Origin of the sequence: Enterobacter sp. DSM 30060 (genome assembly GCF_013375955.1) — a bacterium.
In the GTDB taxonomy this organism is placed as follows: domain Bacteria; phylum Pseudomonadota; class Gammaproteobacteria; order Enterobacterales; family Enterobacteriaceae; genus Enterobacter; species Enterobacter intestinihominis.
Genome location: NZ_CP056118.1, coordinates 1,029,199 through 1,086,746 on the forward strand (window position 1 = coordinate 1,029,199; position 57,548 = coordinate 1,086,746).

At 53.3% G+C, this 57,548-nt stretch carries 56 protein-coding genes, 1 other RNA gene and 1 pseudogene (2 of these 58 only partly in view); 31 read left to right on the plus strand and 27 right to left on the minus strand.

All coding sequences use genetic code 11. The features are described from left to right. Positions 1-332 carry the 5' end (the start) of a glucuronate isomerase gene (uxaC, locus tag HWQ15_RS04850; RefSeq protein ID WP_063146532.1) on the minus strand. Its footprint begins 1,081 nt before the window's first position, so the window shows 332 of its 1,413 coding nt (coding positions 1-332); its start codon is at positions 330-332; its stop codon lies beyond the left edge, outside the window. 475 nt (positions 333-807) lie between these two features. On the opposite strand from uxaC, the gene HWQ15_RS04855 reads away from it, so the two are divergent. From HWQ15_RS04855 to HWQ15_RS04905, 11 genes are all read left to right on the plus strand, one after another. Then, complete coding sequence (locus HWQ15_RS04855) at positions 808-2,106, plus strand: MFS transporter (protein WP_063215985.1); 1,299 nt, start codon at positions 808-810, stop codon at positions 2,104-2,106. A gap of 196 nt (positions 2,107-2,302) precedes the next feature. After that, on the plus strand, positions 2,303-3,079 hold the full coding sequence (exuR, locus tag HWQ15_RS04860) for a transcriptional regulator ExuR (protein WP_023298695.1): 777 nt from the start codon (positions 2,303-2,305) through the stop codon (positions 3,077-3,079). 341 nt (positions 3,080-3,420) lie between these two features. After that, the gene (gene yqjA / locus HWQ15_RS04865; RefSeq protein ID WP_022649475.1) at positions 3,421-4,083 is read left to right on the plus strand and encodes a DedA family general envelope maintenance protein YqjA; all 663 of its coding nucleotides are present in this window, start codon (positions 3,421-3,423) and stop codon (positions 4,081-4,083) included. 2 nt (positions 4,084-4,085) lie between these two features. Then, a complete protein-coding gene (gene mzrA / locus HWQ15_RS04870; RefSeq protein ID WP_022649476.1) occupies positions 4,086-4,469 on the plus strand; it encodes an EnvZ/OmpR regulon moderator MzrA in 384 nt (127 codons plus the stop codon). Positions 4,470-4,612: 143 nt separating this feature from the next. Further along, positions 4,613-4,981 (plus strand): DUF1090 domain-containing protein, encoded by a 369-nt coding sequence (locus tag HWQ15_RS04875; RefSeq protein ID WP_017382428.1) that lies wholly within the window; start codon positions 4,613-4,615, stop codon positions 4,979-4,981. Positions 4,982-5,010: 29 nt separating this feature from the next. After that, on the plus strand, positions 5,011-5,316 hold the full coding sequence (locus HWQ15_RS04880) for a YqjD family protein (protein ID WP_008503141.1): 306 nt from the start codon (positions 5,011-5,013) through the stop codon (positions 5,314-5,316). Between the two features lie 2 nt (positions 5,317-5,318). Continuing rightward, entirely contained in the window at positions 5,319-5,717 is a 399-nt protein-coding gene (locus tag HWQ15_RS04885; protein WP_003862647.1) for a phage holin family protein, read from the plus strand. Further along, complete coding sequence (locus HWQ15_RS04890) at positions 5,714-6,010, plus strand: YqjK-like family protein (protein ID WP_022649477.1); 297 nt, start codon at positions 5,714-5,716, stop codon at positions 6,008-6,010. The genes HWQ15_RS04885 and HWQ15_RS04890 overlap by 4 nt, the downstream gene beginning before the upstream one ends. Before the next feature lie 254 nt (positions 6,011-6,264). Beyond that, on the plus strand, positions 6,265-6,657 hold the full coding sequence (locus tag HWQ15_RS04895) for a DoxX family protein (RefSeq protein ID WP_006812075.1): 393 nt from the start codon (positions 6,265-6,267) through the stop codon (positions 6,655-6,657). A 72-nt stretch (positions 6,658-6,729) separates the two neighbouring features. Continuing rightward, on the plus strand, positions 6,730-7,716 hold the full coding sequence (locus tag HWQ15_RS04900; protein ID WP_058677049.1) for a glutathione S-transferase family protein: 987 nt from the start codon (positions 6,730-6,732) through the stop codon (positions 7,714-7,716). A gap of 106 nt (positions 7,717-7,822) precedes the next feature. Further along, complete coding sequence (locus HWQ15_RS04905; RefSeq protein ID WP_022649479.1) at positions 7,823-8,188, plus strand: DUF805 domain-containing protein; 366 nt, start codon at positions 7,823-7,825, stop codon at positions 8,186-8,188. A gap of 47 nt (positions 8,189-8,235) precedes the next feature. Here HWQ15_RS04905 and yhaJ read toward each other — a convergent pair whose 3' ends face one another. Continuing rightward, positions 8,236-9,138: a DNA-binding transcriptional regulator YhaJ gene (gene yhaJ / locus HWQ15_RS04910; protein WP_022649480.1), complete on the minus strand. Its 903-nt coding sequence runs from the start codon at positions 9,136-9,138 to the stop codon at positions 8,236-8,238. Positions 9,139-9,242: 104 nt separating this feature from the next. Here yhaJ and HWQ15_RS04915 point away from each other — a divergent pair, with 104 nt between their 5' ends. Continuing rightward, positions 9,243-9,944: a pirin family protein gene (locus tag HWQ15_RS04915; RefSeq protein WP_022649481.1), complete on the plus strand. Its 702-nt coding sequence runs from the start codon at positions 9,243-9,245 to the stop codon at positions 9,942-9,944. A gap of 94 nt (positions 9,945-10,038) precedes the next feature. On the opposite strand, the pseudogene HWQ15_RS04920 reads toward HWQ15_RS04915, so the two are convergent. From HWQ15_RS04920 to HWQ15_RS04955, 8 genes and pseudogenes are all read right to left on the minus strand, one after another. Continuing rightward, positions 10,039-11,340: pseudogene (locus HWQ15_RS04920) on the minus strand (serine dehydratase subunit alpha family protein). Between the two features lie 20 nt (positions 11,341-11,360). Further along, positions 11,361-12,692: an amino acid permease gene (locus HWQ15_RS04925; RefSeq protein ID WP_022649483.1), complete on the minus strand. Its 1,332-nt coding sequence runs from the start codon at positions 12,690-12,692 to the stop codon at positions 11,361-11,363. 273 nt (positions 12,693-12,965) lie between these two features. Next, positions 12,966-15,260 carry a formate C-acetyltransferase gene (pflB, locus tag HWQ15_RS04930; RefSeq protein WP_063149074.1) on the minus strand — a complete coding sequence of 765 codons (2,295 nt, stop codon included), beginning with the start codon at positions 15,258-15,260 and terminating at the stop codon, positions 12,966-12,968. A 15-nt stretch (positions 15,261-15,275) separates the two neighbouring features. Continuing rightward, entirely contained in the window at positions 15,276-16,484 is a 1,209-nt protein-coding gene (gene tdcD / locus HWQ15_RS04935; protein ID WP_063149073.1) for a propionate kinase, read from the minus strand. 30 nt (positions 16,485-16,514) lie between these two features. Then, a complete protein-coding gene (gene tdcC, locus HWQ15_RS04940; RefSeq protein WP_023307044.1) occupies positions 16,515-17,846 on the minus strand; it encodes a threonine/serine transporter TdcC in 1,332 nt (443 codons plus the stop codon). A 9-nt stretch (positions 17,847-17,855) separates the two neighbouring features. After that, positions 17,856-18,845, minus strand: a complete 990-nt coding sequence (gene tdcB / locus HWQ15_RS04945) for a bifunctional threonine ammonia-lyase/L-serine ammonia-lyase TdcB (protein ID WP_032626468.1) — start codon at positions 18,843-18,845, stop codon at positions 17,856-17,858. 96 nt (positions 18,846-18,941) lie between these two features. Then, positions 18,942-19,862, minus strand: coding sequence for a transcriptional regulator TdcA (gene tdcA, locus HWQ15_RS04950; RefSeq protein WP_023298702.1), 921 nt, complete (start codon positions 19,860-19,862; stop codon positions 18,942-18,944). Between the two features lie 457 nt (positions 19,863-20,319). After that, positions 20,320-20,724, minus strand: coding sequence for a hypothetical protein (locus HWQ15_RS04955; RefSeq protein WP_063215983.1), 405 nt, complete (start codon positions 20,722-20,724; stop codon positions 20,320-20,322). Positions 20,725-20,846: 122 nt separating this feature from the next. On the opposite strand from HWQ15_RS04955, the gene HWQ15_RS04960 reads away from it, so the two are divergent. Beyond that, positions 20,847-22,055, plus strand: coding sequence for a type II restriction endonuclease (locus HWQ15_RS04960; protein WP_047351815.1), 1,209 nt, complete (start codon positions 20,847-20,849; stop codon positions 22,053-22,055). Between the two features lie 34 nt (positions 22,056-22,089). Here HWQ15_RS04960 and HWQ15_RS04965 read toward each other — a convergent pair whose 3' ends face one another. The 3 genes from HWQ15_RS04965 to HWQ15_RS04975 form a co-directional block, all read right to left on the minus strand. Further along, the gene (locus HWQ15_RS04965; RefSeq protein WP_063155341.1) at positions 22,090-23,514 is read right to left on the minus strand and encodes a DNA cytosine methyltransferase; all 1,425 of its coding nucleotides are present in this window, start codon (positions 23,512-23,514) and stop codon (positions 22,090-22,092) included. Between the two features lie 382 nt (positions 23,515-23,896). Beyond that, the gene (locus tag HWQ15_RS04970) at positions 23,897-25,315 is read right to left on the minus strand and encodes a UvrD-helicase domain-containing protein (RefSeq protein ID WP_074143544.1); all 1,419 of its coding nucleotides are present in this window, start codon (positions 25,313-25,315) and stop codon (positions 23,897-23,899) included. Beyond that, the gene (locus tag HWQ15_RS04975; RefSeq protein WP_059288141.1) at positions 25,312-27,045 is read right to left on the minus strand and encodes an ATP-dependent endonuclease; all 1,734 of its coding nucleotides are present in this window, start codon (positions 27,043-27,045) and stop codon (positions 25,312-25,314) included. Before HWQ15_RS04975 ends, HWQ15_RS04970 begins: the two co-directional genes overlap by 4 nt. A gap of 256 nt (positions 27,046-27,301) precedes the next feature. Here HWQ15_RS04975 and HWQ15_RS04980 point away from each other — a divergent pair, with 256 nt between their 5' ends. Beyond that, a complete protein-coding gene (locus HWQ15_RS04980) occupies positions 27,302-27,916 on the plus strand; it encodes a recombinase family protein (protein ID WP_063155340.1) in 615 nt (204 codons plus the stop codon). A 16-nt stretch (positions 27,917-27,932) separates the two neighbouring features. Here HWQ15_RS04980 and HWQ15_RS04985 read toward each other — a convergent pair whose 3' ends face one another. Next, positions 27,933-28,283: a hypothetical protein gene (locus HWQ15_RS04985; protein ID WP_063155294.1), complete on the minus strand. Its 351-nt coding sequence runs from the start codon at positions 28,281-28,283 to the stop codon at positions 27,933-27,935. Between the two features lie 195 nt (positions 28,284-28,478). Here HWQ15_RS04985 and HWQ15_RS23170 point away from each other — a divergent pair, with 195 nt between their 5' ends. Next, entirely contained in the window at positions 28,479-28,673 is a 195-nt protein-coding gene (locus HWQ15_RS23170; protein WP_063155292.1) for a hypothetical protein, read from the plus strand. A gap of 45 nt (positions 28,674-28,718) precedes the next feature. Here HWQ15_RS23170 and HWQ15_RS04990 read toward each other — a convergent pair whose 3' ends face one another. The 10 genes from HWQ15_RS04990 to garL form a co-directional block, all read right to left on the minus strand. Beyond that, entirely contained in the window at positions 28,719-29,165 is a 447-nt protein-coding gene (locus HWQ15_RS04990; RefSeq protein ID WP_223825989.1) for a hypothetical protein, read from the minus strand. Positions 29,166-29,346: 181 nt separating this feature from the next. Next, positions 29,347-30,606 carry a primase-helicase family protein gene (locus HWQ15_RS04995; protein ID WP_063215981.1) on the minus strand — a complete coding sequence of 420 codons (1,260 nt, stop codon included), beginning with the start codon at positions 30,604-30,606 and terminating at the stop codon, positions 29,347-29,349. A 118-nt stretch (positions 30,607-30,724) separates the two neighbouring features. Continuing rightward, positions 30,725-31,189 carry a hypothetical protein gene (locus tag HWQ15_RS05000; protein ID WP_063155289.1) on the minus strand — a complete coding sequence of 155 codons (465 nt, stop codon included), beginning with the start codon at positions 31,187-31,189 and terminating at the stop codon, positions 30,725-30,727. Then, on the minus strand, positions 31,189-31,617 hold the full coding sequence (locus tag HWQ15_RS05005; protein WP_063155288.1) for a hypothetical protein: 429 nt from the start codon (positions 31,615-31,617) through the stop codon (positions 31,189-31,191). Before HWQ15_RS05005 ends, HWQ15_RS05000 begins: the two co-directional genes overlap by 1 nt. Beyond that, positions 31,604-31,996, minus strand: coding sequence for a hypothetical protein (locus tag HWQ15_RS05010; RefSeq protein WP_063155287.1), 393 nt, complete (start codon positions 31,994-31,996; stop codon positions 31,604-31,606). The genes HWQ15_RS05005 and HWQ15_RS05010 overlap by 14 nt, the downstream gene beginning before the upstream one ends. A 310-nt stretch (positions 31,997-32,306) precedes the next feature. Continuing rightward, positions 32,307-33,713 (minus strand): tyrosine-type recombinase/integrase, encoded by a 1,407-nt coding sequence (locus tag HWQ15_RS05015; protein WP_237764634.1) that lies wholly within the window; start codon positions 33,711-33,713, stop codon positions 32,307-32,309. Positions 33,714-33,988: 275 nt separating this feature from the next. After that, positions 33,989-34,365: RNase P RNA component class A (rnpB, locus tag HWQ15_RS05020), an RNA gene on the minus strand. 32 nt (positions 34,366-34,397) lie between these two features. Continuing rightward, positions 34,398-35,543, minus strand: coding sequence for a glycerate 2-kinase (gene garK / locus HWQ15_RS05025; protein WP_022649489.1), 1,146 nt, complete (start codon positions 35,541-35,543; stop codon positions 34,398-34,400). 56 nt (positions 35,544-35,599) lie between these two features. Then, complete coding sequence (gene garR / locus HWQ15_RS05030; protein WP_022649490.1) at positions 35,600-36,490, minus strand: 2-hydroxy-3-oxopropionate reductase; 891 nt, start codon at positions 36,488-36,490, stop codon at positions 35,600-35,602. Between the two features lie 21 nt (positions 36,491-36,511). Next, positions 36,512-37,282 carry a 2-dehydro-3-deoxyglucarate aldolase gene (garL, locus tag HWQ15_RS05035; RefSeq protein ID WP_003862676.1) on the minus strand — a complete coding sequence of 257 codons (771 nt, stop codon included), beginning with the start codon at positions 37,280-37,282 and terminating at the stop codon, positions 36,512-36,514. A gap of 366 nt (positions 37,283-37,648) precedes the next feature. Between garL and garD the strand changes: the two genes are divergently transcribed. Next, the gene (gene garD, locus HWQ15_RS05040; RefSeq protein WP_048965679.1) at positions 37,649-39,220 is read left to right on the plus strand and encodes a galactarate dehydratase; all 1,572 of its coding nucleotides are present in this window, start codon (positions 37,649-37,651) and stop codon (positions 39,218-39,220) included. Between the two features lie 107 nt (positions 39,221-39,327). On the opposite strand, the gene HWQ15_RS05045 is transcribed toward garD, so the two are convergent. Beyond that, a complete protein-coding gene (locus tag HWQ15_RS05045) occupies positions 39,328-40,131 on the minus strand; it encodes a DeoR family transcriptional regulator (protein WP_015571958.1) in 804 nt (267 codons plus the stop codon). A 239-nt stretch (positions 40,132-40,370) separates the two neighbouring features. Here HWQ15_RS05045 and kbaZ point away from each other — a divergent pair, with 239 nt between their 5' ends. From kbaZ to HWQ15_RS05100, 11 genes are all read left to right on the plus strand, one after another. Next, a complete protein-coding gene (kbaZ, locus tag HWQ15_RS05050; protein WP_032621928.1) occupies positions 40,371-41,678 on the plus strand; it encodes a tagatose-bisphosphate aldolase subunit KbaZ in 1,308 nt (435 codons plus the stop codon). A 20-nt stretch (positions 41,679-41,698) separates the two neighbouring features. Then, complete coding sequence (agaV, locus tag HWQ15_RS05055; protein ID WP_003861728.1) at positions 41,699-42,172, plus strand: PTS N-acetylgalactosamine transporter subunit IIB; 474 nt, start codon at positions 41,699-41,701, stop codon at positions 42,170-42,172. Positions 42,173-42,182: 10 nt separating this feature from the next. Then, positions 42,183-42,962: a PTS N-acetylgalactosamine transporter subunit IIC gene (agaW, locus tag HWQ15_RS05060; RefSeq protein ID WP_003861730.1), complete on the plus strand. Its 780-nt coding sequence runs from the start codon at positions 42,183-42,185 to the stop codon at positions 42,960-42,962. After that, positions 42,952-43,830, plus strand: coding sequence for a PTS N-acetylgalactosamine transporter subunit IID (agaE, locus tag HWQ15_RS05065; RefSeq protein WP_022649494.1), 879 nt, complete (start codon positions 42,952-42,954; stop codon positions 43,828-43,830). The genes agaW and agaE overlap by 11 nt, the downstream gene beginning before the upstream one ends. A 16-nt stretch (positions 43,831-43,846) precedes the next feature. Further along, positions 43,847-44,281 carry a PTS galactosamine/N-acetylgalactosamine transporter subunit IIA gene (gene agaF / locus HWQ15_RS05070; RefSeq protein WP_038416780.1) on the plus strand — a complete coding sequence of 145 codons (435 nt, stop codon included), beginning with the start codon at positions 43,847-43,849 and terminating at the stop codon, positions 44,279-44,281. Continuing rightward, a complete protein-coding gene (nagA, locus tag HWQ15_RS05075) occupies positions 44,278-45,411 on the plus strand; it encodes an N-acetylglucosamine-6-phosphate deacetylase (protein ID WP_176587382.1) in 1,134 nt (377 codons plus the stop codon). The genes agaF and nagA overlap by 4 nt, the downstream gene beginning before the upstream one ends. 246 nt (positions 45,412-45,657) lie before the next feature. Then, on the plus strand, positions 45,658-46,803 hold the full coding sequence (locus HWQ15_RS05080; protein WP_045308028.1) for an SIS domain-containing protein: 1,146 nt from the start codon (positions 45,658-45,660) through the stop codon (positions 46,801-46,803). 12 nt (positions 46,804-46,815) lie between these two features. Continuing rightward, on the plus strand, positions 46,816-47,688 hold the full coding sequence (gene kbaY, locus HWQ15_RS05085) for a tagatose-bisphosphate aldolase subunit KbaY (protein ID WP_003861740.1): 873 nt from the start codon (positions 46,816-46,818) through the stop codon (positions 47,686-47,688). Between the two features lie 116 nt (positions 47,689-47,804). Then, positions 47,805-49,376, plus strand: coding sequence for a maltose/glucose-specific PTS transporter subunit IIBC (gene malX / locus HWQ15_RS05090; protein WP_063149071.1), 1,572 nt, complete (start codon positions 47,805-47,807; stop codon positions 49,374-49,376). A 12-nt stretch (positions 49,377-49,388) separates the two neighbouring features. Next, positions 49,389-50,561, plus strand: a complete 1,173-nt coding sequence (locus HWQ15_RS05095) for a MalY/PatB family protein (RefSeq protein ID WP_063149070.1) — start codon at positions 49,389-49,391, stop codon at positions 50,559-50,561. Between the two features lie 16 nt (positions 50,562-50,577). Then, on the plus strand, positions 50,578-52,467 hold the full coding sequence (locus HWQ15_RS05100; protein WP_063149069.1) for a hypothetical protein: 1,890 nt from the start codon (positions 50,578-50,580) through the stop codon (positions 52,465-52,467). Between the two features lie 67 nt (positions 52,468-52,534). On the opposite strand, the gene rsmI is transcribed toward HWQ15_RS05100, so the two are convergent. Further along, a complete protein-coding gene (gene rsmI / locus HWQ15_RS05105; protein ID WP_023307053.1) occupies positions 52,535-53,398 on the minus strand; it encodes a 16S rRNA (cytidine(1402)-2'-O)-methyltransferase in 864 nt (287 codons plus the stop codon). 61 nt (positions 53,399-53,459) lie between these two features. Between rsmI and HWQ15_RS05110 the strand changes: the two genes are divergently transcribed. From HWQ15_RS05110 to dolP, 4 genes are read left to right on the plus strand one after another with little or no spacing between them, the layout of a single operon-like run. Continuing rightward, the gene (locus tag HWQ15_RS05110; RefSeq protein WP_045622090.1) at positions 53,460-55,598 is read left to right on the plus strand and encodes a penicillin-binding protein activator; all 2,139 of its coding nucleotides are present in this window, start codon (positions 53,460-53,462) and stop codon (positions 55,596-55,598) included. Then, on the plus strand, positions 55,556-55,951 hold the full coding sequence (locus HWQ15_RS05115) for a YraN family protein (RefSeq protein ID WP_063149068.1): 396 nt from the start codon (positions 55,556-55,558) through the stop codon (positions 55,949-55,951). Before HWQ15_RS05110 ends, HWQ15_RS05115 begins: the two co-directional genes overlap by 43 nt. Positions 55,952-55,972: 21 nt before the next feature. After that, on the plus strand, positions 55,973-56,563 hold the full coding sequence (diaA, locus tag HWQ15_RS05120) for a DnaA initiator-associating protein DiaA (protein ID WP_003861754.1): 591 nt from the start codon (positions 55,973-55,975) through the stop codon (positions 56,561-56,563). A gap of 9 nt (positions 56,564-56,572) precedes the next feature. After that, positions 56,573-57,148: a division/outer membrane stress-associated lipid-binding lipoprotein gene (gene dolP, locus HWQ15_RS05125; protein WP_022649505.1), complete on the plus strand. Its 576-nt coding sequence runs from the start codon at positions 56,573-56,575 to the stop codon at positions 57,146-57,148. Positions 57,149-57,198: 50 nt separating this feature from the next. Here dolP and HWQ15_RS05130 read toward each other — a convergent pair whose 3' ends face one another. After that, positions 57,199-57,548 carry the 3' portion of a permease gene (locus tag HWQ15_RS05130; protein WP_063149067.1) on the minus strand. 688 nt of this gene lie beyond the right edge of the window, so 350 of the gene's 1,038 nt are visible here — the last part of the coding sequence; its start codon lies off the right edge, out of view — the gene reads right to left on this strand; its stop codon occupies positions 57,199-57,201.

The following is a 57,548-nucleotide window of genomic DNA, read 5'->3' on the forward strand; positions in this document are numbered from 1 at the left end:
GGACGACGCAGTTCGAGGTGCGTCCAGTGGTATAACGGGTTACCGATGGTGTGAGGAACGGTAGCGGCCCAGGCGTCAAACTTCTCGCGATCGGTCGCGTCGCCGGTACACAGGCGCTCGGCCACGCCGTTGGTGCGCATTGCGCGCCACTTATAGTGGTCACCCTTCAGCCAGATATCATACAGGTTTTTGAAACGGTAATTTTCGGCAACCTGCTGCGGCGGTAAATGGCAGTGGTAGTCGAAAATCGGCTGGTCTTTTGCGTAGTCGTGGTACAGGCGGCGAGCAAATTCGGTATCTAACAGGAAATCTTCGGTCATAAACGGTGTCATTATCGTCTTCCTCATTACGGGAGCGTCAGAAAGCTTATGTTCAGATGCTGCAAAGTTATCACACCAATTTCCAGAGTCCGACGTTTTTTTCGTGAGTTAGATCAATAAACGTCGACAAATAAATTACCCTCAAAGGGGTAAACCTTCTTGCAGGCCGCGCCAGATCTGGCTTTGCGCACGCCGCATAATATCCCTACAAAGATTCACTCTTTTGTGATGTCACTCACCTTTTAAAGTTGTATGACAAGTTATCTTTTCGCCGTCGCAAACTATAAGCCGACGGAATGCATTACCGGTGTTTGTTACATCGGATTTAACGGTACGGAAGCCGACTTAGCACGATGACTTATGGCAAGGTTCGGGCCGTTCCGGGACAGGTTCCCGGTTACGCCCCTCCCGTTACAGAACAGCTCCCGGCAACGGTTGAGTTGTTGCCGTGTCCCGACACGGAAATAACATAACGATGAGGTTTTACATGCGTAAAATTAAAGGGTTACGTTGGTACATGATCGCACTGGTGACGCTCGGCACCGTGCTGGGCTACCTGACACGTAACACCGTGGCAGCAGCGGCGCCAACGTTGATGGAAGAGTTACATATCTCCACACAACAATACTCTTACATCATTGCGGCGTATTCTGCCGCTTACACCGTAATGCAGCCTGTTGCAGGTTATGTTCTTGATATTCTGGGTACAAAAATTGGTTATGCCTTCTTCGCTGTAGCATGGGCCGTCTTCTGCGGGGCGACGGCGCTGGCTGGCAGCTGGGGCGGGCTGGCGCTGGCGCGTGGTGCGGTAGGTGCTGCCGAAGCGGCGATGATCCCTGCGGGTCTGAAAGCCAGCTCTGAATGGTTCCCGGCAAAAGAACGTTCAATCGCTGTCGGTTACTTCAACGTGGGTTCCTCCATCGGGGCGATGATTGCTCCGCCACTGGTGGTGTGGGCGATTATGATGCACAGCTGGCAAATGGCGTTCATCATCTCCGGTGTGCTGAGTTTTGCCTGGGCCATGGCGTGGCTGATCTTCTATAAACACCCGCGCGATCAGAAAAAGCTGTCTACCGAAGAACGTGACTACATTATTAATGGTCAGGAATCTCATCATCAGACCGACAACGGCAAGAAAATGTCCGTCTGGCAGATCCTGGGTACCCGTCAGTTCTGGGGTATCGCCCTGCCACGCTTCCTGGCGGAACCGGCCTGGGGTACGTTCAACGCCTGGATCCCGCTGTTCATGTTCAAAGTCTACGGCTTTAACCTGAAAGAGATCGCGATGTTCGCCTGGATGCCAATGCTGTTTGCAGACCTGGGCTGTATCGTCGGCGGCTACCTGCCACCGCTGTTCCAGCGCTGGTTTGGCGTGAACCTGATTGTGTCCCGTAAGATGGTGGTCACCATGGGCGCCCTGCTGATGATTGGCCCTGGCATGATTGGCCTGTTCACCAGTCCTTACGTGGCTATCGCCCTGCTGTGTATCGGGGGCTTTGCTCACCAGTCTCTGTCTGGCGCGCTGATTACGCTCTCGTCCGACGTGTTTGGTCGTAACGAAGTTGCCACCGCCAACGGTCTGACCGGGATGGCCGCCTGGACCGCAAGTACCCTGTTCGCCCTCGTGGTCGGCGCGCTGGCAGACACCATCGGCTTCAGCCCGCTGTTCGCGGTACTGGCCATCTTCGACCTGCTGGGTGCAGTGGTTATCTGGACGGTGCTGAAGAGTAAGTCCGCCGAGGAACTGGCGAAAGAGTCCCTTGGGGGACCGGCGACGCAGAGTTAGCTTGTTGTGCCGGGTGGCGGCTTCGCCTTACCCGGCCTACAACACCCGATAAAACCGTAGGCCGGGTAAGCGTAGCGCCACCCGGCAAAAACGTCGCAAAAGCCGCCTCCGGGCTGCTTTTTTAATGGCGAAATCTGGAGAGTGGCACGCAAAAGTGGTATAACAAATCATTCGCCGTACCCTGCCTGGAGAGCATATGGAAATCACCGAATCACGTCGTTTATATCAACAACTTGCCGCCGAGCTGAAAGATCGCATCGAGCAAGGGGTCTATCTTGTCGGTGATAAACTTCCCGCTGAGCGTTTTATTGCGGATGAAAAAAGCGTCAGCCGTACGGTGGTCCGCGAAGCCATCATCATGCTGGAAGTTGAAGGGTATGTTGAGGTACGCAAAGGTTCCGGTATTCACGTGATTTCCAGCCAGGCGAAACACTCCCCCACGCCGGACGAAAGTCTGGAATTTGCCAGCTACGGTCCGTTTGAGCTTCTCCAGGCTCGCCAGCTGATTGAAAGCAATATCGCAGAATTCGCAGCGACGCAGGTCACCAAGCAGGACATCATGAAGCTGATGGAAATCCAGGATCATGCGCGTAAAGAAAAATGTTTCCGCGATTCCGAATGGGACCTGCAATTCCACGTCCAGGTCGCCCTTGCGACTCAAAACACGGCGCTGGCGGCAATCGTTGAAAAAATGTGGACTCAGCGCGTTCACAACCCGTACTGGAAGAAACTGCACGATCACATTGATTCCCGCACGGTAGACAACTGGTGTGACGACCACGACCAGATTCTTAAGGCCCTGATTCGTAAAGATCCGCATGCGGCGAAACTGGCAATGTGGCAGCATCTGGAGAACACTAAACAGATGCTTTTTAATGAAACGAGTGATGACTTTGAATTTAACGCTGACCGCTATCTTTTTGCTGATAATCCGGTGGTTCACCTCGATACCGCGACCAATGTCGCAAAATAACCTCCTGAACTGCTGGCAGGCGCACCGCCGCGCCTTCCGGCCAGACAGGGTAAGAAAACCTCTATAGTGTCAGCCTTTGTAAAATCTCTCGCTCCCCTCCGTGGCTTACGCCAAAATCGTGTTTCCCCTCAAATTCTGTGACGCAGAACGTCGGGCTTTGTTACAATTGGATTCACTTCGTTATTTTGTAAGTTAGTGCTTGCTAACCAGCCAATTAACAGGGAACAGTGTTGGCCACACATCATTGTGTCCGCGAGCGACCATAATGAAATCATAACAATGTCGCCGTGCTGTTTTCCCGAATGACAGGCGTGACGTTAACCGATTTCCAGGAACACTGAATGGAACTTTTGACCCAACTACTGAACGCCCTCTGGGCTCAGGATTTCGAAACGCTGGCCAACCCGTCCATGATTGGCATGCTCTACTTTGTGTTATTTATGATCCTGTTCCTTGAGAACGGTCTGCTGCCTGCTGCCTTTTTACCGGGCGACAGCCTGCTGGTGCTGGTTGGGGTGCTCTGTGCAAAAGGGGCGATGGCTTTCCCACAAACGGTTCTGCTGTTGACCATTGCCGCCAGCCTGGGTTGCTGGGTGAGTTATATTCAGGGGCGATGGCTCGGCAACACGCGAATCGTTCAGAACTGGCTTTCGCATCTTCCGGCACATTATCACCAGCGAGCGCACCACCTTTTCCATAAGCACGGGCTCTCCGCCTTGCTGATTGGCCGCTTTATCGCATTCGTACGCACCCTGCTGCCGACCATTGCGGGCTTGTCCGGCCTGAGCAGCGCGCGCTTCCAGTTCTTTAACTGGATGAGCGGCCTGCTGTGGGTTCTGATCCTGACCACGCTCGGCTACGCGCTCGGTAAAACGCCGGTCTTTATGAAATATGAAGACCAGCTGATGTCTTGCCTGATGCTGCTGCCCGTCGTCCTGCTGGTGTTTGGCCTGGTCGGTTCACTGGTCGTACTGTGGAAAAAGAAATACGGAGCCAGGGGTTAACGATGGTTATCTCCCCGCTCGCGCTGCGCCGCTTCTCTTACGCCATCGTCGCGCTAATGATGTTCAGCGCTCTCATCCTGCTATGGTCTGCCCTACAGCACCAGGAGTCGACGCTGACTATCCGTCCTGTGAGTCAAGGAACCAGCGTGCCGGATGGTTTTTCCATCTGGCATCATCTGGACGCTAACGGGATCCGCTTTAAGAGCATCACGCCGCAAGACGATGTGCTGCTGATAAAATTTGACTCCAGTGCGCAAAGCGCCGCGGCGAAAGCGGTGCTGGACCGCACGTTGCCGCAGGGTTACATCATCGCGCAACAGGATGATGACAGCCACGTAGCCTCCTGGATGTCACGGTTACGCGACACGTCGCATCGATTTGGCTAACGACTAATATTCCGAATATTTTCACCCACTTTGGTGAAACTCCCGTTTACTTACTATGCTTAAGTACGCGGAGCACCCCTCAGATGTTCTCCGCATAGTTCTGGAACACGGCTTACGCCGTAACACAATGGAAGGTTTCTATAATGAAATACCGCATCACCCTGGCTCTGGCCCTTTTTTCTTTAAGCACAGCTTCCTTCGCTATGTCTCTTTGTCAGGAGAAAGAACAGGATATTCAACGCGAAATCAGTTATGCCGAAAAGCATAACAATCAGCACCGGATCGACGGACTGAAAAAAGCGCTGAGCGAAGTGAAAGACAATTGTACGGACAGCAAGCTGCGTGCCGATCATCAGGAAAAAATCGCTGAACAGAAGGACGAGATAGCCGAGCGCCGTCAAGACCTGCAAGAAGCGAAAGAGAAAGGTGATGCGGAAAAAATTGCCAAGCGCGAGAGGAAGTTGCAAGAGGCGCAGGACGAACTGAAAGCGCTGGAAGCTCGCGATTATTGAGTTAACGGAAATCTCAACAGGAGAGAATCATGTCAAAAGATACAACTTCAGAACATCTGCGCGCTGAGCTGAAATCCCTGGCGGACACCCTGGAAGAGGTGCTGAACTCTTCTGCCGATAAATCGAAAGAAGAAGTCAGCAAACTGCGCAGCAAAGCGGAGCAGGCACTGAAAGAGAGCCGTTACCGTCTGGGTGAAACCGGTGATGCACTGGCGAAACAGACCCGCGAAGCGGCTGCGCGCGCAGACGAATATGTACGTGACAATCCATGGACAGGCGTTGGTATTGGTGCCGCAGTGGGTGTGGTGCTGGGTGTCCTGCTGACGCGTCGTTGATTATGGAAGATCCACGTCACGCACAAGGGCCTGCTAAAAACGTCCTCGGCATCGGCCAGCGTATTCTTACGACGCTGGTCGGGATTGCCGAAACGCGCGTCCGGCTTGCGGTAGTGGAACTGGAAGAGGAGAAAGCCAATCTCTTCCAGATGCTGCTCATGCTTGGGCTTACGATGCTCTTTGCCGCGTTTGGTCTGATGAGCCTGATGGTGTTAATCATCTGGGCTATCGATCCACAGTATCGACTGAACGCGATGATTGCGACTACCGTGGTTCTGCTGGTGGCGGCGCTGATAGGCGGTATCTGGACCCTGCATAAAGCGCGCACGTCGACCTTCCTGCGCCATACGCGCCAGGAGCTGGCCAACGACCGCGCCCTGCTGGAGGATGATAAGTCGTGAGCGACAAAGCCGAACGTCAAAAGCGGAAAGCGTATCTGCTGAGCCAGATCCAGCAGCAGCGGCTGGACCTGTCCGCCAGCCGTCGCGACTGGCTGGAGCTGACCCAGCGTTACGATCGCGGCTGGAATACTCTTCTGAGCCTGCGATCGTGGGCGCTGGTGGGTAGCAGCGTGATGGCGATCTGGACGATTCGTCATCCAAACATGCTTATTCGCTGGGCACGCCGTGGCTTTGGTGTCTGGAGCGCATGGCGTCTGGTGAAAGCAACGATTCGTCAGCAGCAGCTGCGCTAGCCTTCTCGCCGGGTGGCGATGCGCTTACCCGGCCTACGGTAAAAAAGTAGGCCGGGTAAGGCGTAGCCGTCACCCGGCAAAATCTCTCTATGCTCCCTTACTCAATATCTTTGAAAAAGATTGACAGTTTTCCTTGCTAACATTTGCCATCCGCCCCGTTTACACTCCTCTCCATCGACAGCAAAGACGCGGTATCTACCCGAATTTGCAAGCAAATAACGTTTAGCCGCTGATGTGGTTTCCTGGAGAGTAAAATGAAAAAATTAGAAGATGTTGGTGTATTGGTAGCGCGTATTCTGATGCCTGTGCTGTTCATCACCGCAGGCTGGGGCAAAATTACCGGCTATGCGGGTACTCAGCAGTATATGGAAGCGATGGGCGTGCCGGGCTTCCTGCTGCCACTGACCATCCTGCTTGAGTTCGGCGGCGGCCTGGCAGTGCTGTTCGGTTTCCTGACCCGCACCACAGCGCTGTTCACCGCAGGCTTTACCCTGCTGACCGCGTTCATCTTCCACAGCAACTTTGCGGAAGGCGTGAACTCCCTGATGTTCATGAAAAACCTGACCATCGCGGGTGGCTTCCTGCTGCTGGCTATCACGGGTCCGGGCGCCTACAGCATCGACCGTCTTCTGAATAAGAAGTGGTAAGCACGCTATACTGATTAAATTCAAAGCGAGGAGACATCTCCTCGCTTTTGCTATCTGACGGAGGAGTAAAAAATGGGACAACTCGTAGACGGCGTCTGGCAGGATGTCTGGTATGACACCAAATCCACCGGTGGACGCTTTAAGCGCTCTGTTTCGGCCTTCCGTAACTGGCTGACCGCCGACGGCGCGCCCGGCCCGAGTGGCGAAGGGGGCTTTGCGGCGGAGAAAGATCGTTATCATCTGTATGTTTCTCTCGCCTGTCCGTGGGCGCACCGCACGCTGATTGTGCGCAAACTTAAAGGTCTCGAATCGCTAATTCCGGTTTCGGTGGTCAACCCGCTGATGCTGGAAAACGGCTGGACGTTCGACAGTGACTTCCCGGCCGCGACGGGTGATGAGCTTTATCATCACGATTTCCTGTATCAGCTCTATCTGCGCGCCGATCCGCACTACACCGGACGCGTAACGGTGCCTGTGCTGTGGGACAAGAAAAACCAGACGATCGTCAGCAATGAATCCGCTGAAATCATTCGCATGTTCAATACCGCGTTTGACGCGCACGGCGCCCGCGCCGGGGATTACTATCCGGTTGAGCTGCGCGAGAAAATTGACGAGCTGAACGGCTGGATCTACGACAACGTCAACAACGGCGTCTATAAAGCCGGTTTTGCCACCAGTCAGGAAGCGTACGACGAAGCGGTCGGCAACGTGTTTGGATCCCTGGAACGTCTGGAGCAGATCCTCGGCCAGCATCGTTATTTAACGGGCGATCGCCTCACCGAAGCAGACATCCGCCTGTGGACGACGCTGATCCGCTTCGATCCGGTGTATGTCACCCACTTCAAGTGCGACAAGCATCGCATCAGCGATTATCTGAACCTGCACGGTTTCCTGCGCGACATCTATCAGATGCCGGGTATTGCGGAGACGGTCAATTTTGACCATATTCGCACCCATTATTTCCGCAGTCATAAGACCATCAACCCAACGGGCATTATCTCCATTGGTCCGTGGCAGGTTCTGGATGAACCACACGGGCGCGACGTGCGTTTCGGATAATTATTTAGGGAATCAATTGATTCCCTTTTTTAATTCACGGCATACATCTATCCTTATCTCGATCGCTTAGAAAACAAGTGATTGACTGACTAAGAGGCAAGGAAAAATGGACTGGTATTTAAAAGTACTGCGCAACTACGTTGGATTTGGTGGCCGTGCCCGCCGTAAAGAGTACTGGATGTTCGTTCTGGTGAACTTCGTCCTGATTATGGTGCTGGGTATTGTGGACAAAATCCTCGGCTGGGAACGCGAGGGGGGCGAAGGCATTCTCACCACCATTTATGGTGTGTTGGTTCTGCTGCCTTCATGGGCCGTACTGTTTCGTCGTCTTCACGACACCGATCGTTCGGCGTGGTGGCTGCTGTTGCTGTTGATCCCGCTTATCGGCTGGATCGTGATTTTGATTTTCAACTGTCAGAGCGGAACGCCGGGAGAAAACCGCTTTGGTCCGGATCCGAAGATCTGCGCATAAAAAAAAGCCCGGTGGCGCTTCGCTTACCGGGCCTACAAATTACGATTTTATTTATTATATTGCGTGAAAAGCTTCGGAATTTCGCGTAAACACCATGATTTGGCTTCGCCCATGCTGTCACGACGCCACGCCATAATAATATCCACTTCGCTGGTGTATTCCGGGCTGACAACGCGCAGCCGTCCCTCTGCAATGTCCTTTTCGACGAACGGATACGGCATGGTCGCCACGCCCAGCCCCGCCAGCAGCGCCTGACGCTTATCTTCCAGCGACGTCACCGTCAGACGCGGCTGTTTATCCAGCAACTGCACCGTTAACACCGGGCGCTCGCGCGCGGTATCCGCCACCGCCACGCCGCGGTATTTCACGCGCGTGACCTCAGAGAGCGGTTCCGGCTCCTGATGGATCGGGTGACCCGGCGCAGCGACGTAGACGTTCATCACGCTGTACAGTTTGCGCGAGTTAATTTCTGACGATGAGCGGAAATGCATATCCGGCGCAATAACGATATCCGCCCTGCCCGTCTCAAGACGCTCCCACGCCCCTGCCAGCACCTCGGTGATGATCGACAGCTGCGTATTGGCCTTCGCCGCCAGGCGGTCCACCAGCGGGAACAGCGCCTCGGTGGGCACCAGCGCTTCGGTCACTAACGTCAGATGGGTTTCCCAACCGCGCGCCAGCGCTTCGGCATCGGTCGTCAGTTTATCCGCCGCTTCCAGCAATACGCGGCCGCGCTCTAACAGCATCCGCCCAACGTTGGTGAATTTTGTTCGATGACCAGAGCGATCGAAGAGCACAACATCCAGCTCCTCCTCCAGCTTTTGCATGGTATAGCTCAGCGCAGACGGAACGCGCCCCAGTTCATCTGCCGCCGCGGCAAAACTGCCGCGCCTGTCAATCGCGTCCATGACGCGAAGCGCCTCAAGCGTCAATGCTCTCTCTTTAGCCATCTCGTTCTCATTCAGGAAATTTGAACATACCGGGCAGAATATCTGGCTAACATTGCAGCGTCCATACCTTTACCATTGATTTAGTGTAAAGAGAGGTCAAGTTTATGATTACGACAAGAACAGCGAAACAGTGTGGACAAGCCGATTTCGGTTGGTTGCAGGCCCGCTACACCTTTTCCTTTGGACACTACTTTGACCCTAAACTTCTCGGTTACGCTTCACTGCGCGTATTGAACCAGGAAGTGCTCGCCCCGGGCGCGTCCTTCCAGCCGCGCACGTACCCGAAAGTCGATATCCTGAACCTGATCCTGGAAGGCGAGGCAGAATACCGCGATAGCGAGGGCAATCATGTCCAGGCGAAGGCTGGCGAGGCGCTGTTAATTTCCACGCAGCCGGGTATTAGCTATAGCGAGCATAACCTCAGCAAAGACAAAACGCTGACCCGCATGCAGCTGTGGCTGGATGCCTGTCCGGAGCGGGAAAATCCGCTGGTGCAAAAAATCGATCTGAAGGGCGATAAACAGCAGCTGATTGCATCCCCTGATGGCAGCAAAGGCAGCCTGCAGCTGCGCCAGCAGGTGTGGCTGCACCATATCGAACTGAAAAAAGGTGAACAGGCAAGCTTCCAGCTTCATGGCCCGCGCGCCTATCTGCAGTCCATTCACGGAACGGTGCATGCGGTGACGCACGCGGAAGAGAAAGAGGCGCTCACCTGCGGAGACGGTGCGTTTATTCGTGATGAAGCGAATATCACCCTGGTGGCGGATACGCCGCTGCGCGCGCTGCTGATTGATTTGCCGGTTTAACCCCCCCCTCACCCTAGCCCTCTCCCCATAGGGGAGAGGGAACGATCGAGCCCCTCTCCCCTATGGGGAGAGGGATTGGGGTGAGGGGAAATTTTTACACCTTACTCGCCATAATCTCAATTATCTGCCGGTCCGTTGCCTGCATCGAGCGGCACGCCAGCGCGCACAGGTTCGCGATCGACTGCTCCACGTCGTGCGCCACAATCCCCTCATTACCCGTCACGGCAGTATCATCCAACGCCATCATCACGGCTTTCCAGGCGCTGGTGACGCTGGTCGAGACCTTCATTGCGCAACTGTTAGACGCCCCGTCACAGATCATCCCGCTGACGTCGCCGATCATACTGCCGATCGCCATGGAAATTGTCTGGTAAGAACCGCCCATCAGCCACGCCATCCCTGCGGCGGCCCCCATTCCGGCCGTTGTCGCCGCGCACAACGCGGACAAGCGCGGAAGCTGGTAATGGATATAGATCGCCGACAGGTGCGAGAGCATCAGCGCCCGCGCCAGCCGTTCGTCATCGGCCTGAACGTGCTCAGCCACCACCACCACCGGCATGGTGGCGGTGATGCCCTGATTCCCGGAACCCGAGTTGCTCATCGCCGGCAGTGTCGCGCCCCCCATGCGGGCATCCGAGGCTGCGCTGGTGCGGATAACAATGTCTGACCCCAGATCCTGCGCCATCCATCCGCGTGTGCGCTGTTTATTGAGCGTCGCACCAATATGCAACCCCCAGTTGCCACGTAAACCTTCGCGGGAGAGCGCATCGTTCAGCCGTCCCGCATCGAGGATAAAGCGGATCGCGTCGAACGGCACCAGCTCTACAAACTCAAGGATCTGCGACAGCGTGGTGGTCGAGAGCACCGCCAGCGGATCGTCGCTGTTCTGGCTCTGATTATCGTCAAGCCTGAAGCGCGTTTCGCCCTGACACACCATCTCCACCACACGGGTGTGCCCGCCGGCGATGGTCACCATCGCCGAGGATTCACCGACGTAAACGCAGGCACGTGAATAGAGGATCTCATCGCACGGCTCCTGCAATTTTACCTGCACCAGACCCGCGTTCAGCAGTGCTTTGGCGCGCGTTAGCGCCTCGGACGACGCGTCTTTCAACACCTCCAGCCCGGCGTGTGCATTACCGCCTGTCGCCCCCAGCGCGGCCGCGATGGGTAAACCGACCATACCGGTACCGGGCACCGTTACGCCAAGCCCGTTTTTCATCAGGTTCGGCGATACCCACGCCTCGATACGCGTCACCTCACCGTCAAGCTGTCCGGCAGCCATCGCGCACGCCAGCGCCAGCGAGACGGGTTAGGTACAGCCCAGCGCAGGCTTTACCTCTTCCTGCACCGCGCGAATAAAATGGTTCCATAAAGGATTAATTTGCTCAGACATCGTTACGACCTTATTTAACCTCATGAGAAGGCGAGGAAAGGAGAAACACAAAGCAGCAGCCCGGTAATCACAATAATCACCAGCGATACGCCTTTATATTTATGAAGTGCGGGCACTTTGTAGACCAGCCACGCCGGAATTAAGCAGCCCACCATCCCGAAAATAGGGCTACAGATGGAAGTGAAGCTCAGCACCGGCGCGTTTAACACAATCGCGCTCCAGGCCAGCAGGATGGCGAACAGCATAATCCCGCGCTGGACGGCATTTTCATTGATTTTCTCCGCCGGCATTTTGCGGCGCAGGATGTTCATCACAATGCCCTGCGTCGCCTCACGAAAGCCGAGATAGACGCCAAAGAACGCGGTCATCACAGCGAAAATATTGAGGATTACGCTGACAATTTTGACCCAGCCCGCGCCGTCACCGCTGATAAACTGTGCTGCGATTGCCAGGGCGGAAATATTCTGCTCGTAGGCTTTTACCGCCTCGTCGTGCCCCATCGCCAGGGTGAAGGAGACAGCGTAGAAAAAGACCGTCACAAACAGCACGCCAAAGGCGATATTCATTGCCCGCAGCGCTTTATGCCGCGCCACCTCAACGGATTTTTCCCGTGAACGATAGGAAATCACCATCGGGCTTAATGTCTGAATAAACAGAATGGAGGTTAAGGTGAAAGGCAGCGTAATAATGGCGTTTTTAATCAGCAGCCCCATTGGCGGCAGCATGCCGACGTTGGCTAAATGCCAGAGGCCAATCATCGAAAGCCCCAGCGCCGCCACCACAAATAATTTGGTCAGCACCATCAGGCTGGAGACTTTAAACAGCAGCTTTTCACCGCGCGACGAAATGGCGACCAGAATGCAGATCAGGAATAAGCCGTAGAACGGATTTTCCGAGAGCAAACCGTCGGTTACGCCGAAGGTGTGTAAATAGGATGCGCTGTCGTTGGTAATGGCCGTCGAATAGACAAACATCCAGATCACCAGCATCACGAAATAAAGTGCACCCAATAAGATGCCCCAGTTTTTGCCTAAATATCCGCTAATAACGCTCGGATAGTCTTTACATTCCGGCGATTCCGCCAGCGTATTAATAAACAGGCGCTGGAACAGGTACATGGCCGGATAACCAATTATCGACGAGAGTAAAAATACCCATAGCCCCATTAATCCAACCTGCACCGGAAGAAAAACAATGCCCGCGCCGATAGCCATCCCAATACTCATGATGACCCAGCCCGTATCGGTGCTGTCGAATTTAATCGCCTCTCGCCATTCGCTTTCGCTCATTCCCGCCCGCCTTGCCGCAGGGGAATCACTCACAATCACACTGCTGTTTGTTGCCATATTCATTGGGCACTCGCTTATTTTGTAGGGTAACGATTTGTTTTTATAAGGTTCCGATCGCCAGCGATTGCGAGTCAGAGGGTGCAGGTGTGAGTTATTGGTATGGGGAGATCATATCCGGAGCGCGGGAGAAAAAGTCACAACTTTTATATGGATTTCCTAAGGCAAGAGGAAAATATTACTTCGGGATAGCAGAAAAGAGAGTGAGTTTTCTAAAATTGACGGTGTTCACAAAATTAAAAGCCTCCTCATCTGAGGAGGCTGAAGAGGGGGCCTGTGTTAGATCGTCTGCGTAAACGTCCTCGAAATCACGTCCTGCTGCTGCTCGCGGGTCAGAGCGTTAAACCGCACCGCATAGCCTGAAACGCGGATCGTCAGGTTCGGATAGTTCTCCGGATGGGCGATGGCATCCAGCAGCATCTCCCGGTTCATCACGTTGACGTTCAGGTGCTGCCCGCCCTCGATGGTCGCTTCGTGGTGGAAGTACCCGTCCAGCAGCCCGACAAGGTTGGTTTTGCGCACCAGCTCGTCCTTGCCCAGTGCCTGCGGCACGATGGAGAAGGTGTAGGAGATCCCGTCTTTGGCATAGGTGAACGGCAGCTTGGCGACCGAGGTCAACGACGCCACCGCCCCTTTTCTGTCGCGCCCGTGCATCGGGTTGGCGCCAGGCGCAAACGGTGTACCGCCGCGACGTCCGTCCGGCGTGTTGCCGGTCTTCTGCCCGTAAACCACATTGGAGGTGATGGTCAGGATCGACTGCGTCGGCACGGCGTTGCGGTACGTCGGCAGCGCCTGGATTTTCTTCATAAAGCGCTCAACCAGATCGCAGGCGATACTGTCCACGCGATCGTCGTTGTTGCCGTATTGCGGATAGTCGCCTTCGATGACGAAATCGACCGCCAGACCGGTGTGGTCGCGCACCGGTTTTACCGTGGCGTATTTGATGGCTGACAGGGAATCCGCCGCCACCGACAGCCCGGCAATGCCGCAGGCCATGGTGCGGTAAACGTCCCGGTCGTGCAGCGCCATCAGCGAGGCTTCGTAGCTGTATTTATCATGCATGTAGTGAATGAGATTCAGCGCACTGATGTACTGCACTGCCAGCCAGTCCATGAAGTGATCGAGGCTCGCCATTACGGTGTCGTAATCCAGTACCTCATCCAGCAGCGGCTCGGTTTTCGGCCCCACCTGGATCTTCAGCTTCTCATCCACCCCGCCGTTAATCGCGTACAGCAGCGTTTTCGCCAGGTTGGCGCGTGCGCCGAAGAACTGCATCTGCTTGCCGATCACCATCGGACTGACGCAGCAGGCAATGGCGTAGTCGTCGCTGTTAAAGTCGGCACGCATCAGATCATCGTTCTCGTATTGCAGCGAGGAGGTGACGATCGAGACCTGCGCGGCGTATTTCTTGAAAGCGATCGGCAGCTGTTCGGACCAGAGGATCGTCAGGTTTGGCTCCGGCGCAGGCCCCATGGTGTGCAGGGTATGCAGATAGCGGAAGCTGTTTTTGGTCACCAGCGTACGGCCATCCAGCCCCATGCCGCCAATCACTTCCGTGGCCCAGATCGGATCGCCGGAGAAGAGCGTGTCGAACTCCGGCGTGCGCAGGAAGCGCACCATGCGGATCTTCATGATGAAGTGGTCGATCAGCTCCTGGGCCTGCACCTCGTTCAGCCTTCCTGCCTGCATGTCGCGTTCAATGTAGATATCGACGAACGAGGCCGTGCGCCCCAGCGACATCGCCCCGCCGTTCTGGGATTTCACTGCGGCAAGGTAGGCAAAGTAGACCCACTGCACCGCTTCCTGCGCATTCATCGCCGGACGTGAAATATCAAAGCCATAGTTCGCCGCCATCTGCTGGATCTGGAGCAACGCACGTTTATGCTCCGCCAGCTCCTCGCGCAGGCGGATCGTGGCCTCCAGATCGTCTCCGCGCTCCAGTTTCCCCTGGAGATCGGCGAACTGAAGTTCACGCTCGCGCACCAGAAAGCTAATGCCGTACAGCGCCACGCGACGGTAGTCGCCGATGATGCGTCCGCGCCCGTAGCCGTCCGGCAGACCGGTGAGCACGCCGGATTTTCGGCAGCGCATCATCTCCGGGGAATAAACGTCAAATACGCCCTGGTTGTGGGTTTTGCGCAGGTCGGTGAAGAGATATTCAAACTGCGGATCCATCTCGCGACCGTAGGCTTCGAATGAGCTGCGGATCATATTGATTCCGCCGTACGGATGCAGGGCCCGCTTGAGCGGCTTGTCGGTTTGCAGGCCGACGATCGTCTCCAGCTCCTGGTCAATATAGCCCGGCCCGTGCGCGGTAATGGTGGTGGCGATGTTGGTGTCAAAATCCACCGGAGCGTGGGTGGCATTCTCCTGGCGAATGCCGACCATCACCTTCTGCCACAGCGCCGTCGTTGCTGGCGTCGCCTGCGCGAGGAAAGCTTCATCGCCTTCATAAGGGGTGTAGTTATGCTGAATAAAATCGCGCACGTTAACGGCGTTTTTCCATTCTTCACCGCGAAACCCGGCCCATGCGTCGCTGTAAGGCGCGACGCCCGTATCGATTGTTACTTTCATCAGATTCTCGCTTTATCAGGCGTAAGCCGCAGCCGGGGTGACCTTCCCAAGACGGAGGGCGTCCAGCGCGATCATTTTTTCTTCATTGGTAGGGATCACCGCGCAGGCCGCGCGTGACGACTCGGTGGAGATCACGCGCTCACCCGCGCTGCCCGGCAGGGCATTTTTGGACTCGTCGAGGATGATGCCAAACACCTTCAGGTGCTCCACCACCAGCGCGCGTATGAGCACAGAGTTCTCACCGATCCCGCCGGTAAACACCACGCCATCCAGACGGTGCAAGGACGCGGCATGACCGGCGATATGTCGCGCTATGCGGTGGACAAAGGTCTTTATCGCCAGCCGCGCCCGCTCGTTGCCGTCATGCCAGGCTTTCTCCAGCACGCGCAAATCGGAGGAGATGCCGGAGATCCCCAGCAGCCCGGACTCTTTGTTGACCACGCGCTCCAGATCCTCGAACGACTGCCCGGTCTGCCGGGCAATCCACGCCATCGCGCCAAAATCTACGTCGCCACAGCGTGTGCCCATCACCAGTCCTTCAAGCGGCGTCATCCCCATGGACGTGTCCACGCTTCTGCCGTTACGCACCGCGCAAATGGACGCCCCGTTGCCGAGATGGGCAATCACCAGGCCGCTGTCTTCGGCGGAGAGCCCGAGAAGCGCGTGCGCCTGCGCCGCCACGTAGCGGTGAGAGGTGCCGTGGAAGCCGTAGCGGCGCACGCCCAGCTCTTCAAAATAGCGGTACGGCAAGCCGTACAGATACGCCTGCGGCGCCATGGTCTGGTGGAAGCTGGTATCAAATACCGCCACCTGCTGCACCCCGGGGAAGAGTCGCTCTGCGGCTTCCACGCCGCTCAGGTTAGCGTAGTTATGCAGCGGCGCCAGCGGGGAGACCTGGCGGATCTGCTCCATCACCTCTTCCGTGATCAGGGTCGACTCGCTGAAGAGATCGCCGCCGTGGGCAATGCGATGGCCAATCAAAGCCACGCTGCCCATCAGGTCGCGCTTCTCCAGCTCCAGGGCGATGGCGGCCAGCGCCCCTTCGTAGTCCTGATGAGCCAGTCTGACTGGCTCACCCCCATTCACGGAAATAAAGGCTTTTTCTGTGTTGATGCCGTCCGCAATGCCCGTCAGCAGGGCATCGCAGCCTGCGGCGTCCAGCACCGAAAACTTAACAGAGGACGATCCGCAGTTAATGACCAGTACTACCGGAAACTCAATCATGGTATGGCTCCGCTCTTCCTGAGCTTTGGTTTAAAACAGTTTGTACACGATATTCAGAATGGTCAGCAGGCCGACCACGGTTACGAAGATGTTCTCGGTCCGGCCTTTGTATTTCGCCAGCGCCGGTGCTTTGCGGATGGCGTACATCGGCAGCAGGCACAGCAGAGAGGCGATAATTGGCGCGCCCATGGCTTCAATAAGGTCCAGAATGTTCGGGTTGGCATAGGCCACAATCCAGGTGGAGCCCATGATGAAGACCATGCTGATGGTGTTCAGCTTGCCCACGGAGACGTTCTTCTTGTCGCCCTTGTAGCCGAACTTAACGATCAGGCCGTTCAGCCCCTCCAGCGTGCCCAGGTAGTGACCGAAGAAGGATTTAAAGATAGCGACCAGCGCGATGATGGACGCGCCGTACTCCAGCACCGTGGCGAACGTGGATTTACTGCCTGACATCGACGCAAAGTGGTTCGCCAGGTAAGAGAGCACCGGAATGTTCTGCGCTTTGGCGTCCGCCATGTTCTGCGGAGAGAGCGTAAACAGGCAGCTAAAGGCGAAGAACATCACCACCGCCACCATCAGCAGGCTGGCGCGACCGATGATTTTGGAACATTTCTGCTCGGTGAATTCTTTACCAAACTCCGGCTCGTACTCTTCGCGCTTGGAGACCACAAACGAGGAGACGATAGGCGAGAAGTTGAAGGAGAAGACCATAATGGAAATCCCCAGCCACACCGTGACAAGAATGCCGTCATGACCGGTGAAGGCAATATCGCTCAGGTTAACCTGGTCGATCACCGCTGAGTTCCAGTACGGGATCAGCGAGAGAGAAATCAGCACCAGGCTGGCGATGAACGGGAACACCAGGTAGCTCATCACCTTCACCATCAGGTCTTTACCGAACCAGATCACAAAGGCCATCAGCAGCAGCAGGAACAGCGCTACCACGCCGCGGTTCAGGGCAGGCATCTGGAGCTGGTTTTCCCAGAAGGTCATAAAGGTGTTGGTAATGGTGACGCCGTAAATCCACAGCAGCGGGCAAATAGCAAAGAAGTAGAGGAAGGTGATCACCACCCCGCCGGTCTTACCAAAATGCTCCTCCACCGTTTCGGTGATGTTGCCGGAGACGTTACTGCCGGACAAACACAGACGCGCCAGCGCGCGGTGGCAGTAAAACGCAATCGGGAACGCGAGTACCAGCATCAGCAGGATAGGGATCAGGCCGCCAAAACCTGCACGGATAGGGAAGAACAGCACGCCTGCGCCAATGGCGGTACCAAACAGGCCGAGCGTCCAGGTGGTATCCGATTTACGCCAGGTGGACGTTTTTGTCTGGCCAACGATAATGCTTTCTGTGTTGCTCATAGGTCACCTTTATGCGTCAACGAAGCCGGTAATTTGGGAAACACGGGAGAGATCAATATTGCCACCGGAAATAATGCAGACGGTTTTACGGCCCTGAATATAATGGTCCAGCTTGCCGCTTAATAACGCCGCGCACGCCAGCGCGCCAGCACCTTCCGTAACCACTTTATTTCGCTGAATAAGCGCGATCATGCTGTTGCGAATCTCGTCTTCGCTGACCAGCACAATGTCGTCAACCAGTTCACGAACGATTTCGAAGGTTAAATTACCCGGGCGAGACACGTCGCAGCCGTCCGCTAATGTGCCGGTAATGCGGTGGTTCGTTATTTCACCGGTCTGATACGACGCCGCCATTCCGTGCACGTTTTCAGACTGCACGCCGATAATATTGATAGTTGGGTTGATGGATTTAATTGCTGTCGCAATACCGGCAATTAAACCACCGCCGCCGATGGGGACAATCACGTTATCCACGTCGTATAAATCTTCGAGGATTTCCAGGCCGATGGTGCCCTGACCGGCGATCACTTTCGGATCGTCGTAAGGCGGGATAAATATGCGCCCTTCCATCTCGACGATTTCGCTCACTTTGGCGATAGTGTCGTTAAAGTTCTCGCCATGCAGCACAACTTCGGCGGAGTAGTCGCGCGTGGCGGCCACCTTGGATTTCGGCGCGCCCATAGGCATTACCACTTTGCCGTCGATGCCGAGCATGGCGCAGGAGAGCGACACCCCCTGCGCGTGGTTCCCTGCGGAACAGGCAACCACGCCCTTGCGTTTTTCCGCATCGGTCAGCGAGCTTAATTTATTAAACGCCCCACGTATTTTAAACGAACCGGTACGCTGCATATTTTCAAATTTCAGGAATATCTCACCCTTACACCGTTCGCTCAGATAATTTGAACGCGGCATACCGGTTTTATAGATCTTTCCCGCCAGTCTTTTTCTCGCGTCCTGAATATCTTCAATGGTCACCGGGAGATCGTAAGTAATGTGCATAATATCCTCGTTATAATAATTCATTATTTTCAGGCAAAGTCAGGGTATCAGAGCGTTAAAAATCGTCGCTCCGGGTATTTTAAATCATCATTATTTCTATCGTCGTTTTTCGATATTCATCGACGAATATTGTTTTGCCAGTTCAACTAATACTGACGCCGATTTTTTAATACTGTAATTTTTTGACCACACGGCGGCATAACGCGCCACAGGTAATGCATCTTCCACCGGCAGGACAATAAACTGGTCCGAGCCGAATGGCGCAATCATGTCACGGGGGATCACCGTCAGGTAATCGGCATTGAGGACAAGGTTATAGATGGTGACGACAGAATCGGTCTGGACGATGTTTTCAATGCTGATGTGGTTATCTTGCAGGGTGGTCAGGAGTTCGTTGTAGTAGCCCATATCGGTTTGCGGCATCACCCACTGCTCGTGTGTGAGCGATGCCAGTCTGGTCGGGCCGGTGCACGTTCGTGATTTACTCGCCACCAGCACAAACTCAGATTCAAAGAGTGGCTCAACGTGAAGATCCTGGAGCAACATCCCGTCGCTCAGCGTGCCGATGGCGAAATCCAGCCGGCCATCGCGAATGGCGGGCAGGAATGAAGAGAGCTGCGCTTCATACATTGAGACGCGCGCCTTCGGGAACACTTCCTTGAATTTTTTGATCATCCCGGACAGGAAGGTGAAGCCAATCAGCGACGGATAGCCGAAGGAGACGTCCATGACGGTACTGAAACTGAGGCTGTTGATCTCGCTCACCATGTTTTTCATTTCGCGGGTGATCGACTCAGCGTAGGACAGCAGCACCTGACCGGCGGCAGTGAGTTTTACGCCGGTGTTTTTACGCACCATCACTTCCACCCCAAAGTAAGATTCGATGTCGCTGATGATTTTGCTGACGGCAGGTTGCGTCAGCCCCAGTTGTCTTGCAGCAGAACCTATAGAGCCACTTTTGATGACTTCCTGAAATACCACGAGGTGCTGTGTTTTCGGTAGAATAATAGTATTCATAATATTCTGCGCTTATTTCCCTATGACGCAGCGGATTCTACCCAATATTGTTTCAGGGGGTATGTGCTGTTACTCACAATTTGCCAGGATGCCCTTTTTACAACCACATTTAAAATCGATTTATAATCTTATTATTCAAACAGTTAGATAGCTAAAAATACGCAATTACGCTGATATTGATCAACAAAATCCGCGGTAATAAATTTATTTTATGGCAATAACCAGCATGAATTTTTTTGCCTTAACAATATTAATAAAGACTATCTTTCAGGCAATTAAAGGTTAATAAACCATCATTATTCTTTTAAAACATTTTTGTGGTTTATCAACTTTATCAGGAATATTTTCTCAGCTTCCGGTTAAAGAGTGGGATATATCACACATTCACCAGAAGAATGTTTTTAGATTCAATATTAAATTATCAAATGAATAACATTCAGCATCACTGATTCAACATTCACAACATCTGTTCAACACTAAAATTTTCTAATTTTATAGCGTTAAATTTTGTGATTACGATCATGCGCAGCAGATGAAAGGAACGCATAATCGGTAAAGCAGTGAAATGTGCTTGGCGTCGCAAAATTGAGAATTGATGTCGTTTGGCGCTTCGCTGACCCGGCCTGCAACCTTCAGAAAACAAAAACCCCGCCGAAGCGGGGTTTCGTAAGAAGTTGAAGCTGACCGATAAGTCAGCTTTGTATCCCATGCAATCAAGCACCAGAAGCGGTGGAATGCGGGTTGTAGCCCACAATGTATCCCATTCTGTATCCCATTTGAAGTGTACGATACGCCGATCTGCTTGCAAGGGATCAAATGCCAAGAGCTGGGGATGCATCCATCCTGGGGTGTTCATATGCATTTAGCTCCGTGATAGTCACACCTGCACTTATTCACTTAATTAATCAAGGAAAGTTTGCTGGCTCCCCTTGCGTTTCTGTGGAAAAATTGAGCTTCGAACTTTCAGACAACAGAGGGATGCTTATGTCGGTTTTTCAGGACTGGCTGCTCAGGATAGCTGGTGACAATTACTTTCTCTATATCAAACGATTGTCTGCCAATGATACTGGCGCAACAGGTGGACATCAGGTAGGACTATATATTTCTTCCGACATCGCTGAAAAACTACTTCCTTCCATCAACAATACCCAAGAACTGAACCCGTCTGTTTTTCTTACCGCGCATGTTTCATCACATGAGTATCCGGACAGCGAGGCTCGGGCTATCTATTACAATAATCGTTTTTTTGGCGGGACCCGGAATGAGAGAAGAATCACTCGCTGGGGAAGAGGAAGCCCACTCCAAGATCCTGAAAATACAGGAGCCCTTACGCTTCTGGCCTTCAAGCAGGATGAGCAAGGCGGTGATAGTTCAGAGGTGAACATATGGGTCTGCGTCAATCCTGATGAAGAGAATATTATTGAGTCCGTTATAGGGGAAGTCATCCCTGGGACGCTTTTATTTGGGCCATCCAGTGAAATTCTGGGGGGATTGTCTCTACAACATGTCCCAGTGAATCATAAATACAATATACCTGACGCCTGGAAGCAGCAGTTCCCATCAGGTAGTGAAATTATCCAGTATGCTGGCGGGCACTACGCAAAAAACTCCAATGACCCAGACGAACAGTTGATCGATCGACGCCGTATAGAGTACGACATTTTTCTTCTGGTAGAAGAGTTTCACGTACTGGACATCATTCGTAAGGGGTTTGGCTCAGTCGATGAGTTCATTGCACTGGCAAATTCCGTCAGTAATCGCCGAAAATCAAGAGCGGGAAAGTCACTTGAGCTACATCTTGAACATCTTTTCGTTGAGCATGGTCTACGACACTTTGCCACGCAAGCAGTAACTGAGGGCAATAAAAAACCTGACTTTCTATTCCCATCTGCTGAGGCTTACCACGATATCGGATATCCCGAAGAAAATCTCCGTATGTTAGCCGTGAAGACAACATGCAAAGACCGTTGGCGTCAGATACTAAACGAGGCGGATAAAATTAGGCAGATACACCTTTTCACTCTACAGGAGGGAGTTTCTCAGGCTCAGCATAGTGAAATGCGAGATGCAGGGGTAAAACTGGTTGTACCATCATCATTACACAGGAAATATCCGGAAGCGGTGAGAGGTGAACTAATGACGCTGGGGGCTTTTATCGCTGAGCTCACAGGGCTTTACGCAGAACTGCCATAAGAAGCTCCCGGCATGTGGAAGCCGGGAGTATCCGTTATGTCTTATCAGGCTTGGCAGAAATAGCCTTGAGAATGTAAGGCTCCAGTAGTCTGGCTACTGCTTCAAAGACAGGGACCACAACGGAATTACCGAACTGACGATATGATTGAGTGTCAGAAACCGGAATCCGGAAAGGCTTGCCGTCTGGCGTTTCAAAGCCCATGAGGCGTGCGCACTCGCGGGGAGTCAGTCTACGTGGTCGGCGAGCTTGGTTTTCAGCATTCGCAAAATCGACTTCACCTACTGCCATATCCCAGCCACGGTCTATCAGAATCTCGGATCCATCTTTATGGTAACGAGCAGAAAGTGTGCGGGCCACGCTTTCTTTATCTTCGGGGTTAACGAGACCAAAACCAAAACCGTTGCCCTTAGCTGCATGCTTTTTAGCATAGTTGTAAAGGTACTCCCAGAGTTTAGGCGTGAGGATATATTTGCTATCAACCACTGGTTCCAGTAGCTCTCCAAAGGATGGACGTTGTTCGGGATAAAATCGACTGACATCGCGGAGGGTAAAGCCATTGTGAATATTCAGGTCGCGACGGAAACCCACCAGAACGATACGTTCACGATGCTGAGGAAGAAAACGCTTACCATCTATGACTTTAGGATCACTTTTCCCCATGTCATTTGCATCGGCAACTTCATAACCCAACTCGTCAAGCGTTTCCATGATGACCTTAAAGGTTTTACCTTTGTCATGGCTTTTCAGGTTTTTGACGTTCTCAAGCACAAAAATGGCTGGTTTTTTTGCCCGGATAATGCGTGCCACATCAAAGAAAAGTGTTCCTTGAGCCTCACACTCAAAACCATGTGCGCGACCCAGCGAATTTTTCTTACTCACTCCCGCAAGGCTGAAGGGCTGGCAAGGGAAGCCAGCCAGAAGCACATCATGGTCTGGAACATGTTCGTCGATGTAGGCATAAGCATCTGTCTCTGATACCTCTGGCTTGTCACTAAGGGTGACTTCTCGGATATCGAGATTAAATGTATGCGCTTGCTCGTCATTAAACCAGTTAGCTTTATAGGTGCGTACCGCTTGTTTATTCCATTCGCTTGTAAAGACACACTGGCCCCCGATCGCTTCGAATCCCTTACGAATCCCGCCAATCCCGGCAAAAAGGTCAACGAAACGAAACGCGTACTCTGGATGATTTGCTGGCGGTTCCGGAAGCATTTTTCGAAGAAGTGCCTCTTCGGCTGAGCTCAATGACTTGGGGGAACATTTATCATTGATCCAGCGGTTAAGCGTTTCCCGGCTCCAATCGTTTTTGCCAACTTTTCTTAAGAGCTCAGCCACATACTTTTGATCATAGATTTCCAGTACCTGCTCAATGAGTTTTCTATCATTTTCCTGTCGCTGCTTTTCTTCTGCTTCTACTTTTTCAAGAAGATCCTGCGCCAGTAATTCAAATTCTGACATAATGCCTCCAATGGGTCTCATGAGTGACACTCTATCACTCATTTAACCCAGATGGAAATTTTATTACTGTTTATTTAAACAGTGTTTTACATATTTTCTATCAATACTTGAAATCTGTCTCCAATAACACTGCACGCAAGACTAAAAATTATTTAATATCAAAAGGATACTAACAAAAACTTAGGTTAGTAACTGGTTTACCGCGCCAATGCTTAAAGAGTTAAGCACCGTTCAAAAGAGCTCCGCCTTACTCACTGGCATCTCCGCCGAATATCAGTAGGCAATTAATCACTCCTTTCCAATGAGCATGAAATTTATCTTTTAAAATCAATTGATTAGTTAAAGATTCAATATTTTTAGGCTTGTCTAATCAATCGCTTAATCATCCTATATATTGGTGTGTAGAAAAAACACTGACTGACTTTGCCCCTCTTGAAAGAGCAACGTAAAGATGCCTCGCGTTCATTCCACGGCCTTGAGCATTAAGGATCAAACAATGGTCTGCTTCAAGCCCTTTCAATAGTAACGTGGAACCTATTGCCCTTTTTGGTATTCGATTATCTCCTACTTGTCGTAAACGCTCGCGAATGATAGAAGCTGACTCAAACATACTTTTCTGTGGACTACCAATAGACATAGATATTGTATCTTTTAAGGCTTTAAAGGCTGCTTTACGATAAACACGTGCCCCGTCATTCTTTTCCAATTGCAGAAGAGCAGATAAAATACTTGACCGTGAATTGGAATTTACAACATCACATAATGCTTGTTCGCATTCTGTAGCCGGTTTTTCATTACGACCGTTTAGAATGGTATCAATACGGCGCTTAGTTACTGCTGCATCAACATTCGTAATCATTTTAGATACATTATCTACGATTGAATCAGCAAGTGATTTACCTTTCTTTTCGTCAAATTCCTGAGCTGCCGTTATAATTCCCGAAAGTTGGACCTGTTCAACAACATCTATACGGGGATTTCCCTGAGCATAACTGTGACGAGATTGTTCATCCATAGACGCTCCAATGACTAATAAGCTGTCATTAGGATAGAGTTCTAATATCGATCGTTCGACTTTGTAATTGCTGGAACGATCAGTTTGATAATCTCCACTAAGGGGATGCCAAAAAATGTGCTGGGGGCAAGAACTCAAATCGACCTTTTCTCCAGACATTAAAATTTCACGAGCCTGAAGAATCCATTCTCCCAATATTGGAGAATTGGCATTATTCCATCGCCAAGGTGTCGTTAGGGTTCCTAACAATGGAAACTGTTGCTCAACCTCAGACACCCAGTCAGGCATTGCACCACTAAAATCAAAGATACATTGCATAGGATCACCAAAAACTACTGTCGGTAATTGGTTGGAAAGTGAAACGATTAACTGGTGCTGATCCATATTACAGTCTTGATACTCATCAACATAAAGTCGTGAGTACGATGCTTTAAGAATTTTAGACAGAGCACCAGAAGCAATGAATGTGTTAACAACCCGCCGCATCTCGGGATAAAATAGCTTAGGGCTTTCTGCCGACGAGTGCATGGGGCAAGATGCAGCAAAATTGTGAGCAACTCGTAATGCCCAACCATCGATAGTTGTTACCACAAAATTTTGGTTTGCTATTTTAAATTTCCTAAGCCTCTTCTTAAGGGCTGCAACCCCAGCAGTTGTATGAGTTAGAACCAAAATAGGTTTACTGTGTGGATTATTTAAAGCGGCAACGATTAGCTGTGTTTTACCGCATCCAGCGGGAGCTACAACAGACCCACGTTCAGAAGTAAGTATTTGGTTTATATTCATTGCTGATGGCCTTCTTCACAAGCCCACTGATAAATTCCATTCAGTACAATTTGGAACTCATTTTTAAAAGTTTTGAAGTTTGGTCCAATATATTTTCGTGATAACTCTTCAGATTTCGCTATATTTTTAAACCACTTATAGCTTCCTGCTGCCTGATATAAGGCCATGCGCATTCTTTCTTCCGGCTGGTTTAAACAATTCTCCAATTTAAACTGATTAGCTGACTTGTTTTCAATATGCTGGGCAACCTCTTGTCGACCATTAAGTTCTATAGCAAGGTTGATTAGCTTAGGAATAAGCGTAATATCACACCAAGAAAAAATGGCACCCTCTGTTGATAAACCATGCCCCCACTCATAAATCCTTACACCTTTTGCAATACATTGCGCTGTTTGGCCCGCATGTGCGGCATCTTGAATATCTGAATCCTTAAGGATTGCCGTAGGATAACCGAGACTTGAGAAAATCTCAGCACGAACAAAATAATTACTTCCGCCGTTCCCGTCAGTGCAAAAAACACCTTTAGATAGAAAGCCTTCGTGATTGATATCTTGACAATATAATTCTAATCCTCGAATAATTCCGACTTCAGTAGCACCTTCACCAACTATTACCTTTTTACTAAAAAATGCCTCAGCACAAGCTCTCAGCGTCGCCTGCTGATCATCACCACCACCTAAGCTGAGAATATTATGAGATATACCATCGGCCTGATGCAGGGGAGGTTTTTTTCTTATAACATGTAATTGCTTTGACTGTAATTCTCGCAAAACATATGGTGAATGAGTAGTTAAAAATACTTGTTGTAATGGGTTCTCTTCTTTCGCCCCTAATTCGTTAAGGAGCCTTGATATTCTGTATGGTTCCAGCCCATACTCGGCCTCATCAACCAGTAACATTGTTGACTGACTCGTAGCTTTCTGTATACCGCTAATAAGTAACCGGGAGGATCCAGTACCTAACTGCCGCAAAGGAGTCCCATCGCTACCATGCAGACTAATAGCTCCGTTAGACAAGGTGATTCCATTAACGTCTAATAATGCCTTAAGCTCTCCTAAAGGCACGCCCAATTTGTTACCTATTGATTTTACGTCTTCAAGAACTTTATCCAAACCTTCTATCGGATTAGCAGCAAACGCATTACGAGTCTGTCGTGATAATTGTGTTAAGACAGATGTGACATCAAACCTCTCCTCCGAAAGTTTGTTAAGCACTGATCGACTACCCCATGCGAGATTATTGTAAGGAGTAACACCTAATCTTGATGGAGAAATCATCTCACGATGTTTCCATGGAAGACGACGCTCAACTCCGTCAACATCTGCTCTTAATGAATAGAGCCGCCAATCTGGTTCTAAATCACTCTCAACAACAAGTTTTAACGTTAATACAGGTTCATAGTCCAGATGTGGTTCATCATGAATTTCACATGTTTCAGAATTAAATGATCTTAAAAAAGGCCCATATCTTTCAAAGTTCAATAATTCATCATTAAGCATTCCGATCGTTATAGAAATAGTGATCTTTTTAGTTACATCTAAGCCATAGAAATCAGCATCATTAAATGTGTAAGATCTCCTTGCCCCAAGAGCAAGGTCAATGGCATCAAGAATCGTCGATTTGCCTGAGTCGCCAGGACCAATTAAACAGTTGAGACCAGGGGATGGTGACCACGAAAGTTTTTTTATTACCCGAAAATTCTCTACCTCTATATGACGAATCTTTGGCATGAGATTGACTTCCTTTTACACTTTATAGTTAGAAATATCAATGTATCAGCTTTCAGTTATCGTCTAAAGAATCATCAATTCTGTTTACCCTCTCAAATCACAAATTTCTTACCTTCATCTTAGAGATCTCTTTAGGGTATACCTCACTGACAACGTGATATTTAGTATCATTAGGGTATCGATAGTAGAGAATTGATAACGTTTCATCCGTACTGTATACTTTGAGTATTGAAATGAAACCTCAAAGAGACAAATGATGAACGTCCTAATTTATGCACGAGCCTCTACCAGAGAACAAGATTCCACACGTGCTGTCCCGGCGTTGCGTGAGTTTGCAGGGGAACGTGGATGGGCTATCAGCAAGGAATATGTCGAGAATGCTTCCGGTGCTTCCCTTGAACGTCCTCAGCTATCTCTGTTGCTTGATGAGGCTGATAACGGGGATTTATTGCTGGTAGAGTCTATCGACCGCCTGAGCCGTCTGGAGGCCGCACAATGGGAAAGTTTGAAGCGTACCATTCAGGATAAGGGATTAAAGCTGGTGGTGGTGGATTTGCCCACCTCATGGAATATGCTTCAAGGGAAAAAATCTTCCCTTGTAGTGGACGGCATCATGGCGGCAGTTAACAACATGCTGATCGATATGCTGGCTACCATGGCCCGTCAGGATTATGAGACTCGTCGTGCACGTCAAAAGCAAGGTATCGAGAAAGCAAAAAAGGCGGGTGTGTATGTCGGTAAGGCTAAGGATGAAAGAGCGAGGGAGGTTGTTAAATCATTACTCAGTGCAGGACACAAACCCGCTAAAGTGATGGAACTGGCTGGCGTATCACGCGCCACTTTTTACCGCATCAAAAAGGAAATGGCGTGATTGCTCACGCCTAATTTTAAGCCTCAGAACACAAACTAAGCGTATAGATAGCGGTCTGCCCGTCGTTGTTAGTTGGGCGCATAACGAAAACAGGATCACTACCGTTGTCAATATAAGTGACCGCTATTCCACCGTCAGGGGTGGCATACATCTTCGCAATACTTTTCTCTCCAATGAAACCCAGCCGCCAGGTTTTACCACCCATGCTGACCTTCATGCTTTTGTCCTGCACATCGAGGCGAGTCTCGACTGAAGATTTTTGGCTACCAGAATCGATCTGCCCTTCCTGAATGGCCTTACAGGTGAATGTGGTTGCACTTGAGGCGAAGGGGAGAATGATCAGCGCCGTGAGAATCAATCTTTTCATGGTCTTCCTTTTTTGGTTGTCAGTTAAGAATTCATCGGGAGCCATTATAAAATTGTTAATTGACAAAAACGATCAATTTCTATTGAATCGATCGATAAAATTGATCAACATTGAAACTATAACATTTATGTGCAGTTGTTATGAATGGATAGATTTTGATAACGAAATCAACGGGAGGAAGTTGTGAGAAGAGAAATGGTGGTGATATGTGGGCTACTGTTTTCACCGTTGGCGGCAGCAGGACAGATCACAATGTCCGCTCCTCAGCAGGAAACGACGGAGAGTGGAAAGACGCTCTGTACGTACCAGAACAGCATTTATCTGTTCACCTACGTCACCAAAGGAAAATGTCCATATACCAAAACCTTTCAAACCGATGATGCAGAGTAAGTGCACAGCAATGTGATGAAAACGCCACTCCTGCCGTACATTTTATCAATCACAAGTGCCTGTGGAGGCAATAAACCGCCCATCTTCAATACGCCAGCGCCACGCTCGGTTTCCACTCACGTTCAGATAGAACTCTTCCAGATCGTAATTAATCGGCTCACGCGATTCTGCTGGTAGGATTACATCGTTCAGATCCTGCTGCAAAACCAAGAAACCAGGAACTACCTCTACGAAAGGCAATCCCTCCCATTCGTTGTAAACACCGTTTATAGCGCCTGTTGGCGCACCCAACGCTCTTAACTGAGCATCAATTTCAGAGTTTTTTTGTCTTGCCATAGATAAAGTCTCTGGCGCTCTGCTGCGCCATTTGGGGAATGATGAATCCTGTCCGATATTCCTCGGATCAGGGGATAGATAAGTTTTTTTAATTTCGCGTTTACACGAAGTTGTTAAGCAAACATGCGTTTTCGTCGTGGTGGCGACCTTCGCCATTAGCCAAGGTGCCACGCATAACGAACGATTGGACACGTGTTATGTTCCAACTGGGTTGTCACAGTCTTAATGAATAAGAAAAAAAGATTTAGGGCCGTTAGGGACGCTTGCCCCGTTTAGGCCTTATTTCCCAAGGGCTGGGATAGTACGGCTCTATTTTGTCAGGGCCGTTTTAGGGCTGTTATGCAGCTTCGATCTGAGGGTAGTATTTCGACAGATACCATTCACGTGCGTGTCCCTTATCCATGTCAGAATGATACCAAAGCGCACCCTTTGTTAACGGAGTGTCCTTAAATCGAGTGAGAGTGAATAATCTTGCGCTGGTATAACCGTGTTTACTTAGCCAATCCGTTGCTTCATTGTCCCGACTGAATGCCGGACAACCTTCACGAAAAGCATTGAAAGAGAACACTTGGTGGCTTTCGGTGAATACTGCCGCTTCTGACTCTGCCGGGGAGACACTTGCCTGTTTCATCCGTTCCAACGCTGCGCTGTGTGGTGGTCGGTATGGATTGAAGTCACTGAGATCGTATTGCATGAACCAACGATAGATGGCCTCCAGCCCGCCAGCTTCTAACCAGTCGCTAAGGCGTACGATGAATGCTGCTGTTTCATCGTGATCCACTTGGTGCTTAATGAAGTGTGTCGCATAGTGGCGGCGGTCGTTATCGTCCACTTCTATTGGCGTTGGACTGTTGCTAAACGTCATGAATCGCGTGTATGTCGCTACCTTACGGGCATTCTCGTATAACGGTCTAATGTCCACTGTTGGTTCGGTCTGTATAGACTTCAGTGATTCTGCAACTCGGCGGCTTGCTTTCGGAGGATCATCGAAAACAATTATCAGATTATCGGCTAACGCGCCGTTATGTTTTTCGGTCAGCTGAGCGTAGCTCGAATAATGTTTGGTTTGTCCCGCCAACAGTGGTGTCAGTATTTGCTGAAAGAGGAACCCTTTACCCGTTCCGGTATCAGATGGGATCACGAGATGCCATGTTGGGCGTTCTTCTGGACGCTGGAAGCAGTGTGCTAACCATGCGCAGACGTTGGTGCGATCCGTTTCATCCGGGAACATCCTCACTAAGTATTCGAACCATGGTGTAAGGATGTCTACTGGAGCCTTGTCACTGGAGAATCTGCGATATGTGTTCAGTGTCCCATCCTCAGAAAGGCCAGACGGCAACGCCGGATTGAAGATGCTTTGAGCGATGAATGGAAGTGTTCTAAATACAACTGACTGCCATTGTGGGTTCCATGAGCCTCCTGAAAAACGAGCGTAATGTACTGCAAGGGAATCGAGACCGTGATCAGTGCATGTGTTGATGTTGCGTAGCTTAACTCCACCAGGCAGTGAAATCAGGGCGTATCCTTGACTACGCAGGTGTAACGAGAAGGCTTCAACTGGAAGTGTGGCTGAGTGTGTGGTCGTCTTTTGGATCATAGGTATCGTGCTCCTGTGCGTCGTATAAAAGTTTAATAATCTGTGCTGCGCGTGAACGGTGTTCGCGCGTTTCGTCTAACCATTGTTCAATGTCTTTTGGAACGATTAACTGCATGGCTTAGTTTCCTGTTGTTGAAGGCTTTTCATAAAGCAAATGGTCGTAGTACGCCCATGCTGTCCCGTAATAAACGCCGAGGTTTCTGATGTACTTCAGGAAATGTTCCCAGCTAAGGTAGTGCCAGATCTCCAGAGCGAACTCATAAATTTGCGTGGTTACTGCATCATTACGTCCCAACCATGCATCAAATAACGGCTGAGCGAACTGCTGCGGCTTCCAACCCTGCTGAATTAGGAAGGCTCGCACCTTTCCCTCAAACGTGTTTGTTGAGCGATTGAGGACCAACCTACATGTCCCTGTATCGTGGTCATGGTCGATGCATGGAGAATTTAGTCTGGTGCCGGTAATAGGGTCTTTACCATCCTGGAGTGAGGACATCATTTCTCTGTAAGCCGGGCGTTGCCGGGAGGCTAACCGCCGGGAATCTGACGGCATAGCGAACTGTTGAAATTGTACGTCTACCATCACACCTCGAATGCTGCGAAGATCGCTTGTTCAGTAGTGATAGCGTCTTTGGCTGACTGTTCGGCTGCTACTGCTTCCTGCTTTCGCTGGCGTTGTTGACGGACGATTTCCAACACTTCTGCGGCGATATCAGACTTCAGACGTTCAGATGCCGCCGCTACAGCCTCCTGGCGTTCCTGTACCAGCAGAATCTCCGGTTTAAACATGCTCACCTCGAAGAAAGGCGAAGATTGATAATGGTTGCAGGCTTGAGGATTGAGGATGTAACCGTTGTCCAGATAAGCAGCCGCCTTAGTGATGACCAGCGGGAACACCTCGTTGAAGACGATGGTGGTGCTGACTTCGGACAATGCTACTTTTTCCGCTTGCGTGATACGTTCGTCATAAAGACGCTGGATGAGGGCTGTTTGTTCTTTAGTTAGTTTCATTAATAATGCGCTCCTTTGCTTTTAGGATTTTGTTCAGGTTGATAGATTTGCAGCACTTACAGCGGAATGGGCTATCGTAGCTGGTAGCTGCTTGACTTAGGAAATAGCCATCATGTTGATGGATAAGCTCGTTTTTTTCATACTCATTAAGATGCAGGTGGGCGTTGTTGTAGCCCCACTTGTTCACATAATCTTCGAAGGTAAAGACGTGATGCTGCTGGTATTCAAGCCACAGAAGGAAGCCGATTCGCTTCGGTGTCTGCGGCAGTCCTGCCATCTTCAGCCGCGATTTGCACGCGTGCCATGTGGTGTGGTCTACCTTGCCGCGCAGACGTGCGGAGTCCGTTACGTCGATTGACGCTAAGTTTTTATTTTCCAAATAATGATTTCCTGATGGTAATAAAAAACCCGCAAGCGGATTGATCCAGCCTACCAAGGAGAAGAGGCAGAAACTGGCACCTGCGGGATTTTATGTGTTTCGGTGGGTTGTCGGGGAAATCTTCCCCTTAACTACATAGTAACACGAATCATTCTCATTTGTCAAGGGGTTTATTATCTTTGTTATTGGAATCAATAAACTACACAATACTAAGTGGCGACACACTTGATGAGAGACACACTTTGTGTGCCATAATTTATAAAAGTAGGGGGAGAATTCCCCCTGCACTTACAGAGGAGTTTGTGGGAGTTTAGTCCCAGCAAATACCATCAACTATTGGAAGTAAATTCGTCACAGTAAACTTGTGGGTGTATCGCTGGGTTTGCCCTTCCCCACTATGCTCATGTCCGACCACCTTCTGAACTGGCGTAAGCTCGTTAGTTTTTCGCGCTTCTGTAATAAAAGTGTGGCGAAGGCTGTGCACAATGCGGCGAGCGCCATAGTCATTGAGATAAGGGATCTCAAGAGCCTCACGAATATCGTGGAAAAAGTGGGTGATCTGGTTGAAGTTAGTCAGGTCAGGGAAAAGCGAATCGCCAGCAGAGAATCCCTCTACGTAGTCCAAAAATCCAAGCTCAAGCAGATTAAGTGATAGCGGTACTTGCCTCGTACCTGCTTCGGTTTTGGTATCATCAATCATGATGTAGTAACGCTGGGAATCATCATCAAGACGAACATCCGAACGCTTTAGTTTGGCGATCTCTGCCCGACGTGCACCAGTATAGGCAAGGAGGAGCGGTATCCACTTTTTCCAACCTGATAGAGTTTTGAAGTGGGCCACCAGCCTGCGCATTTCTGTTTTGCTATAGTCTCCATAGCTTTTGCTGTGCGCTTCATAACGGACGTTTAGCGTCGGTGAAGATGCCAGTATATCCATTTCAGATGTTAGGTAGGTAGAGAACAACCCCTGGCATAGCTTCAGATAATCTTTAACGGTCTTCGGTGCCACAAGATCATCTTCGGGAATATCATCAAGATCTAAGCACTCTCGAACCGTCATCTTGTTATATGGCTTCTTGTTCTGAAGGGGTAGGCCCTCCACCACTTCGAGCAAGTTTTTGATATCGCGGCGGGTAATTTGATTCACTGGCGTATCAGCCCCCAGTACTTCCCTGATAACCGTGAAGTACTTTTCGTTTCCCTTCCGAATCTTTGGATTCCAATCTGATTTGAACACCAGAAAACCATCCCATGCCTCTTGCAGTGTCATCACTGGCGCAGGCTCTTCAACCGGAGACACTGCGACAGGTAGAGGAGTTTTCTGTTTCAGATCGTTGAGGATCCGGGAGTACGTCGAAAAATCTTTACTCAGAAAAGCTGCATTGGCCTTCTGAGACTGGTGCAAAAGAATATCGTACTTTGACGCTGCGGCGGCAATGGCACTTTCCATGCCCGTTATGTCGAAACGCAAAGCCAGAGACTCAAGAAAAAAGGATTCTGTCGGGGATGCTTCACCGTTGAGGAGTTGATCTTCGTAGAACTCTTGAAAAAACGCTGCGAACACCTGACCTACATCAGGTGATAACGGCGGAGTTTCATCTCCCCTAATTTTTCGCTGGCGAGCGTCAGAGGGGATATTCTCAACATAACCATAAATCTCCGCATGTTGTGCGGCAACAAAAGCATCAATGTCATGCTGGGAGAGTTTTTTCATCATTCGTATGATTCTCTGTAACTGATCGCGGTGGATAGTACCAGATCGCAAAAGAGTGAAGAATGGCGTTAATCGGGAGATCAGAAACTGGCATCGACGCGGGCTATCCGTACCAAGCGAGCAACGGAAAAACTGGTTATCAGACAATCTGAGGTAAGCGTAGAAAACGCCATTACGCTGAAGCGTATGAGGTAGGTAACAATCGTTGATGTATCCCATGCTGTATCTCATTTGTGCCTCTAAGTGCCTGAGATACATCAACTTATTGTTTTTAAAAAAGTTGAAGCTGACCGATAAGCCGGGTTCTGTCGTGGACAGTCATTCATCTAGGCCAGCAATCGCTCACTGGCTCAAGCAGCCTACCCGGGTTCAGTACGGGCCGTACCATGTGAACCCCTATTTGGCCTTGCTCCGGGTGGAGTTTACCGTGCCACGGACTGTTACCAGCCGCGCGGTGCGCTCTTACCGCACCCTTTCACCCTTACCTGATCCCGCTTACGCGGGCCATCGGCGGTTTGCTCTCTGTTGCACTGGTCGTGGGTTTCCCCCCCAGGCGTTACCTGGCACCCTGCCCTGTGGAGCCCGGACTTTCCTCCCCTCCGCCCGTCTCCCCCGAAAGGGACGACGACGAAGCGGCGACTGTCTGGTCAGCTTCGGCGCGCAGTATAGAGGGTTTGCGCGCCGCTGTCACCCCTGGCTACGCATGCCTACCTGCAATGTGGCCGCGATATTGCGCGAGGCGCGGTAAATGTTGTCGTACGCTCCCTGGAACGCCTCTTCCAGTGAACCGATGCGGGTCAATACGCTGAACACCGCGTCGATGCCGTACTGATGCACCACACCAACATCCTGCGTCAGACTTCCGGCAATCCCTATCACCGGCTTATGGTATTTTTTGGCGACGCTCGCCACGCCGACGGGCACTTTGCCATTAATACTCTGGCTGTCGATGCGCCCTTCTCCCGTCAGCACCCACGTGCAGTCGTGAATATGTTCTTCAAGATTGAGCGCCTGAGTGACAATCTCAATGCCGCTTTTCAGCTCAGCGCCCAGGAAGGCCATCAGCGCCGCGCCCATGCCGCCCGCCGCTCCTGCCCCCGGAACCGGGTTGACGTCAATGCGCAGCGATTTTTTGATCACGTTGGCGTAGTGGCTAAGACTGGCGTCGAGTTCGAGGATCATCTCCTCCGTGGCGCCTTTTTGCGGGCCAAAGATACGCGACGCGCCGCTTTCACCGACCAGCGGATTCGTCACGTCACAGGCGACGCGGATTGCGCACCCCTGAAGACGCGGGTCAAGATCCGAAATATCAATACGGTTCAGCGCCATCAGGCTGCCGCCGCCGTAGCCGATCTCCGTCCCGTTCGCATCCGTAAACCTCGCGCCCAGCGCCTGCATCATACCCGCGCCCCCATCGTTGGTTGCGCTCCCGCCGATACCGATAATGATGTTGCGCGCGCCTTTATCCAGCGCGCGGAGGATCAGCTCCCCCGTCCCGCGCGACGTCGTGACCAGCGGGTTACGCTGCGCGGGAGGAACAAGTACCAGGCCGCTGGCGGCGGCCATCTCGATAAACGCGGTGGTACCGTCGCCCGAGATCCCCCAGCTGGCCTTCACCTTTTCCCCTAACGGGCCGGTGACGACAGCCTGCTGCCAGGTGCCCTGCGTCGCGGCGATCATCGCTTCAACCGTACCTTCTCCGCCGTCAGCAACGGGAACAGACACGTAATGAGCGTCGGGGAAAATTTCCCGAAATCCTTTTTCTATCGCCTGCGCCACCTCAGTGGCAGACAGGCTTTCTTTATAAGAGTCTGGCGCGATTACGATTTTCATAGTTGTATGCCTGAGCCGTAGGCCCGGTAAGCGTAACGCCACCGGGCGGGACGTCATTAGCGAGCAATTTCAACCTTCGCCAGCTTTTCGTAATAGCACGCTAACGCGCTGTGATCGGCGGTGCCCAGACCGTCCGCACGCAGCGCCTGCATCATCTCCATGACGGCGGCAGTCAGCGGCAACTGCGCGCCCACGCCGTGGGAGGTATCCAGCGCATTCGCCAGATCTTTAATGTGCAGATCGATGCGGAAGCCCGGCTTGAAGTTACGATCCATCACCATCGGTGCCTTGGCATCCAGCACGGTGCTGCCCGCAAGACCACCGCGAATGGCCTGATAGACCAGATCCGGATTAACGCCCGCTTTGGTGGCCAGCGTCAGTGCTTCGGACATGGCCGCGATGTTCAACGCCACAATCACCTGGTTTGCCAGCTTGGTGACGTTGCCTGCGCCAATTTCACCGGTATGCACCACGGAGCCAGCCATGGCTTTCATCAGGTCGTAGTATTTGTCGAACACGGCTTTATCGCCCCCCACCATCACCGACAGAGTACCGTCGATGGCTTTCGGTTCGCCGCCGCTGACCGGCGCATCCAGCATCTCCACGCCTTTCGCTTTCAGCGCCTCGCTAATTTCGCGGCTCGCCAGCGGTGCGATAGAACTCATGTCGATCACCACCAGGCCCGGCTTCGCGCCGTCGATAATGCCGTTCTCACCCAGCGCCACCTCTTTCACGTGCGGGGAGTTTGGCAGCATGGTGATAATGACATCGCACTGCTCGGCGATCGCTTTTGCAGTTGTCGCCGTTTCTGCGCCAGCCGCAATCACTTCTGCCACCGCGTCTGAATTACGATCTAAAACCACCAGTGAGTAACCTGCTTTGATGAGGTTTTTGCTCATTGGTTTGCCCATGATACCCAGGCCAATAAAACCCACTTTCAGCGTCATAATCTGTTTCCTCAATGATGGTTATTTTTTAAAAGCGTCTGCTAATTTCTGCGTGGCGGCGCGGAATACGCCGAGGTCGCTGCCGACGGCGACAAACGTTGCGCCCCACTCCAGGTAGCGGCGGGCATCGGCTTCCACCGGCGCCAGAATGCCGCACGGTTTACCGTGCGCTTTGGCACGGGCAAAAATGTGCTGGATTGCCCGCTGCACGTCCGGGTGGCTGGCGTTGCCCAGATGACCAAAGGCGGCCGCCAGATCGCTCGGGCCGACGAAAATACCGTCGACACCTTCGGTCGCGGCAATGGCGTCGACGTTATCGACCCCCTGCTGGCTCTCGATCTGAACCAGAATGGTGATGTTCTTGTTGGACTGGGCGAAATAGTCCGGCACGGTGCCAAACATGTTGGCGCGGTGAGAGACAGACACGCCGCGGATCCCTTCCGGCGGATAGCGGGTGGCAGCTACGGCCAGCACCGCTTCTTCTTCCGTTTCAACAAACGGGATCAGGAAGTTGTAGAAGCCGATATCCAGCAGACGCTTGATGATCACCGGCTCGTTGGTAGGTACACGCACCACCGGTGCGCTGTGGCTGCCTTTCAGCGCCATCAGCTGCGGAATAAACGTGTTGATATCGTTTGGCGCATGTTCGCCGTCCAGCACCAGCCAGTCGAATCCGGCCAGGCCCAGCACTTCGGTGCTGATGGGGTTGGCCAGCGCAGACCAGCAGCCAATCTGAATCTGATGCGCCGCAAGGGCCGCTTTAAATTTATTCGGGAAGATGTCGTTACTCATTACGTATACCTTTTTTAATTCCGCAGTTTTAGCCAGTAGCTTTTCTTATTTATTCCGACTCAGCGTCAGCGTTATATTTATTTACTGACTGAATTTTGGCGTTATAAAATCGTCATTCAGTATAATCGTCACCACCCGGCAGCACATTGTCTCAATGCTCAATTATCCAACGGGGTTAGCACGCTATTTTGAGCATTTGCCCAATGCAGTGGGCGCTGATGCACAGAATCAACGATTAGTGTTTCGGGAGCGATCGCGATCACATTCTCACTTTTCCTCTCCTGACATTCTTTATTTCCTCAATAAGAAACGATTAACCATCTGGCTATATTTAGTATCAGATATTTTGCTGGAGATGAGTGAACAATGGCCGATATTGAAATTCGACAGGCGGCGCCGACGGCGTTCTATATAAAAGTGCACGATACCGATAACGTGGCGATTATTGTCAACGACAATGGCTTAAAAGCGGGTACCCGGTTCCCGGACGGGCTGGAGCTGATTGAGCACATTCCGCAGGGGCATAAAGTCGCACTGGTCGATATCCCGGCGCAGGGCGAAATCGTGCGCTACGGCGAAGTCATCGGCTATGCGGTGCGCGCTATCCCGCAGGGTAGCTGGATTGAGGAGTCGCTGGTTGAGCTGCCCACCGCCCCGCCGCTGGAGACGTTGCCGCTGGCTACCCGCGTCCCTGAGCCGTTACCTCCGCTGGAGGGTTATACCTTCGAAGGTTACCGCAACGCGGATGGCGGCGTGGGAACCAAAAACCTGCTTGGCATCACCACCAGCGTGCATTGCGTGGCGGGTGTCGTGGATTACGTGGTGAAAATTATTGAGCGCGATCTGCTGCCGAAATACCCCAACGTTGACGGCGTGGTGGGGCTTAACCACCTGTACGGCTGCGGCGTGGCGATCAACGCGCCCGCAGCGGTCGTGCCGATCCGCACGATCCACAATATCGCCCTTAACCCGAACTTTGGCGGCGAGGTGATGGTGATTGGCCTCGGCTGTGAAAAATTGCAGCCAGAACGCCTGTTGCAGGGTACTGAGGATGTGAAAGCCATTCCGGTTGACGAGGCCAGTATTGTGCGTCTTCAGGATGAACACCATGTCGGCTTCAGATCGATGGTCGACGACATTTTACAGGTGGCAGAGCGCCATCTGGAGAAGCTGAACAAACGCCAGCGTGAAACCTGCCCGGCCTCTGAACTGGTGGTTGGGACACAGTGTGGCGGCAGCGATGCGTTTTCCGGCGTCACCGCTAACCCGGCGGTAGGTTATGCCTCCGATCTGTTCGTGCGCTGCGGCGCCACGGTGATGTTCTCTGAAGTCACCGAGGTGCGTGATGCTATCCACCTGCTCACGCCGCGCGCCGTTAACGAAGAGGTGGGCAAACGCCTGCTGGAGGAGATGGCCTGGTACGATAACTATCTCGACATGGGCAAAACCGACCGCAGCGCCAACCCGTCTCCGGGTAACAAGAAAGGCGGCCTGGCGAACGTGGTGGAAAAGGCCCTCGGGTCGATTGCCAAATCCGGCCAGAGCGCGATTGTGGAAGTGCTCTCACCTGGCCAGCGACCAACCAAACGCGGTCTGATCTACGCGGCAACGCCTGCCAGTGATTTCGTGTGCGGCACCCAGCAGGTAGCATCCGGCATTACGGTACAGGTCTTTACCACCGGACGCGGCACGCCGTACGGCCTGATGGCGGTACCGGTGATCAAAATGGCGACCCGCACCGAGCTGGCAAACCGCTGGTATGACTTAATGGATATCAACGCGGGCACCATCGCCACCGGGGAAGAGAGTATTGAAGAGGTGGGCTGGAAGCTGTTCCACTTCATTCTGGATGTGGCAAGCGGGCGGAAGAAAACCTTCTCCGATCAATGGGGATTGCATAACTCGCTGGCGGTGTTTAACCCGGCACCGGTGACGTGATGGCCCCTCACCCTGCCCTCTCCCCACCGGGGAGAGGGTAAAAAAACCGCACCGAGCAGTCCCCTCTCCCCTATGGGGAGAGGGTTAGGGTGAGGGGAAAAGCCTCTTTAGACCAGCACCACATCGATCCCGCTTTTGCGTAACCCTTCCAGGCTTTCCGCCGGAATACCTTCATCAACGATAATCATGTCGATCCGCTGAGTATCAATGATTTTATGCAGGCTTGAACGGTTAAACTTGCTGGAATCAGTGACAACGATAATACGCTCCGCCACCTCGCACATTTTCCGGTTCAGACGGGCTTCATCCTCGTTGTGCGTACTCACCCCCCGATCGAGATCGATGGCATCGACGCCCAGGAACAGCAGGTCAAAATGGTAATTCTGTAAGGACTGCTCCGCCTGGTCACCATAGAAGGACTGCGACTGACGGCGCAAGTGCCCGCCGGTCATCAGCAGCTCTACGCCCTCCGCTTCCAGCAGCGCGTTTGCCACGTTCATCCCGTTGGTCATGGCAATAACATCGGTATGCTGGCGCAGCATGCGAGCAATTTCAAAGGTCGTGGTGCCGGAGTCCAGAATAATGCGGTGACCCGGCTTCACCAGTTCAGCCGCCGCCTGCGCGATGCTGCGCTTCACAGCCGTATTAAGGGAACTTTTGTCCTCAACGGACGGCTCCACGCCGGGGGCATTGCCTTCGCAAATCAGCGCGCCGCCGTAAGCGCGAACGGCAATCCCCTGCTTTTCCAGAAAGGCCAGATCGTTACGGATCGTCACCGTCGACACGCCGTATAAAAGAGAAAGATCGTTAACCTGCACGCTTCCCTGCGCCCGCAACCGCTGAATGATCTGCTCTCGCCTTTCACTGGTGCCGGTGATGCGCTTCTCTGCGGATGAATCGGTGCTGCTCATACGAGCTCCTTAGTAAATAAACTTTCGTTTCATTTCGTTTTGCTTATTAACGCCTTTCTTTTGAGGGAATGCAAGCCCTGTATGGTGAGCAGACGCAAGCTTAACCGCCGCTGAAACCTTTCATTATGTTTCTTTTGTGAAACAGATCGGAAAACTATTATCTTTCGTTTTATTTTTACCCCACCATAATGCAGTATAAAATGAAACAAAACGAAAGATGAGTACCAACACCATCCGAAATGGAGAGGAAAGTGAAACATCTGACAGAAATGGTGGAACAACATAAACGGGGGAATACAAACGGGATTTACGCCGTCTGTTCCGCACATCCATTGGTACTTGAAGCTGCAATTCGTTACGCCCATTCACAACAGACGCCTCTGCTGATTGAAGCCACCTCAAACCAGGTGGATCAGTTTGGCGGCTATACCGGTATGACGCCCGCCGATTTTTATGGGTTTGTCTGCAATCTGGCGGGATCCCTCGGTTTCCCCACCTCACAGCTGATCCTTGGCGGCGATCATTTAGGTCCTAACCGCTGGCAAAACCTGCCAGCTTTGCAGGCGATGGCGAACGCCGACGATCTGATCAGAAGCTACGTGGCGGCCGGATTTAAAAAAATTCACCTCGATTGCAGCATGTCCTGCGAAGACGATCCGGTTCCTTTAACCGATGCAATCGTTGCCGGGCGTGCCGCTCGGCTGGCTAAAATTGCCGAAACCACCTGTCTCGAGCAATTTGGCGTAGCGGATCTGGTCTACGTTATCGGCACGGAAGTTCCGGTTCCCGGTGGGGCACACGAAACGCTGACCGAGCTTGAGGTCACCACACCAGAGGCGGCACGTGCCACGCTTGAGGCACACCGCCACGCATTCGAGAAGGAAGGGTTAAGCGACATCTGGCCGCGCATTATTGGCCTGGTGGTTCAGCCTGGCGTTGAGTTCGACCATGCGCACGTTTGTGACTATCAACCGCATAAAGCCGTCGCACTGAGCAAGATGGTTGAAGCCTACGACACGCTCGTATTTGAAGCACACTCTACCGATTACCAGACGCCGCAGGCGCTGCGCCAGTTGGTGAAAGATCACTTCGCCATTCTGAAAGTCGGCCCTGCGCTAACCTTCGCGCTGCGCGAAGCGCTGTTCTCACTGGCTGCAATTGAAGAAGAGCTTTTGCCGGCAAAAGCCTGCTCAGGACTGCGTCACGTCCTGGAAAACGTGATGCTCGATCGCCCGGAATACTGGCAAAGCCACTATCACGGCGACGGCAATGCCCGTCGCCTGGCCCGCGGTTACAGCTATTCCGACCGCGTGCGCTATTACTGGCCAGACAGCCAGATTGACGAGGCTTTTGAGCGACTGGTACGCAACCTGGCGGATGAACCGATCCCACTGCCGCTGATCAGCCAGTATCTGCCGTTGCAGTACAGCAAAGTTCGCGAGGGTGCTCTCAGGTCCATACCACGGGAGCTCATTCTCGACCACATTCAGGACATACTCCAGCAGTACCATACCGCCTGCGAAGGCGTAACGACTCAACACGCATAATTAAAAAAGAGGAAAACGCTATGCCAAACATTGTCTTATGCCGCATTGATGAACGCCTGATCCACGGTCAGGTGGGCGTACAGTGGGTGGGGTTTGCGGGGGCGAACCTGGTGCTGGTGGCAAATGACGAGGTTGCAGACGATCCGGTTCAGCAAAACCTGATGGAGATGGTGCTTGCGGAAGGCATCGCCGTGCGTTTCTGGTCCCTGCAAAAAGTGATCGACAACATTCATCGCGCCGCCGACCGGCAGAAAATTCTGCTGGTTTGTAAAACACCGGCTGATTTTTTAACGCTGGTCGAGGGCGGCGTGCCCATCACCCGTATTAACGTCGGAAATATGCATTACGCCAGTGGCAAACAGCAAATTGCCAAAACGGTATCTGTAGACGCGAACGATATCGCCGCGTTTAACGGCCTGAAGGCGGCCGGAGTGGAATGCTTCGTTCAGGGCGTTCCAACAGAGACTGCTTTGGATCTCTTTAAACTGCTCTGAGGGATTCACAATGGAAATCAGTCTGTTGCAAGCTTTCGCGCTGGGGCTTCTCGCCTTTATCGCGGGCCTGGATATGTTTAACGGCTTAACACACATGCACCGTCCGGTGGTGCTCGGGCCACTGGTTGGCCTGATTCTGGGCGATCTGCACACCGGAATTCTGACCGGCGGTACGTTAGAACTGGTCTGGATGGGTCTCGCGCCGCTGGCGGGCGCGCAGCCGCCAAACGTGATTATCGGCACCATCGTTGGCACCACATTTGCCATTACCACAGGCGTGAAGCCGGATGTCGCGGTTGGGGTCGCCGTGCCGTTTGCCGTGGCGGTTCAGATGGGGATCACTTTCCTCTTCTCGGTGATGTCCGGCGTGATGTCCCGCTGCGATCGCATGGCGGCTAACGCAGACACCCGTGGTATTGAACGGGTCAACTATCTGGCACTGCTGGCGCTCGGCGTCTTCTACTTCCTGTGTGCGTTTCTGCCCATCTACTTCGGGGCTGAACATGCGAAAACCGCGATTGATGTCCTGCCGGAACGTCTGATCGACGGTCTGGGCGTCGCGGGCGGTATCATGCCAGCTATCGGCTTCGCCGTGCTGCTGAAGATCATGATGAAAAACGTCTACATCCCTTACTTCATTATCGGCTTTGTCGCCGCGGCCTGGCTGAAACTGCCGGTGCTGGCGATTGCCGCGGCTGCGCTGGCGATGGCGCTGATCGACCTGCTGCGCAAATCGCCTGAACCGACGGCGCCTGCGGCCCAGAAAGAGGAATTTGAAGATGGCATCTAATCCAACCACCCTGCCGGGCGTGTCTGAAAGTGAAGAGACGCTGCTGACCGGCGTGAATGAAAACGTCTACGAAGACCAGAGTATTGGCGCTGAGCTAACGAAAAAGGATATTAACCGTGTCGCCTGGCGTTCCATGCTGCTACAGGCCTCGTTCAACTACGAGCGAATGCAGGCCTCCGGCTGGCTGTATGGGCTACTGCCCGCGCTGAAAAAGATCCACACCAATAAGCGCGACCTGGCGCGCGCCATGAAAGGCCATATGGGCTTCTTTAACACCCACCCGTTCCTGGTGACCTTCGTCATCGGCATTATTCTGGCAATGGAGCGTTCCAAGCAGGATGTGAACAGCATCCAGAGCACTAAAATTGCCGTCGGTGCACCGCTCGGTGGCATTGGTGACGCCATGTTCTGGCTAACCCTGCTGCCTATTTGCGGGGGGATTGGCGCCAGCCTGGCGCTACAGGGATCCATTCTTGGCGCCGTGGTCTTTATCGTGCTGTTTAACGTGGTACATCTCGGCCTGCGTTTTGGTCTGGCGCACTATGCCTACCGGATGGGTGTCGCCGCGATCCCGCTGATCAAGGCCAACACCAAAAAGGTTGGTCATGCTGCGTCCATTGTCGGGATGACGGTGATTGGTGCGCTGGTGGCAACCTATGTGCGCCTGAATACCACACTTGAGATCAAAGCCGGGGATGCGGTCGTCAAACTGCAAACCGACGTGATCGACAAACTGATGCCCGCCTTTCTGCCGCTGGTCTACACCCTGACCATGTTCTGGCTGGTACGCCGTGGCTGGAGCCCGCTGCGCCTGATTGGTATCACCGTGGTGCTGGGCGTTGTCGGTAAATTCTGTCACTTCCTGTAAAAGCAAAGAGGTTGCGATGTTAGGCATTATTTTGACGGGTCATGGCGGTTTTGCCAGCGGGCTGGAACAGGCGATGAAGCAAATCCTCGGCGAACAGCCGCAGTTTATCGCCATCGATTTTCCGGAAAGCTCCACCACTGCGCGGCTGACCGCGCAGCTTGAGCAGGCAGTGAATGATTTGGATGCAGAGCACGATATCGTGTTTCTCACCGATCTTCTCGGCGGTACGCCGTTTCGTGTGGCCTCTACCCTCGCGATGCAACACCCCGGCAGCGAAGTGATCACCGGCACCAATCTCCAGCTTTTGCTGGAGATGGTTCTGGAGCGCGAAGGGTTAAGCAGTGAAGCATTTCGTTTGCAGGCGCTGGAGTGCGGCCATCGCGGCCTGACCAGCCTGGTGGATGAGCTTGCACGCTGTCGCGAGGAAGCGCCCGCCGAGGAAGGGATATGAGCCAGCTGCTGCGCGCGCGTCGTCTGCTTACCGGGCAGGGCTGGCTGGATGACCATCAGTTGCGCATGGATAGAGGCGTCATCACCGCCATCGAGCCGATTCCGGCAGGGGTTAACACCCGCGAGGCAGACCTGCTTTGCCCGGCATACATTGATATCCACGTCCACGGCGGCGCGGGTGTGGATGTGATGGATGATGCCCCCGACGTGCTGGACCGGTTAGCCATGCATAAAGCGCGAGAAGGCGTGGGGGCGTTTCTGCCTACCACCGTCACCGCTCCGCTGGAGGCGATCCATGGCGCGTTACGGCGCATTGCCCGACGCTGTCATGTCGGTGGCCCCGGTGCGCAGGTCCTGGGCAGCTATCTGGAAGGCCCGTACTTTACGCCGCAGAACAAAGGGGCACATCCGCAAGAACTGTTTCGCGAACTGGATCTCGCGGAACTTGATGATCTGATTGCGGTTTCGCAGAACACGCTGCGGGTAGTGGCGCTTGCTCCGGAAAAAGCGGAAGCCCTGAAGGCGATCCATCACCTCAAGCAAAAAGGGTTACGCGTCATGCTGGGTCACAGCGCCGCTACATACGCGCAAACCCTGGCCGCATTTGATGCAGGCGCAGCCGGGCTGGTGCACTGCTACAACGGCATGACGGGGTTACACCACCGGGAGCCCGGCATGGTTGGCGCTGGCCTTACGGACCCACGCGCGTGGCTGGAGCTTATTGCCGACGGGCATCACGTTCATCCTGGAGCCATGCGGCTGTGTTGTTGCTGCGCGAAGGATCGTACGGTGCTGATTACCGATGCCATGCAGGCGGCGGGTATGCCTGATGGACGCTATACGTTGTGTGGTGGAAATGTCGAGATGCAGGGCGGCGTTGTCCGCACGGCCTCAGGCGGGCTTGCGGGCAGCACGCTCGCGCTGGATGCCGCCGTGCGAAATATGGTGGAGCATACGGGGGTCGCCCCAGAGCAAGCTATCCATATGGCTTCACTGCATCCCGCCCGTCTGCTCGGTATGGATCACTTGCTGGGATCGTTAGCGCCGGGCAAACGCGCCAATATTATTGCGCTGGATGCGGGTTTACACCTCCGGCAGGTCTGGATCCAGGGTCAGGCTCTTTCCCTGTAGCCCTTTCACAGTGTGCCCTGTTGGCCTTACGGAAGACGATCGTAAGGCCTTTCTTTTCCTTTCCTTGACTTTCTCCTTTCCTTTCGCGATCACACTTTTCGTTTTATTTCTTTTACGCCATTGAACTTTCGATTTCTTTTCTATAGATTTTATTTAACTGCTAAAGTGAACAAGTGAAACGAAACGAAAGATAGCGACACGTTTGCCAGCGTCTGATGTGGAATTCACACGACTAAGGACTGAGTTATGCCACAAACCACTACCGCCGCCACCGGCACCTGGACCGAAAAAGAGATCCGCCAGCAGCCAGCCAGCTGGCTTCGCTCGCTCAACAATATTGATAACCTGCGCGCGTCGATCGACAGTTTTCTGACACCACTGTTGCGCAAGCCCGATCTGCGGATCGTTCTGACCGGCGCGGGTACGTCCGCTTTTATCGGCGACATCATTGCGCCATGGCTTGCCAGCCACACGGGGAAAAACATCACCGCGATACCTACGACCGATCTGGTCACCAACCCGATGGATTATTTCAGCCCTGCGCACCCGCTGCTTCTGGTCTCTTTCGCCCGTTCTGGCAATAGCCCGGAGAGCGTCGCCGCCGTTGAGCTGGCGAATCAGTTCGTACCGGAGTGCTACCACCTGTCGATCACCTGTAATGAAGCGGGCAGCCTGTACCAGAATGCCGTCGACAGCGATAACGCCTGCGCTCTGCTCATGCCAGCCGAAACGCACGATCGCGGGTTCGCGATGACAAGCAGCATCACCACCATGATGGCGAGCTGCCTGGCGGTATTCGCACCGGAAACGATCAACAGCAAAACGTTCCGGAACGTGTCCGATCGCTGTCAGGCGATCCTCACTTCGCTTGGCGATTTCAGCCCCGGCGTCTTTGGTAACGAACCGTGGAAACGCATTGTTTATCTGGGCAGCGGTGGATTACAGGGCGCCGCACGGGAGTCTGCGCTGAAAGTGCTGGAGCTGACCGCCGGCAAACTGGCGGCATTCTACGATTCGCCAACGGGTTTCCGTCACGGGCCTAAGTCACTGGTGGACAACGAAACGCTGGTCGTCGTGTTTGTCTCCAGCCATCCGTACACGCGTCAGTACGATCTGGATCTGCTCGCCGAGCTACGTCGCGATCGTCAGGCTATGCGGGTAGTAGCCATTGCAGCCGAAACGGATCCGGTCATTGAAGCTGGCCCGCATATCCTGCTGCCGCCTTCTCGTTCATTTAACGATATGGAGCAGGCGTTCTGCTTCCTGATGTACGCCCAGGTCTTCGCACTGACCCAGTCTCTGCACGTTGGCAATACGCCAGATACGCCATCCGCCAGCGGTACGGTTAACCGTGTGGTCCAGGGCGTCGTTATTCATCCGTGGCAGGCTTAAGAGGACAGGCTCATGAGTATTATTTCCACCAAATATCTTTTGCAGGACGCACAGGCAAAGGGCTATGCCGTTCCGGCCTTTAACATTCATAACGCCGAGACGATCCAGGCGATCCTCGAAGTCTGTAGCGAAATGCGATCCCCGGTGATCCTCGCGGGTACGCCGGGGACGTTTAAACATATTGCGCTGGAAGAGATCTACGCCTTGTGCAGCGCATATTCCCTTACTTATGACATGCCGCTGGCGCTACACCTCGATCACCACGAATCGCTGGATGACATTCGCCGCAAAGTCCATGCCGGCGTACGTAGCGCAATGATCGACGGTAGCCATTACCCCTTCGAACAAAACGTCAAGCTGGTGAAATCGGTCGTCGATTTCTGTCACCTCAACGACTGTAGCGTCGAGGCCGAACTGGGCCGACTGGGTGGAGTGGAAGATGACATGAGCGTCGACGCCGAAAGCGCGTTCTTGACAGACCCGCAGGAAGCAAAACGCTTTGTCGAACTGACAGGCGTGGACAGCCTCGCCGTTGCCATCGGAACCGCGCACGGTCTCTATACCAAACGCCCAAAAATCGACTTCCAGCGGCTGGCCGAGATCCGCGAGGTAGTGACAGTGCCGCTGGTGCTGCACGGTGCGAGCGATGTTCCGGATGAGGATGTACGCCGCACCATTGAGCTGGGCGTCTGCAAAGTTAACGTCGCAACAGAGCTGAAAATCGCCTTCTCTGACGCAGTCAAGGCCTGGTTTGCCGAGAACCCACAGGGCAACGATCCGCGCTTCTACATGCGCGTCGGCATGGATGCCATGAAAGAGGTGGTCAGAAGCAAAATCACCGTTTGCGGCTCGGCGAACCGCCTGCTGCTTCCGGCTGAAGCCTGAACCCATCGCGCATAACGTTAGTACCGAAAAAATAACTATAAGCCTCGCAAATATGAAGGCGCGTCCTTAAGCCGGACAGCGCCTTCCATTATCCTAAAAATCCGAGGAGTCCCTACATGACACAGGAAAAGTCGTTTAAATCGAAAGCGTGGGAGTTTTTCCAGAGCCTGGGAAAGACGTTTATGTTCCCGGTTTCGCTATTGGCCTTTATGGGGTTGTTGTTAGGTATCGGTAGTTCTGTCACCAGCCCTTCCACCATCAAAAGTTTTCCCTTTCTGGGCGGCGAGTTAACGCAGCTCACCTTTGGTTTTATCGCCATGGTCGGTGGCTTTGCTTTTACCTATCTGCCGCTGATGTTTGCCATCGCGATCCCAATGGGCCTTGCCAGGCGTAATAAAGCGGTGGGCGCTTTTGCCGGATTCGTTGGCTACATGCTGATGAACATGAGCATCAACTACTACCTGACCGCCACCCACCAGCTTGCGGATGCCGCCACCATGAGACAGGTGGGACAATCCATCGTGCTTGGCATTCAAACGCTGGAGATGGGCGTGCTCGGCGGTATTGTGGTAGGGGTGATCACCTACTTCCTGCACGAACGCTTCCAGGACACGGTGCTGCACGACGCATTTGCCTTCTTTAGCGGCATTCGTTTTGTACCGATTGTTACCGCCCTCACCCTGTCGCTGGTCGGCCTGGTCATCCCCCTGCTGTGGGAATATGTGGCAATGGGCATTGCCGGGATTGGTCATATCATCCAGAGCACCAGCGTCTTTGGACCGTTCCTGTATGGCGTGGGCGTGCTGCTACTCAAACCTTTTGGCCTGCATCACATTCTGCTGGCGATGGTGCGCTTCACCCCGGCGGGCGGCATTGAGATGGTTAACGGCCAGGAAGTGGCCGGTGCGCTGAACATTTTCTACGCCGAGCTGAAAGCGGGTCTGCCGTTTAGCCCGCACGTTACGGCATTTTTATCGCAAGGGTTTATGCCGACCTTTATCTTCGGCCTGCCTGCCGTGGCTTACGCTATCTACCGCACCGCGCGCCCGGAAAACCGTCCGGTGATTAAAGGGCTGCTGCTTTCAGGCGTGCTGGTTTCAGTTGTCACGGGTATTTCAGAGCCGATTGAGTTCCTGTTCCTGTTTATTGCCCCTGTGCTTTACGCGTTTCATATCGTTATGTCTGGCCTGGCGCTGATGGTGATGGCGCTGCTCGGCGTCACCATCGGCAACACTGACGGCGGTATTCTGGATCTGCTGATCTTCGGCGTCATGCAGGGGATGTCGACCAAATGGTATCTGCTGTTCCCGGTGGGTATTGCCTGGTTTGCTATCTACTTCTTCGTCTTCCGCTGGTACATCCTCAAGCACGATATAAAAACGCCAGGCCGTGAGGTTGACGCGCAGGGTGCGCTCCAGGCGGTGGAAGCCAATACCCGGGCACGTGGAAAATCAAAATACGATCATGGGCTTATTCTTCGCGCGCTTGGCGGTAAAGAGAATATTGAGTCGCTCGACAACTGCATTACCCGCTTACGTCTGGTGGTGAAAGATATGGGGCTTATCGACCAGCAGGCGCTGAAGGCCGCTGGCGCCTTGTCAGTCGTGGTGCTTGATGCCCACAGCGTTCAGGTGATCATCGGCCCACAGGTGCAGTGCGTCAAATCCGGTATTGAAGCCTTAATTTAACAGGGGGTCGTTGTGTTTGATTTCGACAGAATCATTGAGCGTAAAAGCGATAAATGCCGTAAATGGGATCATGCGTTTGTGTGTTCGCGTTTCGGTGATGTCCCGGAGGGATTTATCCCGCTGTGGATAGCAGACATGGATTTCACCTCGCCACCCGCCGTGATTGAAGGCTTCCAGCGCATCGTGGAGCATGGCACCTTCGGTTACACCTGGTGCTTCGACGAATTCTACGATGCGGTCATCGCCTTCCAGCGCACCCGTCATCAGGTTGAGGTGCATAAGTCATGGATCACCCTGACCTACGGCACCGTTTCTACGCTGCACTATACGGTTCAGGCGTTCTGCAATCCCGGCGACTGCGTGATGATGAACACCCCGGTGTATGACCCGTTTGCGATGGCGACACAGCGACAGGGCGTGCGGGTGCTTGCAAATCCGCTGAGCGTGAAGGAAAACCGCTATCAGCTGGATTTTAATCTGATTGAAGTTCAGCTCAAAACTCACCGTCCAAAACTGTGGTTCTTCTGCTCGCCGCATAACCCTTCGGGCCGAATCTGGCACGCGGATGAGATACGCCAGGTGTCCGATCTCTGTAAGCGCTACGGCACGATTCTGGTGGTTGATGAGGTTCACGCCGAGCACATTCTGGACGGTACATTCGTCAGCTGTCTGACTTCGGGCTGTGCCGCCCAGGACAACCTGATTGTGCTGACCTCCCCCAATAAAGCCTTCAACCTTGGCGGGCTAAAAACATCCTACTCAATGATTCCAGACGATTCGCTGCGCCAGCGTTTCCGCCAGCAGTTGGAGAAGAACTCCATTACCTCGCCGAATATCTTCGGCGTGTGGGGGATTATTCTGGCCTATCAGCAAGGTCTGCCATGGCTCGACGCGCTGAATGGTTATCTGCGCGGCAATGCCCGCTACCTTGCGGATGCCATCCAGACCCACTTCCCTGCATGGAAGATGATGAACCCGGAGTCGTCGTATCTCGCCTGGATAGACGTCAGTGCGGACGATCGCAGTGCGACGGCGCTAACCCAACATTTCGCCAAACAGGCTGGCGTGGTCATCGAAGATGGCAGCCACTACGTACAAAACGGCGAAAACTACCTGCGTATTAACTTCGGCACCCAGCGCTACTGGCTGGAACAGTCCATCAACCGAATGCTGAAGCATTACTGATAAGGATCTTACCCCGATGAAAACAAGGCTCACTCTCTCGCTGCTGGCTCTCTGTGTTTCTCATGGCGCGGCGGCAGCAAACTACGCGCTCAGTAACAACAATATTGCCCTTTCGTTTGATGATGCAAATGCAACGGTAGTAGTAACGGACAGCAAAGCTAACCATCCACTCACGCCCCAGGAGTTGTTCTTTCTGACGCTGCCGGATGAAACAAAAATCCACACCGCTGATTTCAAAATCAAGCACGTCGAAAAGCAGGACAACGCGATAGTCATCGACTTTACGCATCCGGATTTTAACGTAACGGTGAAACTGAACCTGGTGAAGGGAAAATACGCCAGCGTCGGCTACACCATCGCCGCCGTCGGGCAGCCGCGGGACGTAGCGAAAATGACCTTCTTCCCGACGAAGAAGCAGTCTCAGGCACCTTACGTTGACGGGGCGATTAACAGCTCGCCAATCGTGGCCGACTCGTTCTTCATCCTGCCAGACAAACCGATTGTGAATACTTACGCTTATGAAGCCACCACGAACCTCAACGTGGAGCTGAAAACGCCAATTCTGCCTGAGACACCGGTCAGTTTTACCACCTGGTTCGGCACTTTCCCGGAAACTAATCAGCTGCGGCGCAGCGTAAACCAGTTTATCGATGCCGTGCGCCCGCGGCCTTATAAGCCTTATCTGCACTACAACAGCTGGATGGACATTGGCTTCTTTACTCCTTACTCCGAGCAGGATGTCATTGGACGGATGGACGAATGGAATAAAGAATTTATTGCCGGACGCGGGGTGGCGCTGGACGCGTTCCTGCTGGACGATGGCTGGGACGATCGCACCGGACGCTGGCTGTTTGGCCCGGCATTCAGCAACGGTTTTGGCAAAGTCAGGGAAAAAGCCGATAGCCTGCATAGCTCGGTTGGGCTGTGGCTTTCACCGTGGGGCGGTTACAACAAGCCGCGCGATATTCGCGTCTCGCATGCAAAAGAGTATGGTTTCGAAACCGTAGACGGCAAGCTGGCGCTGTCGGGGCCGAACTACTTTAAAAACTTTAACGACCAGATCATTAAGCTGATTAAAAACGAGCACATTACCTCGTTCAAGCTCGACGGAATGGGTAACGCCAATTCGCATATCAAGGGCAGTCCATTTGCATCGGATTTTGACGCGTCCATTGCCCTGGTGCACAACATGCGCAGCGCAAACCCGAACCTGTTTATCAACCTGACCACCGGGACCGACGCGAGCCCGTCCTGGCTGTTCTATGCAGATTCAATCTGGCGTCAGGGCGATGATATCAACCTGTACGGTCCCGGCACGCCAGTGCAGCAGTGGATGACCTACCGGGATGCCGAAACTTATCGCTCCATCGTACGCAAAGGCCCGCTGTTCCCGCTGAACTCCCTGATGTACCACGGGATCGTCAGTGCAGAGAACGCTTACTATGGACTGGAGAAAGTACAAACGGACGGTGATTTTGCCGATCAGGTCTGGAGCTACTTCGCGACCGGAACTCAACTTCAGGAGCTGTACATCACGCCGTCCATGCTTAACAAGGCGAAGTGGGACACCCTGGCACAGGCGGCGAAGTGGTCGCGTGAGAATGCCAGCGTGCTGGTGGATACGCACTGGATTGGCGGTGACCCAACTTCGCTTGAGGTTTACGGCTGGGCCTCATGGAGTAAAGACAAAGCGATTTTTGGTTTACGCAACCCGTCGGATAAGCCGCAACGTTACTACCTGGATTTAACCAAAGATTTTGAGATCCCGGCAGGAGAGCGCTCGCAGTTTACCCTGAAAGCCGTGTACGGCAGTAATTCGACCGTACCAGAGGAGTATAAAAACGCTGTGGTGATTACGCTGCAACCGCTGGAAACGCTGGTGTTTGAGGCGATGCCGGGAAAATAGTGAGGCTTTGACACGGTGTAGGCCGGGTAAGGCGAAGCCGCCACCCGGCAAAACAGGCGGCAGGGGCTTACTCCCCCTGCTGCTCCAGCGCATATTTATACAGCGCATTTTTCTTCACGCCGTGGATCTCCGCCGCCAGCGCCGCCGCTTTTTTCAGGGGCAGTTCAGCCTGTAGCAGGGTCAGCGTACGCAGCGCATCGGCAGGCAGGGCGTCTTCCTGCGCTTTATGCCCTTCGACAATCAGCACCATTTCGCCCTTGCGGCGGTTCTCATCCTCTTTCACCCACGCCAGCAGTTCGCCAACCGGCGCGCCGTGAATGGTTTCCCAGGTTTTGGTCAGCTCGCGCGCCAGCACCACGTAGCGGGATTCGCCCCAGACGGTAACCATATCCTCCAGGCTTTCCAGCAGGCGGTGGGTTGATTCGTAAAAAATCAGGGTACGCGGCTCTGCTTCCAGATCCTTTAACACGTCGCGACGGCCTTTGGATTTAGCAGGCAGGAAACCTTCGTAGCAGAAACGATCGGACGGCAGGCCCGCCGCACTTAATGCGGCAATAGCAGCACACGGCCCCGGCAGCGGCACAACGCGGATCCCTGCTTCACGGCAGGTGCGCACCAGATGGTAACCCGGATCATTGATAAGCGGCGTACCCGCATCGGAGACCAGCGCGATGTTCTGCCCTTCTTTCAGCTTCGCCACCAGCGTTTCGGCTTTTTGTTGCTCATTGTGATCGTGCAGGGCAAACAAACGGGCGTTAATGGCAAAGTGCTGCAGCAGTAAACCGGTATGACGGGTGTCTTCAGCAGCAATTAAATCAACAGCTTGCAATACAGTGAGTGCACGTTGGGTAATATCAGACAAATTCCCGATAGGAGTAGGTACAATATAAAGCTGGCCTTGAGAATTATCTGCCGTTTCGTGTTGTTTCATTGTTTCGTCCGTATTGCCGATTTAATATTGAGCATTGCGTAAAAAAATCACTGGATACAGTATGGTACCGTTAACGTTTCTTCGAAAAAAAGCCGCGCACAGCGTGCCCCTCCTGCTGGCAGCCCTGATCTTTACCGGCTGCGGCACCCAGGCACCCGACCAGAGCACTGCTCATATGCAGGGATCCGCTCAGGCTGATTCTGGCTTTTATCTGCAACAAATGTCGCAGAGTTCAAATGATACCAGGATCAACTGGCAATTACTCGCCATTCGTGCGCTGCTGAAGGAAGGAAAAACCCAGCAGGCCGCCGAGCTGTTCAGCCAACTGCCGCAGGATCTTAACGACGATCAGCGCCATGAGCAGACGCTGCTGTCGGCAGAACTGAAGGTCGCGCAGAAAGATTTCGACGGCGCGAAGAAGATCCTCGGCACTATCGAACTGAGCGCGCTGGATAAGAATCAGCAGGCCCGTTTCTGGCAGGCCGGTATCACCGCTGAGCAGGGTCGCCCCTCCCTGACGCTTCTCCGCGCGCTGATTGCCCAGGAGCCTCTGCTCGCGGGTGCGGACAAGCAGAAAAATATTGACGCAACCTGGCAGGCACTCGCCTCCATGACCCAGGATCAGGCCAGAGCGCTGGTGATCAACGCCGATGAAAATGTCCTGCAAGGCTGGCTGGATCTGCAACAGATGTGGTTCAACAACCGCAGCGATCCGAACATGCTGAAAGCCGGCATTACCGACTGGCAAAAGCGCTACCCGCAAAACCCGGGAGCAAAAATGCTGCCAACGCAGCTGGTGAACGTGCAAAACTTTAAGCCCGCCTCCACCAGCAAAATCGCCCTGCTGCTGCCGTTAAACGGCCAGGCAGCGGTGTTTGGCCGCGCCATTCAGCAAGGTTTTGAAGCCGCGAAAAACGGCACTACCGCCGTCACCGGCAGCGCCGTTCCGGCGCAGGCAGCACAGGCGGCGAATGTGAATGACGTCGTCAGTCCGTCAGCCGCCGAAACCAGCGACCTGACCACCGCGCAAACCCCTGCCCAGGGCACCATGCAGAATCCGGTTACCGCCCCAACGACGCAACCCGCTACCTCAGCGCCTGCGGCAACACAGGCCCCGGCTGAAACTCCGGCGCCCGCGACGGCAGAACAACCTCAGCCGCAAACCGCGCAGCCGGAACAGCAGCCAGCAGCCCAGCCGCAGGCTGTGGCCACCACCAGCGCTAACCCTGGTGCAGAGTTGAAAATCTACGACACCAGCGCCCAGCCGCTTGACCAGGTGCTGGCGCAGGTTCAGCAGGACGGGGCCAGCATCGTTGTCGGCCCGCTGTTGAAAAACAACGTGGAAGCGCTGATGAAGAGCAACACCACGCTGAACGTGCTTGCGCTTAACCAGCCTGAGCAGGTTCAGAACCGCGCCAATATCTGTTACTTCGCCCTCTCTCCGGAGGATGAAGCCCGCGATGCGGCCCGTCATATTCACGAGCAGGGCAAGCAGGCGCCGCTGCTGCTGATCCCACGCAGCACGCTGGGCGACCGCGTTGCCAACGCCTTTGCGCAAGAGTGGCAGACCCTTGGCGGTGGCGTGGTGTTGCAGCAGAAATTTGGCTCAGCTTCCGAACTGAGAGCGGGCGTGAACGGCGGGGCAGGTATTGCCCTCAACGGTAGCCCGGTATCCGCCAGCCTGCCGCAGCAGCAGAGCGTCACCATCGGCGGTCTGACGATCCCAGCCCCCCCTACCGACGCGCAAATCAGCGGCGGCGGTAAAGTGGATTCGGCATACATCGTCGCTACGCCGGAAGAGATCGCCTTTATCAAACCAATGATCGCCATGCGTAACGGCAGCCAGAGCGGCGCAACGCTCTACGCCAGCTCCCGCAGCGCACAGGGTACCGCAGGCCCGGATTTCCGTCTGGAAATGGAAGGACTGCAATACAGCGAGATCCCTATGCTGGCAGGCAGCAACCCGCAGTTGATGCAGCAGGCGCTGGGCGCGGTGCGCAATGATTATTCCCTGGCGCGCCTGTACGCGATGGGCGTCGATGCCTGGGCGCTGGCAAACCACTTTACCCAGATGCGCCAGGTACCGGGCTTTGAGCTTAACGGGAATACCGGCGATCTGACCGCCGATCAGGATTGTGTGATTAACAGGAAGTTATCATGGCTCAAATACCAGCAGGGGCAGATTGTCCCGGCCAGTTAAGCCGCAAAGAGACCGGCGACGCGTGGGAGCTAAAAGCGCGCCGCTGGCTTGAAGGCAAAGGACTGCGCTTTGTCGCCGCCAACGTTCGCGGGCGCGGCGGCGAGATTGACCTGATTATGAAAGACGGTCAAACCATCGTGTTTGTTGAAGTACGCTACCGACAGTCGTCCCGTTTTGGCGGTGCTGCCGCCAGCGTGACGCTCGCCAAACAACAAAAATTATTACAGACTGCCCACTTGTGGCTTGCCCGCCATAATGGGAGTTTTGATACTGTGGATTGCCGTTTCGATGTGGTAGCCTTCACCGGAAATGCGATCGACTGGCTTAAAAACGCGTTTGGCGAAGACGCATAAATAAGATTTTAAAGGGATACCGTGCTCGAACGAATAAAAGTGTGCTTCACAGAAAGCATTCAAACGCAGATTGCCGCAGCGGAAGCCCTTCCGGACGCGATCTCGCGTGCAGCGATGACGCTGGTTCAGTCGCTGCTCAACGGCAACAAAATCCTCTGTTGTGGCAATGGCACGTCCGCCGCCAACGCACAGCATTTTGCTGCCAGCATGATCAATCGCTTCGAAACCGAGCGACCGAGTTTACCAGCCATTGCACTAAACACCGATAACGTGGTCTTAACTGCGATTGCCAACGATCGTCTGCATGACGAAATTTACGCCAAGCAGGTGCGCGCCTTAGGCCATGCCGGAGACGTGCTGCTGGCGATCTCCACGCGCGGTAACAGCCGGGATATCGTTAAGGCGGTTGAAGCGGCAGTAACCCGGGACATGACGATTGTCGCCCTGACCGGTTACGACGGCGGTGAGCTGGCTGGCCTGCTGGGGCCGCAGGATGTGGAGATCCGCATTCCTTCGCACCGTAGCGCCCGCATCCAGGAGATGCATATGCTCACGGTGAACTGCTTATGCGATCTGATCGATAACACGCTTTTCCCTCACCAGGATGATTAAGGAGTTCTCATGAAGGTTTTATCGGCCCTTGCAGTCGTGATGTCTGCATTACTGCTTCAGGGATGCATCGCTGCCGCTGTAGTCGGTACCGCAGCGGTCGGCACCAAAGCAGCGACCGATCCGCGTACCGTTGGGACGCAGGTGGATGACGGTACGCTTGAGCTGCGCGTAAACAGTGCGCTGTCGAAAGACGAACAGATCAAGAAGGAAGCACGCATTAACGTGACGGCTTATCAGGGCAAAGTTCTGCTGGCAGGCCAGGCGCCAACCCCTGAACTCGCCTCGCGCGCCAAACAGATCGCGATGGGCGTAGAAGGTACGGCGGAAGTGTTTAACGAGATCCGCCAGGGCCAGCCGATTGGTCTCGGCACCGCGTCATCTGATACCTGGATCACCACCAAAGTGCGTTCCCAGCTGCTGGGTACCGACCAGGTGAAATCCTCAAACGTGAAAGTAACCACTGAGAACGGCGAAGTGTTCCTGCTGGGCCTGGTGACAGAACGTGAAGGGAAAGCGGCGGCGGATATCGCCAGCCGGGTGAGCGGCGTGAAGCACGTCACCACCGCGTTTACTTATATCAAGTAATTCACACCTGACTGTAAGCCCGGTAAGCGCCAGCGCCACCGGGCTTTCTTTCACACCAGCGCCATACTCCCTACAATCACTCCGCTCAACGCCACCAGCCCCGCCGTCAGCCACAGCGCTTTCGCCGGGAATGACTTACGCAGCATGATCAGCGACGGCAGGCTCACCGCCGGCAGCGTGATGAGAAGCGCCAGCGCCGGTGCGGTACCCATGCCAGCCATCATCATGGTCTGAATAATCGGGATCTCCGCCGCGGTTGGGATCACAAACAGGCAACCGGCCACCGCCATCGCAATCACCCACATCAGCGTGTTGTCGATAGCGCCATCCGCATGCGGGAACAGCCAGACGCGCGCCGCCCCGAGCACCAGTACGGCCAGGATATAGACCGGGATTGTGC

Bases quoted from the DNA above. Each gene is read 5' to 3' on its own strand.
- HWQ15_RS05100 (WP_063149069.1), top strand. From the start codon at position 50,578: ATGAAAACAAGGCTCACTCTCTCGCTGCTGGCTCTCTGTGTTTCTCAT.
- HWQ15_RS04985 (WP_063155294.1), bottom strand. From the start codon at position 28,283: ATGAAAAGATTGATTCTCACGGCGCTGATCATTCTCCCCTTCGCCTCA.
- HWQ15_RS04905 (WP_022649479.1), top strand. From the start codon at position 7,823: ATGGACTGGTATTTAAAAGTACTGCGCAACTACGTTGGATTTGGTGGC.
- nagA (WP_176587382.1), top strand. From the start codon at position 44,278: ATGAGCCAGCTGCTGCGCGCGCGTCGTCTGCTTACCGGGCAGGGCTGG.
- HWQ15_RS04975 (WP_059288141.1), bottom strand. From the start codon at position 27,045: ATGCCAAAGATTCGTCATATAGAGGTAGAGAATTTTCGGGTAATAAAA.
- rsmI (WP_023307053.1), bottom strand. From the start codon at position 53,398: ATGAAACAACACGAAACGGCAGATAATTCTCAAGGCCAGCTTTATATT.
- HWQ15_RS04915 (WP_022649481.1), top strand. From the start codon at position 9,243: ATGATTACGACAAGAACAGCGAAACAGTGTGGACAAGCCGATTTCGGT.
- HWQ15_RS05015 (WP_237764634.1), bottom strand. From the start codon at position 33,713: ATGATGAAAAAACTCTCCCAGCATGACATTGATGCTTTTGTTGCCGCA.
- HWQ15_RS04990 (WP_223825989.1), bottom strand. From the start codon at position 29,165: ATGGCGAAGGTCGCCACCACGACGAAAACGCATGTTTGCTTAACAACT.
- yqjA (WP_022649475.1), top strand. From the start codon at position 3,421: ATGGAACTTTTGACCCAACTACTGAACGCCCTCTGGGCTCAGGATTTC.
- tdcC (WP_023307044.1), bottom strand. From the start codon at position 17,846: ATGAGCAACACAGAAAGCATTATCGTTGGCCAGACAAAAACGTCCACC.
- HWQ15_RS05000 (WP_063155289.1), bottom strand. From the start codon at position 31,189: ATGGTAGACGTACAATTTCAACAGTTCGCTATGCCGTCAGATTCCCGG.
- kbaZ (WP_032621928.1), top strand. From the start codon at position 40,371: ATGGAGAGGAAAGTGAAACATCTGACAGAAATGGTGGAACAACATAAA.
- garD (WP_048965679.1), top strand. From the start codon at position 37,649: ATGGCCGATATTGAAATTCGACAGGCGGCGCCGACGGCGTTCTATATA.
- HWQ15_RS05115 (WP_063149068.1), top strand. From the start codon at position 55,556: ATGGCTCAAATACCAGCAGGGGCAGATTGTCCCGGCCAGTTAAGCCGC.
- HWQ15_RS04900 (WP_058677049.1), top strand. From the start codon at position 6,730: ATGGGACAACTCGTAGACGGCGTCTGGCAGGATGTCTGGTATGACACC.
- exuR (WP_023298695.1), top strand. From the start codon at position 2,303: ATGGAAATCACCGAATCACGTCGTTTATATCAACAACTTGCCGCCGAG.
- HWQ15_RS04995 (WP_063215981.1), bottom strand. From the start codon at position 30,606: ATGATCCAAAAGACGACCACACACTCAGCCACACTTCCAGTTGAAGCC.
- dolP (WP_022649505.1), top strand. From the start codon at position 56,573: ATGAAGGTTTTATCGGCCCTTGCAGTCGTGATGTCTGCATTACTGCTT.
- kbaY (WP_003861740.1), top strand. From the start codon at position 46,816: ATGAGTATTATTTCCACCAAATATCTTTTGCAGGACGCACAGGCAAAG.
- HWQ15_RS04965 (WP_063155341.1), bottom strand. From the start codon at position 23,514: ATGTCAGAATTTGAATTACTGGCGCAGGATCTTCTTGAAAAAGTAGAA.
- garL (WP_003862676.1), bottom strand. From the start codon at position 37,282: ATGAGTAACGACATCTTCCCGAATAAATTTAAAGCGGCCCTTGCGGCG.
- mzrA (WP_022649476.1), top strand. From the start codon at position 4,086: ATGGTTATCTCCCCGCTCGCGCTGCGCCGCTTCTCTTACGCCATCGTC.
- tdcD (WP_063149073.1), bottom strand. From the start codon at position 16,484: ATGATTGAGTTTCCGGTAGTACTGGTCATTAACTGCGGATCGTCCTCT.
- garK (WP_022649489.1), bottom strand. From the start codon at position 35,543: ATGAAAATCGTAATCGCGCCAGACTCTTATAAAGAAAGCCTGTCTGCC.
- agaV (WP_003861728.1), top strand. From the start codon at position 41,699: ATGCCAAACATTGTCTTATGCCGCATTGATGAACGCCTGATCCACGGT.
- HWQ15_RS04875 (WP_017382428.1), top strand. From the start codon at position 4,613: ATGAAATACCGCATCACCCTGGCTCTGGCCCTTTTTTCTTTAAGCACA.
- HWQ15_RS04855 (WP_063215985.1), top strand. From the start codon at position 808: ATGCGTAAAATTAAAGGGTTACGTTGGTACATGATCGCACTGGTGACG.
- agaW (WP_003861730.1), top strand. From the start codon at position 42,183: ATGGAAATCAGTCTGTTGCAAGCTTTCGCGCTGGGGCTTCTCGCCTTT.
- yhaJ (WP_022649480.1), bottom strand. From the start codon at position 9,138: ATGGCTAAAGAGAGAGCATTGACGCTTGAGGCGCTTCGCGTCATGGAC.
- HWQ15_RS05045 (WP_015571958.1), bottom strand. From the start codon at position 40,131: ATGAGCAGCACCGATTCATCCGCAGAGAAGCGCATCACCGGCACCAGT.
- HWQ15_RS05005 (WP_063155288.1), bottom strand. From the start codon at position 31,617: ATGAAACTAACTAAAGAACAAACAGCCCTCATCCAGCGTCTTTATGAC.
- HWQ15_RS04970 (WP_074143544.1), bottom strand. From the start codon at position 25,315: ATGAATATAAACCAAATACTTACTTCTGAACGTGGGTCTGTTGTAGCT.
- HWQ15_RS23170 (WP_063155292.1), top strand. From the start codon at position 28,479: ATGGTGGTGATATGTGGGCTACTGTTTTCACCGTTGGCGGCAGCAGGA.
- garR (WP_022649490.1), bottom strand. From the start codon at position 36,490: ATGACGCTGAAAGTGGGTTTTATTGGCCTGGGTATCATGGGCAAACCA.
- HWQ15_RS04980 (WP_063155340.1), top strand. From the start codon at position 27,302: ATGAACGTCCTAATTTATGCACGAGCCTCTACCAGAGAACAAGATTCC.
- HWQ15_RS04895 (WP_006812075.1), top strand. From the start codon at position 6,265: ATGAAAAAATTAGAAGATGTTGGTGTATTGGTAGCGCGTATTCTGATG.
- HWQ15_RS04885 (WP_003862647.1), top strand. From the start codon at position 5,319: ATGGAAGATCCACGTCACGCACAAGGGCCTGCTAAAAACGTCCTCGGC.
- pflB (WP_063149074.1), bottom strand. From the start codon at position 15,260: ATGAAAGTAACAATCGATACGGGCGTCGCGCCTTACAGCGACGCATGG.
- agaE (WP_022649494.1), top strand. From the start codon at position 42,952: ATGGCATCTAATCCAACCACCCTGCCGGGCGTGTCTGAAAGTGAAGAG.
- HWQ15_RS04925 (WP_022649483.1), bottom strand. From the start codon at position 12,692: ATGAATATGGCAACAAACAGCAGTGTGATTGTGAGTGATTCCCCTGCG.
- HWQ15_RS04880 (WP_008503141.1), top strand. From the start codon at position 5,011: ATGTCAAAAGATACAACTTCAGAACATCTGCGCGCTGAGCTGAAATCC.
- agaF (WP_038416780.1), top strand. From the start codon at position 43,847: ATGTTAGGCATTATTTTGACGGGTCATGGCGGTTTTGCCAGCGGGCTG.
- tdcA (WP_023298702.1), bottom strand. From the start codon at position 19,862: ATGAATACTATTATTCTACCGAAAACACAGCACCTCGTGGTATTTCAG.
- HWQ15_RS04955 (WP_063215983.1), bottom strand. From the start codon at position 20,724: ATGCATATGAACACCCCAGGATGGATGCATCCCCAGCTCTTGGCATTT.
- HWQ15_RS05110 (WP_045622090.1), top strand. From the start codon at position 53,460: ATGGTACCGTTAACGTTTCTTCGAAAAAAAGCCGCGCACAGCGTGCCC.
- HWQ15_RS04960 (WP_047351815.1), top strand. From the start codon at position 20,847: ATGTCGGTTTTTCAGGACTGGCTGCTCAGGATAGCTGGTGACAATTAC.
- tdcB (WP_032626468.1), bottom strand. From the start codon at position 18,845: ATGCACATTACTTACGATCTCCCGGTGACCATTGAAGATATTCAGGAC.
- HWQ15_RS05080 (WP_045308028.1), top strand. From the start codon at position 45,658: ATGCCACAAACCACTACCGCCGCCACCGGCACCTGGACCGAAAAAGAG.
- malX (WP_063149071.1), top strand. From the start codon at position 47,805: ATGACACAGGAAAAGTCGTTTAAATCGAAAGCGTGGGAGTTTTTCCAG.